The sequence below is a fragment of the Butyrivibrio sp. VCB2006 genome, assembly GCF_000420945.1.
In the GTDB taxonomy this organism is placed as follows: Bacteria; Bacillota; Clostridia; order Lachnospirales; family Lachnospiraceae; genus Butyrivibrio.
The window spans coordinates 55,638-113,308 of the sequence record NZ_ATVX01000005.1 but is presented as its reverse complement, the minus strand read 5'-3'; the positions used below and the strand labels follow the sequence as shown (position 1 = coordinate 113,308).

The window sequence follows — 57,671 nt, the reverse complement described above, 5'->3', positions numbered from 1 at the left end:
CTTTTTATCTGCTTGGGCTTGTACATCGGTACCGGGATTATGGCATCTATTCCAAGTCTCCTTAGTTCTTTTCCAAGGAGCCTCCCGGTAGCTTTTCCATAGAACCTTGCATACTCCTGCCTTCCCATGTACTTGAATTTATATATAGATCCCGAAATGCTTCTGTAATCAAATACAGAAAAGCCTCTGTCAAATACATGTCTTGTTTTGGCACAGTCCCTGCAGTACTCCCTCTCCTGTTCGCTTCCCGGAAGAGGTTTTCCGCACTTCATGCAGGTATTACCCCTCACATATCGGATTTTCTTTGCGCAGTCCCTATGTATCATTCTGCCAAAAGAAATGCTTCCATCCGTAGTCTCTACGTAAGGCAAAAGCTCATCGCAAATCGGGCAGTGCCCCGGATATACCACATCCAGAACCTTGTCCTTAAGCCTAAGCACATTATTTTTATAACTCTGAAGCATTAAAAATCTCTACTATCCTATCCATCAGTCCTGTATATCTTCGCAGCTGCTGCTCATTGTCAACCATACTGAACAACGTCTGGCTGCTGCCCAAAATACACACCGTACTCTTAGCCCTGGTAACAGCTGTATATAATAGATTCCTGTTGAGAAGCATCCTGGGGCCTCCCAAGATTGGCATGATAACAGCCGGATACTCGCTTCCCTGTGACTTATGGATGGTTATGGCATATGAAAGCTCAATCTCATCAAGCTCTGAGAAGGGATATCTCACGCGTCTGTGCTCATCATATTCAACCACAAGTTCCTGCGAATACTCGTTGATCTCCCTGACAATGCCCATATCTCCGTTGAATATTCCCATGCCTGAATCTATAGCAACGTTGTATTTGCCCATAACCTCCCACTGCGCCTGGTAATTATTCCTGATCTGCATGACCTTGTCACCCTCGCGGATAATCTGGTCGCCGTAGGTGTGCTCCTTCTTACTTGGATCCGGCGGATTCAAATACTCCTGAAGCACAAGATTAAGCTGAATCGCGCCTAGAGGTCCCTTCCTCATTGGTGTCAGCACCTGTATATCATAGGAGTCCGCCCCAACATAGCCCGGGAGCTTGTCCCTTATGAGCTGTATCATGTGCTTATAAATGACATTACTGTCATCTCTTTCCAGAAAAAAGAAATCCTTACTCTTATTATCAATCACAGGCTTCTCACCGTTATGAATCCTGTGGGCATTCATAACTATGTCGCTCTCCTCCGCCTGCCTGAATATCTTCTGAAGCGTTATTGTGGAAAACTTACCGCTGTTTATCAGATCCTTAAGGACCTGTCCGGGGCCTACGCTTGGAAGCTGTGAGCTGTCTCCTACCAAAATCAGATGTGTTCCCGGCACCAGCGCCTTTAGAAGCGCGTAAAAGAGATGAATATCCACCATGGACATCTCATCAATAATTATGGCATCCACCTCAAGGGGATTATCCCTGTTCTTCTCAAAATGAACTCCCCCGGAGCGACCGTCATCATCATCGCTCACCTGACCTGAAACCTCAAGAAGTCTGTGTATTGTTCTGGCCTCATACCCTGTAGCCTCGGTCATTCTCTTGGCAGCTCTGCCTGTAGGCGCCGCCAGCATAATATCCAGGCCCTCACCGGCGTAGTAATTGATTATGGTGTTGATGGTTGTGGTCTTACCTGTTCCCGGTCCACCAGTGATTATGACAATGCCGTTGGAGATACTTTTTAATACTGCTTCTCTCTGCAGATCATCAAGGCAAACTCCGCGTCTTTCCTCAATCTCTTTTATCTTAGACAGGCACTGCTGCCTCTCAGAATCCGTCACCTTTTCCTCAAGGTTAAGGCCCTCCAGCATAACTGCACAGCCCTGCTCCTCGTAATAGTAGCTGGCGGCATATATCTGGTCCTCATTCTTGCTGACCAGCTTTTTATCCATCATGAGGTTTCCAATCTGAGCCTTGACACTCTCCCTGTCAATTACCTCCTGTGGTCCGCCGGACAATATCTCCACAGTCCTGTCTATAAGCTGCTCCAGTGGCAGATAGGTATTACCATCAAGCGATGCCTGCAAAAGACAATACAAAATGCCAGACTTGATTCGATACTCGGAATCCACTGCAATTCCGACTTTCCCTGCAATCTCGTCAGCTGTCTTAAAGCCCACACCGCTGATATCATCCGCAAGCTGATAGGGATTTTCCTTGATGATCGCGTAAATCCTGCTTCCGTACTGGTTGAATATCTTAACAGCCAGCGTATTGCTGATTCCATATTGCTGTAAAAAGATCATTGCATCTCGCATTTCTCTTTTTTCAGCCATCTGAATCGCTATATCTATGGCCTTCTTCTCACTGATTCCCTTAACTTCTGCCAGACGCTCAGGCTCATCCTCAATAATTCTAAAGGTGTCATCCCCAAACATTTTGACAATCCTGGCTGCCAGAGCCTCTCCAACTCCCCTGATGGCGCCGGAGCCAAGGTACCTTTGCATAGATACAGCATCCTCAGGGACAATCACCTTGAACCTCACCACTTTAAGCTGCTCGCCATACACAGGATGGGTGACAAAAGAGCCCTCAACCTCCAGAAAGTCTCCCACATCCGCATCCTTAAATGTTCCTGTGCAGATTATCTCCTCATCCTCCGAAACCAGGTTAACAACCCCATATCCATTTTCAGCATTCTTGTATATAAAATGCTCAATATAACCTTTAATAATCTCGTTCTCGTTTTCCATAATAGGCATTATAGCATAATAAAAAGCGCATGATTCTTAAGATTTCTTAAGAATTACGCGCTTTATCAATCATTTTTATTTTATTCTTCGACATCCTCTGTTTCTACCGCACTTGCAGCAGCTTCAGGAGCTGTTGGAATATCATAATTTCGTTTAAGATTTTCATATAACATCTGGGCGAAACCATTACTTTGAGTCTCTACTGCGCTTCCGCAGATATCCTGAAGTGTTTCACCTTTAAAATAATCCACAAGAGTCTGTGTGGATTTATCTCCCCCATCAGGTTTGATGGCATCTACAGACTTTTGCATTTCCTTAAACATCTGCTCCAGGAAGTATGCTTCAAAGCTTTTACAAGCAGCCCACAGTTCATCGTCTGAAGACTTGTCCGATACACTGCTTACCTTGTTCTTAACAAGTTCAGCAGAAGCATTCTTACTTTCGCTTAGTGCAAATTCAGTTAAAGCAGTGGCATTGAGCCCCTTAATATCTAATGATGCCATAGTCTTCCCCCGCTATCGCATTATCTATGCTTTACTATTATCTCTTAAGTCCGTTAGCTGTCTGCATCATCTCATCAGTTGTCTGGATCGCTGTTGAGTTCATTTCATATGCTCTCTGAGCTACGATCAGGTTAACCATCTCTGTTGCTACGTTTACGTTGGAGCCTTCAAGATATCCCTGAACGATTTCACTTGGCTTAATAGCACCTGCTGCTGTTGACTCGTTAATAGCATTTCCACTTGCAGGAGTCTCCTTAAATGCTACGCTTCCAACTCTCTCAAGGCCTTCTCTGTTAGGAAACTGCCACAAGCCAACCTGGAATCCTAGTTCCTGTGGAACGCCCTGCTCATCAGGATAATAAACCTTTCCGTCACCACCGATTGTAATACGGCTTGCTACTCTGTTTCCGTCTACTACGATCTCTTTTCCTGTAGTATCAAGTACTTTATTACCCTCTGCAGTAGTCAGAACCAGTGATGTTCCTCCTGCCTCAGAAAGTGCCCAGCTGAAGTTACCATTTCTCGTATAAAGCTGAGTCGTTCCATCACTATCGAAGTAGCTAAAGAAGCCATCTCCACTGATAGCCATAGCTGCAGGGTTATCATTGGTCAAAAAAGATCCCTGCTTAAAGAACTGATTTATGGACGCAACTCTGGTTCCTAAGCCTACCTGAGAGGTAACTGGCTTGGGAGCACCATTTGCTGTAGTTGTAACTGTCTGAAGTTCCTGATAAAGGAGAGATTTAAACTGAGCGCCTTGCGCTTTATATCCTGCGGTATTAACGTTGGCAAGGTTATTAGATATAGTATCAACATTCGTCTGCTGGGCATTCATACCCGTTGCAGCGGACCATAAACTTCTTACCATAAGCCACCTCCGATTTCGATAATGCCATATTACCGTCCTCCGTGACTGGTAATCTTTGTTCTATCTATATATCGGTTTCAGCATCAGATTACTTTATTAAAATTTTCTAAATTTTAACCGATCCTTCCAATCTGATTAGCTGCAATTTCAAGTGTACCATCTATAGTAGTGATCATTCTCTGGTTGGTGTCATAATTTCTCTGGGTAGCAATCATATTAACCATTTCATCTACAACAGATACATTGGACTGTTCAAGGAATCCCGGATAAACTGTAGGGAATTCCAAAGCTGTAGCTTCAACATTCTCATCAACCGGAATATAGAAGTTTTCACCATAGTGTAGAAGATTGTCATAAGAATAGCGGCCATCAGGATATTCGGTTGCCTCAAAGTCGTAAACGCCAAGTATAGCCACAACTTCGCCGTCCTGAATAAGTTCGCCTGTAGTATTTGTCTGAACAGGAATCTGTGTATCAAGCTTTATGCGCTTGCCCTTATTATCAAGAACAAAATCTCCATCCTGAGTTGTAAGATAACCTTCCTCAGGCTTTTTAGGATCAAGGATCTTAAGAGTAAAGCAGCCATCTCTGGTGTACATGATATCCTGTTGTTCCTTGGTATCTCTTTCGATATTTATAGCCTTATTTGTGTAATCCACAGCAAAAAAGCCACGTCCAGCTATAGCGAAGTCGAAGGTGTTTTGTGTCTCCTTCATTGGTCCTTCGGTCCAGTCAACGTAGCTTTCCCCTATTTTTACACCAGGATTAATAATGCCCAGTCCACGTGCAGTGTTGGGAGCATCAGTATAATCCTTTATCTTCAGCGCAAGCTGATCCTTAAAAGCTCGCGCTGTTAATCCTTCTTTTTTGTAACCATTGGTGTCGGCATTAGCAAGATTGTTGGTCAGCACATCCATTCTGCGCTGTTCGTTGATCATACCTGTGTAAGCAGTGTAAAGACCCTTTACCATCCAATTTTCCTCATACCATCCTGGTCTTATCGCCCATTCAGTCCATGAACAGGGTATTAATCCTCGTGGAAACCAACGATAAATTCTACATAACGACCGGTTCCGATAGCAACTGCTGTCATAGGATCCTCTGCAGTCATTGTGTTGATGCCTGTCTTAGAATAGATAAGATCTTCAAGTCCACGAAGAAGAGCTCCACCACCGGTAAGAACAATTCCTCTGTCTGCAATATCTGCAGCAAGCTCAGGTGGTGTATTCTCAAGAACGCTGTGGATAGCCTCGATAATCTGTGATGTAGGTTCTCTGAGAGCTTCCTCTGTTTCCTCAGATGATACTCTTACTGTCTTAGGAAGACCTGTTACAAGGTTTCTACCTCTGACATCCATGTAATCATCCTCAGCACGTGGGTAAGCTGATCCAATCTTGATCTTAATATCTTCTGCAGTACGATCACCGATAAGAAGATTGTGCTTCTTTCTCATGTAACGAACGATAGCTTCGTCGAAGTCATCTCCGGCAACCTTAACTGATGTACTTACAACTGTACCACCAAGAGAAATAACAGCGATATCAGATGTACCACCACCGATATCTACGATCATATTTCCGCATGGCTTTGTAATATCAATACCTGCTCCGATAGCAGCAGCGATAGGCTCTTCGATTGTCTTAACATCTCTTGCGCCGCAAAGTCTTGTAGCATCTTCAACGGCCTTCTTCTCAACCTCAGTAGCACCACTAGGAACACATACAGCGATGAAAGGCTTACGATGGATTCTACGTCCGATAGCCTTCTTGATGAAATATCTCATCATCTGCTCTGTGATCTTGTAGTTAGAAATAACGCCCTGACGAAGTGGTCTGACAGCTACAATGTTACCCGGTGTACGACCAAGCATAAGTCTTGCATCCTCACCGATAGCCTTGATCTCTTCTGTATCTCTGTCATATGCCACAACTGATGGCTCTTTTAAAACGACACCCTTACCTCTGATGTAAACAAGTACAGAGGCTGTTCCTAAATCAATTCCAATGTCTGCGTACTGCATATTTCCTTAGTACCCCTTTCAAATGTAAAGCAAAACATACTAGTTTTGCCAATTAGCTCATAATATCATTACGATTATAAACCAAAAATGCACCGTTGAAAAGGGGCACACCTTTCCTGTAAGTATATCGGCAACTTAAAGGCCCTACTTTAGCATCTTTTTTATGTACGCACCTGTGTAGGATTTTTTGCACTTGGCAACCTGCTCTGGAGTGCCGGATACTACTACTGTTCCGCCGCCGGAACCTCCTTCCGGTCCCATATCGATAATATAGTCACCTGTCTTGATAACATCCAGGTTATGCTCGATAACCACAACAGTATTGCCCTGCTCAACAAGCTTGTGCATGATCTTGACCAGCTTTTGAACATCCGCAAAATGAAGTCCCGTTGTAGGCTCATCAAGGATATAAACAGTCTTACCTGTTCCAACCTTACTAAGCTCTGTTGCAAGCTTGATACGCTGAGCCTCACCACCTGACAACTCTGTACTTGGCTGGCCAAGCTTAATATAGCCAAGACCTACATCGTACAGTGTCTGGATCTTACGCTTAATGGTCTTAACATTCTCAAAGAAGCCGAGAGCCTCTTCCACAGTCATATCAAGAACATCATAGATACTCTTGCCCTTATACTTAACTTCAAGAGTCTCATGATTGTATCTCATTCCCTTACAAACTTCGCAAGGTACATAAACATCCGGAAGGAAATGCATCTCAATCTTGATGATTCCGTCACCGCCGCAGGCTTCGCATCGTCCACCCTTGACGTTAAAAGAAAATCTGCCTTTCTTGTAGCCCCTTGCCTTGGCATCAGGCGTTCCTGCAAACAGGTCTCTGATCATATCAAACACACCTGTGTAGGTTGCAGGGTTAGATCTTGGGGTACGTCCGATAGGTGACTGGTCAATGGCAATAACCTTGTCCACCTGGTCAAGGCCTTGAATATCCTTGTGCTTACCGGGAATACATCTTGCTCTGTTAAGATCTCTTGCAAGACGCTTATACAAAATCTCATTAACCAGAGAGCTCTTTCCTGAGCCGGAAACACCGGTAACTATGGTCATAACTCCAAGAGGAATCTCAACATCAATATTCTTAAGGTTATTCTCCTGTGCTCCTATAACCTTGATAAATCCTGTGGGCTTTCTCCTGTCCGCAGGAACCTCGATCTTGAGCTTTCCTGACAGATACTGGCCTGTAATGGACTCTTTTACCTGCATGATCTCTTCTGCGGTACCGGTAGCAACAATCTTGCCTCCGTGAGAACCCGCTCCCGGTCCAACGTCAACGATGTAATCTGCTGCCCTCATGGTATCCTCATCATGCTCTACCACAATAAGAGTGTTGCCCAAGTCTCTTAAGTTCTTGAGGGTATTAAGAAGCTTATCGTTATCTCTCTGATGAAGGCCGATACTTGGCTCATCCAGAATGTAACAAACGCCGCAAAGTCCCGAACCGATCTGGGTTGCCAGTCTTATTCTCTGGGCCTCTCCTCCGGAAAGAGTTCCGGTGGCTCTTGAAAGAGACAGATAATCCAGTCCTACATCGATAAGGAATCCCACTCTCGCCCTGATCTCCTTGAGGACCTGAGATCCGATAACCATCTGATGCTCAGACAGATTAAGATTCTCGAGATAATCATGGAGTTCACCGATAGACATGGAAGTGATCTCAAAGATATTCTTGTCATCAATTGTTACGGCAAGAGACTCCTTTTTAAGTCTTTGTCCGCCGCAGAGCTGACAAGGCGTAATTCTCATATATTCCTCGTACTCTGCTTTCATATTCTCAGAGAAGGTCTCTTTATATCTCTGCTCAACATTCTTGATAAGACCATCAAAAAGAACCGGATAATCCCCTACACCTCGGCTGCCTTCGTAGTGAACCATAACCTGTTTGTCCGCGCCATGGATCAGCATATGGCGAACATTCTCAGGAAGATCCTGATAAGGAGTATCAAGACTAAACTTATAAGCCTTGGCAAGAGCCTTCAGGGTAGCATTGGTAAAGCTGCCTTCCTTATTGGAGGACTGCCATCCCATAACCACGATACATCCGTCATTAAGAGACAGACTCTTGTCAGGAATCATCAGATCCTCATCAAACTCCATCTTGTAGCCAAGTCCAAAACAGTCAGGGCAGGCACCAAATGGGTTGTTAAAAGAAAAGCTTCTTGGCTCAATCTCCGGAATGCTGACGCCGCAGTCAGGGCAGGCGAAGTTCTGGCTAAAACTAAGCTCTTTTCCATCTATAACATCCACTAAAAGAAGTCCGTCCGCCAGTGCCAGTGCACTTTCTACGGAATCGGTAAGTCTTCTCCTAAGATTCTCGTTATCCTTGTGAACCACAATTCTATCTACAATAATCTCGATAGAATGCTTGATATTCTTGTCCAGCTTGATTTCTTCTTCTGAAATCTCGTACTGGCTTCCGTCAATCCTTGCTCTTACATAACCGGCGCGCCTTGCTCTGTCCAGAGTCTTGGCATGTTCACCCTTCTTGCCGCGCACTACGGGAGCCATGATCTGAATCTTGGTATCTTCTCCAAGAGCCATGATCTGATCGCACATTTCATCCACAGTCTGGCGGCGGATTTCTCTTCCGCAGTTAGGACAGTGAGGAATACCTATTCTCGCATACAAAAGTCTAAAGTGATCATAGATCTCTGTCACGGTTCCCACTGTAGATCTTGGGTTCTTGTTGGTAGACTTCTGATCAATAGAGATTGTAGGTGACAATCCCTCGATTCGCTCTACATTAGGCTTATCCATCTGTCCCAGGAACATTCTGGCATAGGATGACAAAGACTCCATGTAGCGCCTCTGGCCCTCAGCAAAAATAGTGTCGAAGGCCAGTGAAGACTTGCCTGAACCGGAAAGGCCGGTAAATACTGTCAAAGTCTCCCTTGGAATCTTCACACTTACATTCTTAAGATTATGTTCATTGGCACCACGAACCCTGATATAGTCATGGATATCAGAGGGCAAAATCCTCTTGGTGGTGGTGTTTTTCTTGGTCATCTTGCTGTTTTCTACTGTCATACTTTACTCCAATATATTCTCATATAGCGGTAACGATTATTTTCCCTCAGTCAGTTCATTAAGTATCTTCTTAAGTTCAATCATCTGATCACGCAGGGATGCAGCAGTCTCGAAGTCCAGCTCTGTAGCTGCTCTCTTCATCTTCTTCTGAACCTGTCCGATCAGCTTCTCCAGTTCAGCCTGATCCATAGACTCAGGATCCTTCTCAAACTTAATCTCTTCCTTGGCAATAGCCTTGGTTACGGCGATAAGATCTCTGACAGCCTTCTTGATAGTCTGAGGAGTTATGCCGTGTTCCTCGTTGTACTTCTCCTGAATAGCACGACGTCTCTTGGTCTCATCGATGGCCTTCTGCATGGAGTCGGTCATGTTATCAGCGTACATGATAACTCTGCCTTCTGCATTTCTGGCTGCTCGTCCAATAGTCTGAATAAGCGATGTCTCAGATCTCAGGAAGCCCTCTTTATCTGCATCAATAATAGCAACCAGAGAAATCTCCGGAATGTCCAGACCTTCTCTTAGAAGGTTGATACCAACCAGTACGTCGAAGACATCAAGTCGCATATCTCTGATAATCTCCGATCTCTCCAGGGTATCTATATCTGAGTGCAGGTACTTAACTCTGATTCCGGACTCTGCCAGGTACTCTGTTAAGTCCTCTGCCATTCTCTTAGTCAGGGTTGTGACAAGAACCTTATTCTTTTTGTCAACTTCAGTCCTGATTTCACCAATCAGATCGTCAATCTGCCCCTCTACCGGCCTTACCGAAATCTCAGGGTCCAAAAGACCTGTCGGCCTGATAACCTGTTCTGTACGTAGAAGCTCATGCTCCTCCTCGTATTTGCCCGGAGTTGCAGAGCAGAACAGCATCTGGTCAATATGAGACTCAAACTCCTCAAAATTAAGAGGTCTGTTATCCAGGGCAGACGGAAGTCTGAAGCCATAGTCAACAAGCGTTAATTTCCTGCTTCTGTCCCCGTGGTACATTGCGCCAACCTGGGGAATCGTCATGTGGGACTCGTCCACTATGATCAGGAAATCTCTGTCAAAGAAGTCTAAAAGTGTAAGCGGCGGCTCTCCCGGCTTCATAAAGTTAAGATGCCTTGAATAGTTCTCAATACCGGAGCAAAAGCCCGTTTCCCTCATCATTTCCACATCAAAGTTCGTTCTCTCGGAAATTCTCTGGGCCTCAATAAGCCTGTCCTCGCCCTTAAAGAACTTTATCTGTTCCTCCAGCTCTTTTTCTATATTGTCGCAGGCCATATTTATCTTTTCCTGAGGGACAACATAGTGAGATGCAGGATATATCATCACGTGGGACAGCTCGCTTCTGACCTTGGCTGTCACCGGCTCAATCTCGCAGATTCTGTCAATCTCATCCCCGAAGAACTCCACCCGGATAAGATAGTCGTCAGCATTGGCAGGGAAAATCTCGATTGTATCACCGCGAACTCTGAAATTACATCTGCTAAGCTCCAGGTCATTGCGGTTATACTGGATAGCCACCAGTTCCTTGATGGTCTCATCCCTGTCCTTGCGCATTCCGGGCCTCAAAGAAATAGACATTCCCTTAAATTCCTCAGGACTACCCAGACCGTAAATACAGGACACGCTGGCCACGACAATTACATCCTTGCGCTCCGCAAGAGAGGCCGTAGCAGAAAGACGAAGCTTATCAATCTCGTCATTGATGGAAGAATCCTTGGCAATATATGTATCTGTCTGGGGAACGTAGGCCTCCGGCTGATAGTAATCATAGTAGGAAACAAAGTATTCCACCGCGTTCTCAGGAAAGAACTCCTTCATCTCGCCGTAGAGCTGACCTGCAAGGGTCTTATTATGAGAAATGATCAGCGTAGGCTTCTGCAAAGCCTGGATAACGTTGGCCATGGTAAAAGTCTTACCTGAACCCGTAACTCCAAGGAGGGTTTCAAACTGATTTCCAGCCTTAAAACCTTCCACCAGCTCTTTGATAGCCCGAGGCTGATCACCTGTAGGTTTAAAATCACTATGTAACTTAAACTCCATATATGCGCACCCATTCTCAAAAATGATTTAAAGCACTCAATTCATGCTGAAAGTATACCATCAATAAAAACTAATGTCCATATATTTCCAGAACGTATGTTCACGCAAGATTCAGCGAATCATAGGTATATACCAGATCCTGTTCAATCACAAAATCGTCCTCCGCAAAATCCTCGCTGTAATCCGCTGTCTCCAGAAGCCTTGTGGTGCACATAGCAGCTGTAGCCTTACCTTCCACAGCCCTCACCGGCTCCTCCTTCTCGTCTCCGAGAAGGCTTCCAACGCCCAATATAACCACCAATGCCACCAAAACACTGATGAAAGTATATACAAAAATCATCATTCTTTTTCTAATACCTCTCTACTTACAAATTCCTCTATCCATGATCTGGCATAGCCAAACCTCTGCCTCACAACCGGCATTCGAACAGACATATCATTGGCAGCCAGGCTCTTTATTTCCTCCGCTTTCAGGATTCCTCCTGAGATAACAACAGAGAAAAGAGCTGCTGCCGCCGTAAGCTTAATTCCCTGCAGGATCCTGCGAAGTCTCTTCTTTTTGGGAAGCTCTGTAAGAGAACTCTGTATTTCCGCAAAGGACTTAAATCTATCCTCTCTGTCGGCCCGTGTACACTTATCGATTATTCCAAGGACTTCCCTTGAAACTCCCTTTATTCCGTTCTTTTTATAGCTCATCACCTGATCCATATCCTTGGTATCCACACCGGATATGAGCTGCAAAAGAGTCATGCCAAAACAGTAAATATCTGTTCTTGGATCCGTCTGACCAAGGTTCCCAAACTGCTCCGGCGCCGCAAATCCCAGAGTTCCCAGATTCAAAGTATCCTCAAGTTCGCCCCTTTCAAAGACTCTCGCCGCCCCGAAATCAATGAGGCAAATATGGCCATCCGGCTTTAATACCACGTTGGCAGGCTTTAAATCTCTGTAAATTATGGGCTGCCTAAGGCCGTGCAGATATCTCATTATCCCCGAAAGCTCGTAGGCAATCCTCACTGCCTCCTTTTCGGAAAAGACACCCCTTGTCAAAAGAACCTTCTCAAGACTGTTACCCGGCACATATTCCAAAACGATTTCTTCCGCCGATTTTTCATAGAGCTTTGGCACAGCTCCGTGGTCAATCATATTAAGAATTCTGGCTTCACTGGCCATATTCTTTTTCTCTATCTCATCAGCTTTACCCTCTGCCTGTTTGCAGCGCTTTATAGTGACAAGCTGCCCCGACCGGGTATCTTTTTCCAGAAATGCATTGCAGTTTCCGCCGCTTCCAAGGGGCCTGATTATCCTATATCTCAACATGGCCACCTCACATTTCAAGGCACATTGCAGCCACGGAAATATTGTCATCTTCCCTGTTATCCTTGGCTGCTTCCACCATTTTTTTACACTGTCCCAGCATATCCTCATCAGTCAGACACATCTGCGGGCATAGCCTCTTTCTAAGCTGTTCTCCATCAAGGGTTCTCCAAAAGCCATCGCTGCAGGCCACAATTGTGGTATTTCCTTTTAGCTGGCCCTTCCTTACCTCCGGCTCCGGAGCATGGGATGTGCCAAGGCACTGCAAAAGAACTGATTTCTCCTGATCTTCCAAAGCTTCACTCTCGGAAATAATTCCCTTGTCCAGCTTATCCTGAACAACGCTCTGGTCCTTAGTAAGCCTCTCAACTTCCTTGGCTCTTACAGCATAGATCCTGGAATCTCCCACATTTACCGTCATGTACCTGGTTCCTATCTGTATCAGGGCTGCCAGCGTTGTTCCCAGCTGCACTCCTCTGTGCTTTCCGTACCTTTTAAGGTCGCCGTTTATTCTCCTTACCATCCTGTCAAAAGAACTCTCGACAGCGTCCCATAGTTCGTTTTCCGACATATTCTGGAGAAGACTCAATTCCTCATGGAACCAGGACTCAAGGGTTCTGATCGCCTTACAGCTTGCCACTTCTCCCTTGGACAAGCCGCCCATCCCATCACAGATAGCAATCAAAGATATTCTTCCATGATTTCTTGTGTTGGCAACTTTTATAAGTGCCGCGTCCTGGTTAATTTCTCTGGTTGTACCTACATCAGTACAAATACATGCTTTTACTTTCATAACTTCCTTTCCTTACTAATCATTGCCTAAACAAAAAACGGAAAAAATGCTCGATCTGAGCTTTTCGAATGGGTAATTCCCAATCAACCGATAAAAAAATGACTGTGCCTAAGAATTAGACACAGTCATGAATAATACTAAATATGTTTTTATTTGTCAAGAAGCTCCATCATAACCTCTTTTGCCTTGTCAAGCTGAGTATCAGTCTTGTCCTTGGCATAGGCTTCTGCATCGTATTCAACCTCAACATCAGGTTCAATACCGACACCATGGATATTGATTCCGTTAGGTGTGAAATAGCTGCTTACTGTAAGCTTAACAGCTGTTCCGTCTCTGAGATCAAAGATTCTCTGAACAATCCCCTTACCGTAGGTGGTCTTACCTACCAGGGTTCCGATTCCGTAGTCCTTGATGGCTCCTGACAGAATCTCGCTGGCGCTGGCTGAATACTGATTAACCAGAACAACTACCGGAATATCTATTTCATGTTCGCCGTCACAGGTATAATCTTCTCTGTTGCCATCCCTGTCCTCGGTATAAACGATAATACCCTTTGGAAGGAGCTGTCTTGCTATATCACAAACAGTAGCAAGGTTTCCGCCAGGGTTAGATCTAAGGTCAATAATAAGTCCCTCTATATTCTCGGCACGAAGCTCAGCCATTCCCTCAACAAACTGCTGGTAAGTTACCTCATCAAACTCTGTGATCTTGAGATATCCGATTCCATTATCGAAAACCTCAGTGCTGACTGTAGGAACCTCAATCTGAGCACGCTCTACATCAACCTCAACATTGTCTGCACTACCTTCTCTGACCAAAGTCAGATGAACTGTAGTGCCTGCTTCACCCTTGATGCGGCCCACAACCTCTTCAAGGGAAAGTCCCTGTGTTGATTCCTTGTTGATCTCGTAAATGATATCGTCAACACACAGTTCTGCAGCTTCTGCAGGACTTCCAGGCATAACACCTGATATTCTTGCCATATTCAAAGTATTGTCAAAACTTACATAAGCACCGATGCCATAATACACACCTTTGGTGCTGTTCATCATTTCATCAAGCTCTTCTTCTGTGTAATAAACAGAATAGGGATCTCCCAAAGAATCCATAAGACCTTTGTAGATTCCGTTGGCCTCCTCCTGCTTATCAACATCAGTCTTGTAATAATAGGTGTCAATTACATCTTCAAGGGCCTGAATCTTGTTAAGGGTCTCATCACTTATGAGTTCGCTCCTTCCGCCGAGTCCAAGAACCGGTGAAATAGCGCTCTTACCCACAAAAAGCAAATATAAAACCACTGTGGAAACCACCAAAACCGAAGCAAGGAAGCCAATAAGAATTCCGGCTATGAACCTCTTGGTAAGTCTGGTATCTTTTCCATCCTGATTGTTCACACTGCCCGGACCAGTAACTACCTGATTATTGTAATCCATTACCGGTTCAGTAGACTGATTCAATCCATTATTACTATCCACTTAATTCACCTCTATGTTTTATTTAAGATAATTCCATGGGCTAACATATGCTCCATTTAATCTTACACCAAAATGGAGATGATTTCCCGTGGATCTTCCGGTAGATCCAACTGCAGCAATCTTAGTTCCGGCTGAAACGTCCTGTCCCTTAGATACATAAAGAGCTGAGCAGTGCATATAAACGGTATATAATCCGCCTCCATGGTTGATCATTACATAATTACCCATAGAGCTTTCGTAGGCTGCTGCCACAACTGTTCCAGCATAGGCCGCAAGAATAGGTGATCCTCCCGGTGCTGCAAGGTCTATACCGTTATGCATCTTCTCGATTCCAAGAGTAGGGTGCATTCTCATACCATAGTTATCGGATATTCTGGTATATTTAGGGCATGGCCAGGTGAACATTCCGCCATCGTAGGTATATCTGCTATAAAGTGCCTCTTTATCAGCCGCAACCTCTTTTTCAAGAGCTGCGATAGCAGCATTTTCTGCCTTGATCTCAGCCTCGTACTCCTTGATAGCCGCCTCTTTGTCGGTAATACTTGCCTGAACACTGTTAAGCTCTGCACTCTTCTGATTGAGAAGATTCTCAAGATTGGCCTGCTCCGCCTCTTTGGTTTCCTTGGCCTCATCAAGAGTTGCCTTTTCTTCCTCCAAAGCCTCTTTGGTAAGAGTGATCAGCTCTGTTGTTGCTATATACTCATCGAGCTTCATCCTGTCGTATGCGGACAAACTCTCAATGTAATCTGCCTTATTAAGCATATCGGCGAAGCTTCCGGATTCCATCAGAAGTTCCAGGTAAATAACGCCTCCGCGCTCATACATGAACTTGATACGCTTCTTCATGGCTTCGTACTGATTCTTCTGAATCTCCTCAGCCTCAGCCAGTTCCTGGGTTGTTGTCTCTATCTGCCCCTCTTTAACTGTAATCTGTTCTTCCAGCGAATCTATATTTTGCTGAACATCGGTAAGAGAAGCGTCGATCTTGGTGATATAGTTGTTAAGATTTGTTTTACTGCTCTCCAAATCTTTTTTTACTTTTTCAAGGTTCGTCTTGGCATTCTTGAGGGAGTCGCGCTCTTTTTTCGCATTGGATATCTGCTGTTCCTTGGCCTTGATGCTTTCTTCGGTAACATCGGCATGGGAAACAACAGTATTACTTCCCCAAAGAGATACCACCATAACTATACTCAGTAAAGCGTATAGTATTCTCTTTTTCTTACCTGTTATTAATCTGCTCAAACCAAATAAACTTCCCTTTCCGAATTACACATGCAAGTGCTTTCTGACTGTGGTGAAACTTCCAAAGAAACCAATACCGATACCTATAGCCAGAGAAATAGGTATTAGCTTATTGTAAACAACATCTACAGGCAAAAAGTTCAGCAGGGAGCTGAGCATAGTAAACTTAGATGCAACGTATTCAATTGCCTTTGTATAAACAAAATATACAATAACGAGCGGTATTATTGATCCTATTATTCCGATGAGAATACCCTCAACCACAAAAGGCGCTCTTACAAAGAAGTCTGTAGCACCGATATACTTCATGATATTGATCTCATCCTTCCGGACAGCAATACCCATGGTTACTGTGTTGCTGATAAGGAATATTGATACCAGCAAAAGAATAATGATAATACCACCGGATACATAAGCAATAAGCTTATTGACTCCGCTAAGTGTGGTAGCTGTAACCTCTGATCTGTTAACCTCTCTGACAACCGTTATGGACTCTGCATACGTAACAAGCGCGGGCTGCAAAGATACATCATTAAGATAAATCTGAAGGTTTGCAGAATCCGCAAGAGGATTCTCTGTAAAGCCGTCAGCATATTCTCCAAGGTATTCCTGCTTGAAGCCTTCCCAGGCCTCATCTGCGGAAACATATACTATCTCTCTTACTTCAGCTCTTTTCTCAAGATCACTCTTAACTGCAAGGATCTGGTCCTCTGTGGTACCTTCATTGAAGAATACTGTTACAGATACGCCTTCCTCAGCAGTCTTAACAACGTGCTGGAAGTTAGTGATTATTGAATAGAAAATGCCGAACAAGAATAAGCATGCGCTTATAGTCGCTACAGAAGCCAGTGTGTACCACTTATTTCTGCCCAGGTTTTTGAAGCCCTGTCCAATAGTGTAAAAGAAACTATTAATCCTCATCGATGTACATACCTTCTTCCTCGTCTTCTATAATGACGCCTTTTTTCATGGTAATAACTCGTTTCTTCATGGCATTAACGATTTCTCTGTTATGTGTAACCACGATAACAGTTGTACCGTTCTCATTAATCTGCTCCATGAGCTTCATAATTTCCCATGAATTGTTAGGATCAAGGTTTCCTGTAGGCTCGTCCGCAAGCAAAATAGCAGGTCTGTTGACCAGCGCTCTCGCAAGAGCAACTCTCTGCTGCTCACCACCTGACAACTGATTTATCTTACTCTTGTACTTGCCGGCCAGGTTAACTGTGGCAAGTATTGAAGGAACGTTTCGCTTGATCTCTCTTGTAGGAGTCTGCACAATTCTCTGCGCAAAAGCAACGTTCTCATACACGTTTCTGTCCTTGAGAAGACGGAAATCCTGGAATACAATTCCCAGATTTCTTCTGAACTTAGGAATCTTGCTGTGCTTGATTCTCCTAAGGTTATAGCCCAGAACAGTGATCTCACCGTCTGTAGGCACAAGTTCACGAAGGAGGAGCTTGATCAGCGTAGACTTACCTGATCCACTATCTCCCACAATAAAAACAAATTCACCCCTCTTGATATGAAGGGTGACTCCGTTTAAAGCCGGCGCACCCGTAGAATAAGATTTAGTCACGTTTTCAAGCGTGATAACCTCATCCTCCGGAATCTGCCTGTTTATTCTTTTTCTTTTGTATGATCTTTCCATAAATCTCCCCCGGATCCGAATGTAACTATCTCATGGCGAATTACAGTGCCATGTTTCTGAACCCTTTTATCAAGTAAATTTCTCCATATACTTCATGTATCTTACAACCATCAGCGCAATCTTAAAGGTGATCGCATCATCAAATACTCTAAGATCAAGTCCTGTACTCTTCTGCAGCTTGTCCAGTCTGTACACAAGAGTATTTCTGTGAATAAAGAGCTGTCTTGATGTCTCAGAAACATTAAGACTGTTCTCAAAGAACTTGTCGATAGTAGTAAGGGTTTCTTGATCGAAGTCGTCCGGATTTCTTCCCCCGAATATTTCCTTGATAAACATCTTGCAAAGAGGTATTGGAAGCTGGTAAATAAGTCGACCGATTCCCAGCTCGCTGTAGCAAATAACCTTTCTCTCATCGAAGAAGATCTTGCCTACATCCAGAGCCATCTTAGCCTCTTTGTAGGAACGGGAAACCTCTTTGATCTCGCCCACTACAGTACCGTAAGCAACTCTTACGCCGCTAAGTCCCTCTTTTTCAAGTGTCTGCAGCATTTCCTCTGCAACCTTGGAAATCTCGGATGGCTTGAGCATATCGCTCACATCCTTGACAACAATAACGTTGTCCTCATCAACTTCAGTAACAAAGTCATTTCCGTTTCCGAAATGAGTCCTTGTAATCTCAAGAGCGTTGTTATCGCGGCCATTTACAGACTCGATGATCATAGCCACTCTCTTGGCATCGGTTTGAATATGGAGTTTCTTGGCCCTTGAGTAAATATCAACCAAAAGCAGATTATCAAGAAGAAGGTTCTTGATAAAGTTGTCTTTGTCGAATCTCTCTTTGTAAGCAACCAAAAGACTCTGTATCTGATAGGCAATCATCTTGCCCAGCATATAAGTATTCTCTCCACTACCAGTACAAATCAGAATGTACTCAAGTTGCTGTTCATCATAAATTTTAAAATACTGGTGTCCCTGGATTTCCTGAGAATCTGCAGGTGAATCCACAAAATTTCTGGCAGGAACAGATACGTTGCCTATATCACTTGATGTAGATGCAACCTCCTTGCCATCAATATCAAGCACACAGAGATCAACGTGTGCGATAGTCTTAAGTCCATCAATTGTATTCTGGAGAATTTGATTAGAAATCATTTATCACTCTTTCTGCAACCTGATAAACCGCTGCGATAATAAAAACTATTGTCATTTTAATATAAATGTACAAAAAAATCTACCTCATTATAGCTGTTTTTTGTTCATTTTTTTGATTTCATCGTCAAAATCTACAAAAACGGACTTCTTTTTTTGTGTGGAAGAAAGCCTTTAGGAATCTAAGGCTCATAGAAAAAAATGTCGATATAAAAGATAGGATAAAGTGTATATGTGCGCGGATCCCCATGGGATCTGAAGTTACATTGCAGTTGCACAGGAGGTGCTTATGGATATTCCCGCTTTATCAATGGCACTATCTCAGAACAAGGTACTAAACGACGTTGGCGTAGCGGTACTGGCTAAGAGTCTCGATACTATGGAGAGCGCTGGAGAAGCGCTAGTATCAACAATTGACTCCGCAGCAGAATTATCTGTAAACCCCAATATCGGCGCCAATTTCGATATTAGGATCTGAGAAACAAAAGGCCCCATAACCGCAAGGTTATGGGGTTCTTCATGTTATACGTACGCAATGGAAAAAAACATAAATCCAACAGCAATCACCATGGCAATGATAAGCGGAATTGTCACAAGCTTATAGCCCTGCTTCCTGCAGTGTGGAATCGATAAAAGGAACTCTTTTCTTCCCTCATTCTCTGATATCTTCCTTACAATCAATAGTGCAAGAGTTGTAAAAAGAACTGCCGCCACCAAAAGGTATGCGTGGTAGATAATTGTTGAAACCGTTCCTCCAAGCTGTCCCATATAGTCACTTGCAAGCTCAGACGCCTCATCAATGGCATCACTGTTTACATACATCATCACAACTTCAATGGAGTTAAATACTGCATGAGCTATAAATGATGCCAGCACTGTACCTGTGGCCTCAACCAAAAGAGCGAGCATGATTCCCATAGCAACGCCATAGGCAAACTGGTTAAAGTTCATATGCATCATTCCAAAAAGAATGGATGACAACAGAATAGATCCTATTATTCTTCCGGTTCTCTGGTAGCTCTGAAGGATAACGCCTCTAAATATCACCTCTTCCACGAATGGTCCAAGGATTCCGATGGACAAGAACATGACCCACATCGGCATCTTGAGAACATCATCGCTAATAGCCGCCACCGCATTTTCCACAAACAGCATTGATATGGAATTTACAAATGCAACCATCGGGAAAAGAGTTATAACATAAACTACAATAAGGACTACGGAAGTCACTTTTATTTTTCGAAATGGTATAAGTACCGAAAACTTCTCTCCGCTGTACAAAACAGCTGCTATAGCCGGTATCAGCACAACAGCCTCACTTAGTATATTGTTGGCTAAAATAGATATTTCCGATCCACCGTTCAGATACCACAAAGAGAGAACAAGTACCAGGCCAAGGGTGGCCAAAATCATATACAAATATGTTCTGTTTGCTCTCCTATAATCCATAATCTCAACCTCAAATCTTATCTATGCTGTCTTTGCCGATTGTAATACGACCTTCCTTGAGAAGTCGTCCAACGGCTCTCTTAAATTCGTTCTTACTCATCTGAGTCTTTTCTCTGATAAGTTCAGGTGAAGCCTTGTCCGTAAATGGAAGCCTGCCGCCGCCTTTTTCAATCATCTCCATAAGCTTCTGAGCATCCTCGTCCATCTGAAGATAAGCCTTTTCTCTGATACTGAGATTAAGTCTGCCATCTTCCTTGACCGAGGTGATTCTGGCGTTAACGCTGTCTCCGATCTTCACATTGCCAAAGAGCTCTTTCTTGGGAATAAGTCCTGAATAAATATCATCAACCGCAACGAAAGCTCCGAAATTATCGCTGAGCTCATAAACGGTTCCGATTACCTTGTCATCCTTGGAGTATGGGCTGTTGCACTTAAGATATGGATAAACATTCATCGTCACAGCAAGACGGCTGCTCTTGTCCACATAAAGGGCACACAGAACTTCCTCTCCGGCCTTAACCTTTCTTGTCTGCTCTCTGAATGGAAGCAGTACATCCTTTTCAAGGCCCCAATCCATAAATGCTCCGATTTTGCTGGTTTCTTTTACCTTGAGAACTCTTACATCTCCCAGCATTATCTTGGGCTCTTTGGTTGTAGCAATAAGTCTGTCATCCGAATCCTTGTAGATGAACACCTCGATCTCGGAACCAACCTCTGTACCTGCAGGAACCTGCTTGATAGGTAAAAGAACTTTATCCTCCGCGCCTTCCTCTGCAAGGTATACACCAAAGTCTACCTTCTTAACAACTGTAAGCTTCTGCTTCTCTCCAAGTTTAATCATAATGTCTTCCGTCCTTTCTTTTGGCATGCCATCAACATGCTAAACACTACTGCATGATCTTAATTAGTTTCAAACTGAACAACGCATACGCTTTCCTCGTTCTTGTCATTCAGACTAACTGTATAAATAATATTATCACCCATAATACTCTTAACCACAACCGGATATAATACATCCCCTAAAAGAGCCTGTTTCTTGTACTCAGCTCTCAAAGAAACAATATTCTTGTCCTTGTCGGAAAGGCTTTCCATAGCCATTCTGATGTACTGTCCGTTATTAACATGGTTATTGGTGTCCAAATGGTGCTTCCTTACAACTATTTCCTCTGCTACCCTGGAATTTCCCTCTGGAATGGCAATTTTCCTATCCTTGTAGTCCATTTCCATCTTATCCTCAATAGGATAGGCATCTATAATCTCCGGCGTAACTCTTGTAGGCACACCCTTCACAAAATCAAACAATGTCCAAACAGAATTGGCTACTGCCAGCATTTCCCCATCCCTGGTCTTCATAAAGAAATTACGAAGTCCCATAGGTCCCTTTAAGGTGTAAGGAATTGTACCAATCGTAACCTCTTCGCAGAGCTTGGGGAGTCTTTTTATCTCTATCTGCCAGGAGTTAAGTACCCAGGCAATCCCTTTTTCTCTAAGATACTCCATAGTGGCAGGGCCATCCTGAGTCTGGAAGGTGGAACAATCCTGGAAATAATCAATTAAAGACTCTATGGTCAATACTGCACTACTATCTACTTCACTGTATCTGATCCGGGAATCAAAGCTGTACATATGGGCCTCCTACATAGGCTAAAATAGTTTTGCTAACAGTATATCATGATATAAAAAAAACGAGATTGGAAAAGCCAATCTCGTTTTGAAAGCTGGGCTAGTAGGATTCGAACCTACGTAATGACGGAGTCAGAGTCCGTTGCCTTACCGCTTGGCGATAGCCCATCGACAAGAAGTAATTATACGCAGGTAAATAATAAAATGCAAGCACTTTTTTAAAATTTTTATAAAAATCGTTATAACGATTAATATCAATACTGCCATTCGCATTTGAAATAACGCGAATGGCAGTAAATATCAGCCTTCAAATAAAAGATCAGCGTATGTTGGGAATGGCCAATCTTTTTTATCTACAAGCATCTCAAGAGCATCAGCAGGCTCTCTGAGTGCTGTCATTACAGGTCTAACCTTATCCTTATAGAAGAAAGCAAGTTCTCTCTGATTTGAAATCTTACCAGCCTTAGCCTCAAGCTTCTTGAGATCATCAAGAGCCTTCTTCATCTTGCTAAGGTTACTCTGAATTTCCTTAAGCTCATCAGTCTGAACTGAAGCATCAACTCCAGCAGCCTTGATAGCATTAACATCGCCAGCAAGTCTTCCAGCATACTTCATAACAGCAGGAATGATCTGCTTGGATGCCATGTCTATCATGGTAAGTGCTTCAATATTGATAGTCTTGGCATAAGATTCAAAAATAATCTCTTTTCTTGACTCAAGCTCTGTCTTGGTATATACACCAAAGCTCTCAAAGAGCTCAATAGCCTTCTTGGTAGTAAGTGTATCAGCAGCTTCAATAGTAGATGCGATGTTAGGAAGTCCACGTCTCTTAGCCTCTTCTACCCATGCATCTGAATATCCATCGCCGTTGAAAATAATTCTCTGATGATCTGTAAGGTATTCCTTGATCAGATCATGTACTGCCTCATCAAAATTCTTGGCCTTTTCAAGCTTATCAGCAGCCTCACAGAAAGCCTCAGCAACAATAGTGTTGAGAGTTGTGTTGGAGCTGGCCATAGAATCAGATGAGCCAACCATTCTGAACTCAAACTTATTACCTGTGAAAGCAAATGGTGATGTTCTGTTTCTGTCAGTAGCGTCTTTTTCAAACTCAGGAAGTGTAGAAACACCAGTCTTGAGCTTGCCACCTCTCTTACTGGACTTGGCAACACCTGTCTCAATAAGCTGTCTTACTACATCCTCAAGCTGTTCTCCAAGGAATACAGAAATAATAGCTGGAGGAGCCTCGTTAGCGCCAAGTCTGTGGTCATTACCAACATCTGATGCACTCTGTCTGAGAAGATCTGCGTGAGTATCAACTGCCTTGAGGATACAAGCCAGTACAAAAAGGAACTGAATATTCTTATTAGGAGTATCACCTGGATCAAGAAGGTTAACTCCGTCATCTGTGCAAAGTGACCAGTTATCATGCTTACCAGAACCATTTACACCTGCAAATGGCTTCTCGTGAAGAAGGCATCTCATGTGGTGATGCTCAGCAACACGCTTCATGGTCTCCATTATGATCTGGTTGTGATCTACAGCAATGTTGGCTGTCTCATAAACAGGAGCAAGCTCGTGCTGTCCAGGAGCAACCTCGTTGTGCTGTGTCTTATCAGGAACTCCAAGCTTCCAAAGCTCTACATTGAGATCCTTCATGAACTCTCCGACTCTCTCACGGATTACACCAAAGTAGTGGTCCTCCATCTCCTGTCCCTTAGGTGGCTGAGCACCGAAAAGAGTTCTTCCTGTAAAAATAAGGTCTTCACGTTTCATGGACTTATCCCAGTCCACAAGGAAATATTCCTGCTCAGGTCCTACGGAAACGTTAACCTTAGTAGCAGTAGTATTACCAAATAGTCTTACAATTCTAAGAGCCTCTCTGTTAATAGCCTCCATGGAACGAAGAAGTGGAGTCTTCTTATCGAGAGCCTCTCCTGTATATGAACAGAAAGCGGTAGGAATGCAAAGTGTAACGCCCGCGCCTGATTCCTTGAGGAAAGCAGGTGATGTGATGTCCCAGGTTGTATAGCCTCTTGCCTCGAATGTGGCACGAAGACCTCCTGAAGGGAATGATGAAGCATCAGGCTCGCCCTTAATAAGTTCTTTTCCAGAGAAAGAGGTGATCATTCTTCCATCCTTGTCAGCGCTGCCAACAAAAGAATCATGCTTCTCAGCAGTAATACCTGTAAGTGGCTGGAACCAATGAGTATAGTGAGTAGCGCCGTGCTCTACTGCCCACTCCTTCATTGCGTTAGCTACAACATCAGCTGACTCCTTGGACAATTCTCCGCCATGCTCAGTAACGTTTACAACATCCTTGTAAACATTCTTGGGAAGACGCTCTCTCATCTTGGCAAGAGTAAAGACGTTCTGTCCGAAAATCTCTTCTACATTTACATTGTTACCCATGTAATTCCACATTCCTTTCGCACAATTTATTCAATCGATAACCGCAGAAAAATGCATAAAAACAAATACATCTTACAACAAGATATGGAAATCGCAAAGTATTTTTTATAGCAGAAATCAGATGTCACCATATAGCAACATCTGATCAGCTGTTAAATACCGCAATCCGGTGTATTAATTTCTTCAGTAGCTTCTTTTGCCTTCACTCTGAGAACATCGTACCTCTCAGGAGTCTCGGATAACTTTACAAAAAGAGTCTGCTTGGAATGAGGGCAGGACTCCACAGGAGTTCCATCCTCTGCGTACATAGCCTCTACCTTAACCTTAACATCGGTTCCGTCAGGCTTCATGATCTCGATTTCATCACCAACAGAGAATTTATTTCTCTGCTCGAACTTAGCGCATCCTCTCTCGTCAATATCGCCTACAATACCAAGGTAAATGTACTCGTTTACATAGGTATTGTTGTCATAGATCTGAGTCTCGTCACTTGGTTTGCCAAAGTAGAAGCCTGTAGTGAACTGACGATATGTGCACTTGGAAATCTGATCAAGATACCAGGGCATATTCTCCCTGTACTTGTCCTCAGATTCAAAATAGTCATCAATAGCTTTTCTATAAGTTCTGGCAACTGTAGCAACATAAAGAGCTGTCTTCATTCTGCCTTCGATCTTGAAGCTGTCGATATCAGCATCCACCATCTCAGGAATATGCTCGATCATGCACAGATCCTTGGAGTTAAAGATATAAGTTCCTCTCTCATTCTCATAGACAGGAAGGTACTCTCCGGGTCTTTTTTCTTCCACAACAGCGTATTTCCATCTGCAAGGGTGTGTACAAGCGCCCTTGTTGGCATCTCTTCCGGTGAAGTAGTTGGATAGAAGACATCTTCCGGAATAGGAAATACACATAGCACCATGAATAAAGCACTCCATTTCCAGATCATCCGGAATCTTTGAAGTAATCTCCTTAATCTCACGAAGAGATAATTCTCTGGCGGCAACTACTCTTTTAGCGCCAAGTTCATACCAGAAATTGTAGGTCTCATAGTTAGTATTGTTAGCCTGAGTTGATACATGAATGTCTATTTCAGGGCAAATTCTTCTGGCCTTCATAAATATTCCGGGATCCGCAATAATAAGCGCATCCGGTTTAAGTTCCTTAAGTTCATGAAGATATTTCTCCACTCCGTCAAGGTCATAGTTATGGGCAAGGATATTAACTGTTACATGCACCTTAACTCCGTGAGCATGCGCAAACTCAATACCCTCTTTCATTTCCTCCGGGCTGAAATTCTTGGCCTTAGCACGCAGTCCAAAGGCATCTCCTCCGATGAAAACAGCATCTGCGCCAAACATAACAGCTGTTTTTAATACTTCCAAACTACTTGCCGGAATCAGTAACTCAGGTTTTTTCATTGATTTCTCCATATTTCTAAAAACAAATTAATACATCTATAAATATCTATCTTATAGCCTTACCGAAAGGGTCATTCCGTCGCCAACTGTAAGAATAACCGTATTCAGAGCCTCATTGTGCTTGAGCTCATACAGATATTCCCTCATTCTTGCATGAATCGTTCTGTCTCTCCTTGTAACAGCAAATCGGGATTCTATAACATCCCCGTCCTGAAGGACATTGTCTGATACCAGAAGGCCTCCCTTATTAAGGATTCTAAGACAATCCGGTAAAAAATTAATATACTGGCCCTTAGCTGCATCCATAAAAATAAAATCATACCCCGGAGAGAGCGTTTTGAGAATTTCTGTCGCATCACCTTCTAGGAGTGTGATTTTATTATGAGTGTCGTACTGTATAAAGTTCTGTCTTGCTATAGGTATGCGCTTTTCAAATTTCTCTATGGTTGTGATCTTGGTATCAATATCACTGTATTCTGCCATCAGTAGAGCAGAAAAACCTACAGCACAGCCAACCTCCAGAATATTCTTGGGTCTTGACTGTGCCATTAAGAATTTAAGTAGCGCCTGTGTATCCTTACGAATTATAGGAACATCAGTCTCTTTGGCTCTTTTCTCCAATTCATCAAGATAGGGAGCATTTCCCGGATCAAGTGAATTGATAAAGGCCGTCATTCTGTCCTGTTCAACCACCGTTTGTTTCCTCTTGTACTTCAGGCTGTGGCTCCACTGTCTCTTCAACAGAATCCTCTGTTCCCGACTCTGACTGACTGCTGCCCTCCGAATTAGTGGTAGCACCTGCCGCCATAATCTGAAGCATCTCCTCAGGAGTCATAGATGTGCTAAGTTCGTAGGTACCCGGAGCTTCTAATCCATGGTAATCCGAGAACTTTTCCTGAAGCTTAAATAAGTTTTTGTCTGTAATAAGGCCTACGCTTGCAAGTTTATCCGCTATTGTATTAGCAGAATCACCGCTTGCTATTGTCACAGTAACAGTTCTGCCTGTTCCCGAAGAAACAGGAACCTGATTAAAAATGTGATATCCATACTCGTAGGCAAGCTTGGAATATCTGCTTATCAGCATGATTACAATAATAACAAATGCAATTTTAACCGCTGCATCCAGCAGACCAAGCACCAGCTTTCTAACGTTCATTGGTCTCTCCCAGGCCACTAACCTTCCTATCAGAAATTAGTATCCATAATGATAGGCATGATCATTGGTCTTCTCTTTGTCTTCTTCCAGATATAATCGCTAAGAGCATCCTTAACAATACCCTTGAGCTTACCCCAGTCAGTAACACCCTTATCAAGAGCTTCCGTAACATCATCAAGAACAAGATCCGTAGCATCATCTATCAGCTTGTCTGATTCTCTTACATATACAAAGCCTCTTGAAACTATACTTGGCCCGGATACGAGCTGTCCGCTCTCTTTATCTATTCCAAATACAACTATTACAATACCATCTTCAGCCAAATGTTGTCTATCTCTAAGGACAACATTACCTACATCGCCCACGCCGAGACCATCAACAAGGATTGCTCCGAACGGAACCTTACCCTTAACCTTGGCGCTCTCATCATCCATCTCCAGAACCTCTCCGGAATGAAGGATAAAGATATTCTCCTTGGCAATTCCAAGATCTCTTGCAATATTAGCCTGAGCTATAAGATGTCTGTACTCACCATGAACAGGAATTGAATATTTAGGCTTAACCAGAGTATAGATAAGCTTGATATCCTCCTGGCACGCATGTCCTGATACATGAACATCCTGGAAAATAACGTCTGCACCCTTCATCTGAAGCTCATTGATGATGTTTGTAACAGCCTTCTCATTACCCGGAATAGGGTGAGAAGAGAAAATAACTGTATCTCCGGCTCCGATAGAAAGCTTTCTGTGCTGGCCGTTAGCCATTCTGCTAAGAGCCGCCATACTTTCTCCCTGGCTTCCGGTGGTGATGATGACCGTCTTATTCTCCGGATAATCCTTGAGATGTTCGATATCAATAAGAGTGTTCTCCGGAATGTGGATACACTCAAGCTTCTGAGCTATATCAATAATGCTGACCATGCTGCGGCCTTCTACCACAACCTTTCTGCCGCACTTATGGGCAGTGTTAATGATCTGCTGAACACGGTCTACATTGGATGCAAAGGTAGCAACAATAATTCTGTTATTCTCATGCTCATCAAAAAGAGATGCAAGTGCCCTTCCTACAGTCTTCTCAGATGCAGTAAATCCCGGTCTCTCAGCATTTGTTGAATCGCACATAAGAGCCAGAACGCCCTTTTTACCAATCTCGGCAAATCTCTGAAGATCGATAGGATCGCCGTAAACCGGTGTGTAGTCAACCTTAAAGTCACCTGTGTGCACAACAATTCCCGCCGGTGAATAAATAGCCAGCGCTGCTGCATCTACGATGGAGTGGTTGGTTCTGATGAACTCAACTCTGAACTGTCCAAGGTTAATAGACTGTCCAAACTTAACAACCTTTCTTCTGGTGTTCTTCAGAAGGTTGTGCTCCTCCAGTTTGTGCTCAATGATGCCCATTGTAAGTCTTGTGGCATAAACAGGAACATTAAGCTCATGAAGGACATATGGAAGCGCTCCGATATGATCTTCATGTCCGTGGGTAATAACAAACCCCTTAACTTTATCAATATTTTCCTGCAAATATGTGATGTCAGGAATAACAAGGTCGATTCCAAGCATGTCGTCATCAGGAAAAGACAAACCGCAATCCACCACAATAATACTGTCCTCATATCTGAAGGCAGTGATGTTCATTCCAATCTGCTCAAGGCCACCTAACGGGATGACCTGCAGCTTGGAGGTATTTTCAATTTTCTTTTTGCTCAAATTATTTCCTCCATAATTTATAGGCGGAGATACAGAAATAGATATAAACCAAAGTCCCCGTTAAATATCCAGATCTATATCATCCTCAGCAAGGAGCTTGCGAAATACACCTGCAACTGCTTCCAGTTCCAGATCATCGTCAACGATCGCATAAAGCGCCTGCTCATCTTTAATATCGGAGTCGTCGCGCAAAATAAGCGCCTCTCCGTCACCATCTTCTTCATCTGTGACAAGAAGGTAAGTCTTGGCACCAATAACAGTCTGTTCCAAACAATAGAATTCTACCGGCTCTTCTCCGTCCGGGCTAAAAATAATCTTTTCCAAAATAAATCTCCGTTCAATTACTGTAGATAGCTTACTCTGCCTTATCCTTGGAATTATCAAGATAATCCTGAAGTATTATCTGCGCAGCTATCATATCCACATATTCTTTTCTGTCTCGTCCTCTGATTCCGGCCTCGTCCATGATCTCATCCGCCTCTACAGTTGTAAGGCGTTCATCCCACATAATAACCGGAATACCTGTCCTTCTCTCGATCTTGTCTTTGAATTCCAGGCACAACTGTGAGCGCTCAGAGGGGGTCTGGTCCATATTGAGTGGAAGTCCCAAAACAATCTTAGTAACCCCATACTCTCCAATCAGCTCCTCAATGCGCGCTAATGTTTTTCTTAACTTATTCTCCTCTTTCCTACGGACAATCTCTTTACCCTGAGCAGTCAAAAGAAGCTCATCACTAATAGCAACTCCAACAGTCTTAGAGCCGTAGTCAAGACCCATAATACGCATAAATCTTATTTCCTTGCCCAGTCATTGCTCTTGATGTACTCTGTGAGCATCTCCTCAACAAGTTCATCACGCTCAACCTTCATGATAAGGCTTCTTGCGCCCTGGTGACTTGTGATATATGTTGGGTCACCGGACATAATATATCCAACAATCTGGTTAACCGGGTTGTAACCTTTCTCTAAAAGTGCATCATAAACAACAGAGAGAACCTTCTTAACACCAGTTTCCGGCTCAACCTCAACCTTGAAATATTGGGTATTTCCTAAATCCTGATCTGCCATATTCATTCTCCATTCATGTAATATTTTCAGAGAGTCTTCGCATCTGCTCTCTTAAAATCCAAATGCATATACATATTAATATTACACTAACCGATTTAAATAAGCAACGTACCGCAAATTCTCACACAAGAAGCGTCTCCGGATTAAGGAAGCCTGAAATAGTTTCCATTGTGATTTCTCCGGACACAGTAGCCTTAAATCGTGGGCTATCCTCTGAAGCAGCAACTCTGACATATCTGTCAGTATGTCCGATAATATAGTTTTTCCCTTTTATTTCCTCGCAGTCTTCCCACAGAACACCTACAGTCTCTCCGATAAAAGAGCTTCTGTATTTCTCGGACTGCTCTTTAGTCATCTTAAGAAGCACTTCACTTCTTGCAGTCTTTTCTCTGTCTGTAAGCTGCTCCTTCATGCCGGCAGCAACAGTTCCTTTTCTTGGTGAATACTTAAAGACATGCATCTCGTAGAAATTGATTTCTTCCACAAAAGCTCTGCATTCCTCAAATTCCTCCTCTGTTTCTCCGGGGAATCCGACAATAACATCAGTTGTAATAGCCGGTCTGTCAAAGGCCTCTCTAAGGAGTCTTACGCTCTCTTCAAACTCTGCAGCTGTATAATGTCTGTTCATTCTCTTAAGAACAGAATCACATCCGCTCTGAAGTGACAGATGAAAATGAGGACAAAGCTTATCAATAGCAGCAAGTCTCTTGGTATTTTCCGGTGATACTAGCCTCGGTTCAACAGATCCAAGTCTGATTCTCTCAATGCCGTCTATATCTGCAATCTTCTCAACAAGATCCACCAGCATCGGCTGCCCCTTATCAACTCCATAGGAGCCAATATGGATTCCGGTGAGAACAACCTCTTTACAGCCCTTCCGGACAAGTCCCTTAATCTCAGCAAGAACTTCCTCCATCTCTCTGCTGCGGACTCTTCCTCTTGCATATGGAATAACGCAGTATGAGCAGAACTGGTTACATCCGTCCTGAATCTTGATGTAAGCCCTTGTGTGCTCTGGCATCTCTGAAAGAGTCATTTCTTCGTACACATTTGTATGATTAATATCGATAATTGAGGTTCCGCCAAGGGTTTTATCCTCAAAATCCCCCTTAGCTTCCAGGAAGCTGTTCAATATTTCGACAATTTCAGACTTTTTATTATTTCCAACCGCCAGATCGATGCACTCGTCCTTTTTAACACCATCTATGCCTGTTTCCACGTAGCAGCCTACAGCAACCACGATAGAATCAGGGTTCTCCTTCTTGGCTTTGTGAAGCATCTGCCTGGACTTCCTGTCTGCGATGTTTGTAACAGTACAGGTGTTGATAATATAGATGTCTGCCTTGTCAGTAAACTGGACTATTTCGCAACCGGCCTCGCGAAGCCTGATTGCCATGACATCCATCTCATAGCTATTAACTTTGCATCCAAGGTTGTGCATGGCAACCTTCATTCCATTTACGGTATTTGGTGTATTGTTCAACATTTTCTCCGATCTTTCGCAGTTTTATCAAAAACTCATATCTTTTTAAGGCCTAGGTCATTGACTTTTATCTTTTCTACGTTTACTATAAAGTAAAAGAAGGAGGTATTTGCTCGATGAAGACCATTAAAATTTCTTTAAATTCTATCGATAAGGTTAAATCTTTTGTAAACGATATTACGAAGTTTGATTATGATTTCGATCTCGTTTCAGGAAGATACGTTATCGACGCAAAGTCTATTATGGGTATTTTCTCATTGGATCTTTCTAAGCCAATCGATCTCAATATCCATGCAGAAGACGGCGCAGATGAGGTTCTTGAGATTCTCAAGCCTTACATGATCTAATCTTAAGGATTAGATCCTCTAAAAAAAGATTATTACAGACCATCCTAAACCTCGGTTTAAGATGGTCTTTTTGTGTAGAGCACTTGATGAGGTATTTCACGAATCTAGTGCGAACCACTTCTGTGTACTTAGCGAGGTACTATCGAGCTTAGTACAGCAGAAGTATCCATTCTGATCACTTCTCGATTGTGATAATCTCATCAGTCTCAAGAGCCACTTTTACAAGCTCATCGATCTTCTCTACGAGATTCTCCTCGTGCTTCTTGATAATATCAAGTCTTGGCTTTGTTACAGGATGCTTAGCTACAAATATTGTGCAGCAATCTTCGTAAGGAAGAATTGAAGTCTCGTAAGCATCAATCTTAACAGAAATATCAACGATATCCTGCTTGTCAAAAGCTATAAGAGGTCTGTAAACAGGCATATCTGTTACAACCTCGCCTGTGCACATAAGACTCTGCATAGTCTGTGAAGCTACCTGTCCGATACTCTCACCTGTGATAAGTCCCATACAGCCTGTCTGGCCTGCGATAATGTCAGCAATCTTCATCATATATCTTCTCATGATGATAGTAAGCTCATCATGTGGACACTTCTCGTAAATATACATCTGAATATCAGTAAAGTTGATGACATGAAGTCTTACCTTACCTGTGTACTTGGCTACAACTCCGGCAAGATCAATTACCTTCTGCTTAGCCTTCTCACTTGTATATGGCGGAGCATTGAAGTAAATTGCCTCAATATCAACACCTCTCTTGGCAACCATGTAACCGGCAACAGGCGAATCAATACCACCTGACAAAAGAAGCATCGCCTTACCTGCAGTACCGATTGGCATTCCGCCGGGTCCTGGAATAATCTCGGAAAAGATATTAAGCTTCTCTCTAAGTTCTACATTCAGAAGGATCTCCGGGTTATGAACATCAACCTTCATCTCAGGGAAGGTATCAAGGATTCTTGCACCAAGCTCAGCGCCCATCTCCATGGAATCCATAGGATAGCTCTTATCAACACGGCGAACCTTAACCTTAAAGGTCTTGTGCTTGTCAGAATATACTCCGTCAATGAAATCCATAACTGCCTTGGAAACGCCATCGATATCAGGAAGGTGATTTTCTCCATCTCTGTTAATTGTTACAGCCGGGCAGATTCCTGTTACACCAAAAACTGTTCCAAGCTGGTCTACAACCTCGTTGAAATCAAAGCCTTCAGCCTCGATGTAGATTCTTCCTGCAACTCTTGAAACGCTAAATGATCCGTCGCACTTTGCAAGAACTCTTTGGATCTGTTTAACAAGGGCTTCTTCGAAAATATATCTGTTCTTACCCTTTACTCCGATCTCTGCATACTTGATTATAAAAGCATGGTACTGCATAAAAATATCCTTCCTAATAATTAGTGACGGTAGAATTTCCTCATGGTATCTACCTGTGAACATAGTGTATCCAATAAATAATCTATTTCTTCTTTGGTTGTCATAACCGACATACTGATACGTATTGTTGACTCAAGAAGATTCTTATCAAGGCCAATAGCCTTCAGTGTATCTGAGACATGAGGGTTGTTCGATGTACATGCACTTCCTGCAGAAACGTAGATTCCCTTGCTGCTGAGCATATTAAGAACTGTCTCTGCCGCAAGGCCCTTTATTGAAACGCTCACAATATGAGGCGCACCCTTTGAAACCTCAGGTCCGTTTATCTTAATATCCGAAAGTCTCTCGTTAAGAGAATCCACCAGATACTGCTTTAATTCATAGAGCTTTTTGATGTGCTCATCAAAGTCTGTATAGCACATCTTGGCTGCCAGGGCGATTCCCATGATTCCAGGAACATTCTCTGTTCCTGAACGCATTCCCTTCTGCTGTCCCCCGCCATAGCAGATATTAACTATCTTGGTGCCTTTTTTGATATATAAAAATCCAATTCCTTTAGGGCCGTGGATCTTGTGCCCACTTACAGATAAAAGATCTATATTCATGGATCTTGGTCTTATCAAAACCTTACCATAAGCCTGAACTGCATCCACATGGAAATAGATGTCAGGGTTAATAGACTTAATAAGCTTGCCGGCATCCTCGATAGGCTCGATAGCACCGATCTCATTATTAACAAACATCATGGATACCAGGATTGTATCCGGTCTGATAGCTGCTCTAAGGACCTCCAGGTCCACAACACCGTCAGGACCAACAGGAAGATAAGTCGTCTCAAAGCCCTCTTTTTCCAGGAATGTGCAGGTCTCCTGAATTGCAGGATGCTCTATAGAAGTAGTAATAATGTGCTTGCCGCGCCATTTGTTGGCTCTTGCCACGCCGATAAGTGCCAGGTTATCTGACTCTGTTCCACCGGAGGTAAAAAGAATCTCCTGTGGGTCAACCTTAAGTGTTGCTGCAATTGTCTCTCTAGCCTGGGCTACTCTGTCCCCTGCCACAGTGCCCATGTGATGAACACTTGAGGCATTGCCGTATTCTTCTGTCATTGCCTTGACCACAGCCTGAGCTACTTCATCAAAAGCTCTGGTCGTAGCTGAATTATCCAAATATGCTTCCATTTTCTAAATCACCAAATCTAATCAATTTTCAAGATGGTACATAAGCCAGGAGATAATCGTAAATCCCGCTGTCTCTGTACGTAATATTCTCTTTCCGAGCGTAATTGGCATTATATCATTTTCTCTGCAAAGGTCAATCTCCTGCTCGGAGAAGCCCCCTTCAGGCCCAATGAAAATAGCAATACTCTGCCCCGGCTCAATAGCATCAATAATACGCTTTGTCTCCTCTATTCCCTTGGCGTTCTCGTAAGGAATAAGCTTAACATCCATGCCCTTGGTAAACTCTACAGCCTGCTTCATTGTCATAGGCATGGTAACTTCAGGGATCACAGCTCTCTTACTCTGCTTGGCCGCAGCCTCGGAAATAGCCTGCCATCTCTTGATCTTACTTGCTGCCTTCTTTTCATCAAGCTTGACCACACATCTCTTGGTAGCCATGGGAACAATCTGAAATGCCCCAAGTTCTACTGCCTTCTGAATGATCAGCTCCATCTTATCCACCTTGGGAAGTCCCTGGAAAAGATATATCTTGGAGGGAAGCTCGTTTCCGGCCTCCTCTATAAAACAAAGCTTACCAATAACGCTTGAATCAGTAATTTCATCTATCTCGTAAAAAATCTCTTTGCCTGAATCATCATCCCTAATGCTTACAGAAAACTGCTCTCCCTTCTGCATACGAAGAACATTGGCTATATGATTAAAGTCATTTCCTGTAATCTCAACACTGCTATAGTCAGATGCCAGCTGAGAATTCTCAACAAAAAAGTGATACATCAGTTTTTCCTCGAAGTAATTGAAACCCAGTCGCCCTGATGGTGGATCTCCAGGATCTCAAGACCAGCATCAAGATGTGCCTTTTTAACCTCTTCCTCTTTGGTATTTATAATACCAGATGTTATGTAAATTCCGCCCTTCTTGAGCTGATTCATAATAACCGGAGTAAGCGGAACCAGAACGTTGGCGAGAATGTTTGCAACTACAATATCGTATTTATCATATCCCACAGTGTCCTGAACCTGCTTGTCATCAATTATATTACCGATCATCATGTCGAACTTGTCAGCTGCAATGCCGTTGTTCTCCATGTTCTCTTTAACCGCAGGAACTGCACACTTATCAAGGTCTGTTCCAACAGCGTGCTTAGCGCCAAACATAAGAGCAAGGATTGATAAAACACCGCTTCCTGTTCCCACATCCAAAAGCTCAGTCTCAGGAGTAACGTACTTTTTGAGCATTCTGATGCAGAGCTGAGTTGTCTCATGCATTCCGGTACCAAATGCTGTACCAGGGTCAATGTGAAGCACCATTGAAGCCTTATCCTGATCTTCAGAAGACTCCTTTTCCCAGGAAGGAATTACAAGAATGTCATCTATAAAAAACTTATGGAAATACTGCTTCCAGTTGTTGATCCAGTCGATATCCTCTGTGACATCCACAGAAATAGTGCCGTCACCGATATCCGAAAAGCTCTTAAGTTCATCAAGCTTTTCTCTGATGGCAGCCTGCATCTGTTCGGGAGTTCTCTTTTCCTTAACATACTCTCCCTCGTCATTAGGCAGCTCAACTGTCAGCACATTTTCATCATCAATCTCCAAAAAGAAATTGAGGTAGGCAATACCACTCTCGATACCGCTGTCCTTCTCATCAGGCTCAAGCTCAGGAGCATCGATAAACATCTGCTCCTTGTCAGCAGCTGAAAGAGGAGCATTATCTTCTATCTGTGCTCCCTCAAGGCCTATCTCCTCGAGATAACTTATAATAATATCTTCAGACTCTTCATTGGTTCTAACCCTGAATCTCATCCATTTCATAGCTGTCTTGCTCCATTTCTTATAAACGCGCAAATACTTCCGTAGTTAAATATACACTACTTTAACTACGGAAGTATAACATATCTGTCAAATATTTATGAACTTTTTACTTAAAAAGTCCTTTTTTCTTCTTGCCGCCACCGCCATTGTCAGGGCCCTTATCACCGGAACCCATTACGCGGTCAGCTGCTCCAAGGCTATCTCCTGTCTTCTCATCGAACTGCTTAAGAAGATCCTTGGCTTCCTTGGAAATTTTCTCAGGTATCTGAACTACAAGAGTTACATAGTGATCGCCTCTTGTATCCTTATCTCTAAGTGAAGGAACACCCTTTCCACGAAGTCTTACCCTTGTATCTGTCTGTGTACCGGGCTTAACATCATAAGCAACCTTACCATCAACAGTATCGATGATAACTGTGCCGCCGAGAGTAGCAATGGCAAATGACATAGGTACTACTGAATAGATGTCATAACCCTCTCTCTGGAAAATAGGATGATCTGATACAACGACCTCAACTAAAAGATCTCCTCTAGGTCCGCCGTTTACACCGGGCTCACCTTTTTCTCTGATCCTTACGCTCTGGCCATTATCTATACCTGCAGGAATTGTAACTTTGATTTTCTTCCTGCTTGCGATATATCCTGATCCGTGGCAATCAGTACACTTATCCTTGATTACCTTACCGGTACCGCCACATTCAGGACATGTCTGAACATTCCTTACTGTGCCAAAGAAAGACTGCTGTGTATAAACAATCTGTCCTTTACCACCGCACTTTGAACATGTCTGAGCAGAAGTTCCCGGCTTAGCTCCGGTACCATGACAAGTTGGGCATGGATCCTTGATAGTAAGCTCAAGCTCTTTCTCGCAGCCAAATACTGCCTCAAGGAATGTTATACGTACGCTTGCACGCAAATTAGCACCCTTGGAAGGGCCTGTTCTTGCTCCGCCTCTTGATCTGCCACCGCCAAAGAAATCTCCAAAGATATCGCCAAAAATATCGCCGAAATCAGCGCCATTGAAATCAAAGCCACCGAATCCGCCCTGGCCACCATCAAAGGCTGCATGACCAAACTGATCATACTGACGTCTCTTCTCAGGGTCGCTGAGAACAGCATAGGCTTCTGATGCCTCTTTGAATTTCTCTGCTGCAGAAGCATCGCCCGGATTCATATCCGGGTGGTACTTCTTGGCAAGCACTCTATATGCCTTTTTAATCTCGTCCTCGCTGGCGCCCTTTGCGACGCCAAGGACTTCATAATAATCTCGCTTCTGTTCTGCCATTTAGGATTAAACCTCTCTGTAGTCTCCGTCAACTACGTTGTCATCGCCAGCTGATGTGTTCTGAGAAGCACCGCCCATATCAGGGCCTGCGCCTGCACCCATGTTAGGACCTGCACCCTGAGCGCCCTGTACATTCTCATACATCTTAGCAAAGAGAGCCTGTGCATCGTTCATGAGCTTTTCTTTCTGGCTCTTGAGTGAATCGATCTCAGAATCTGAAAGTTCCTTATCCTTGGTCTGCTCAAGAAGATCCTTAAGAGACTTGATGTCGTCTTCTACAGTCTGCTTCTGAGAAGCGTCGATCTTGTCGCCAACTTCCTGGAGAGCCTTCTCTGTCTGGAATACGAATGAATCAGCATCGTTACGAGCATCGATTCCTTCTTTTCTCTTCTTGTCCTGAGCCTCATACTCCTGAGCCTCTTTAACAGCCTTGTCGATATCCTCGTCAGACATGTTAGAACCAGCTGTGATTGTGATGTGCTGCTCCTTGCCTGTTCCAAGGTCCTTAGCTGATACGTTAACGATACCGTTTGCATCTATATCGAATGTAACCTCGATCTGAGGTACTCCTCTCATTGCTGGAGGAATTCCATCAAGTCTGAACTGTCCAAGTGACTTGTTGTCCTTGGCGAACTGTCTCTCACCCTGAAGAACGTTGATATCAACAGCTGTCTGGTTATCTGCTGCTGTAGAGAATACCTGGCTCTTCTTGGTAGGAATTGTTGTATTACGCTCGATAAGTCTTGTAGCAACACCACCCATTGTCTCGATTGAAAGTGAAAGAGGTGTTACGTCAAGAAGAAGGATATCACCTGCACCGGCATCGCCTGCAAGCTTACCACCCTGGATAGAAGCACCGATAGCTACGCACTCATCTGGGTTAAGGCTCTTTGAAGGCTCATGTCCTGTAAGCTGTTTAACCTTCTCTACTACGCAAGGAACACGTGTTGATCCACCAACAAGGAGAACCTTTCCAAGGTCTGAGTTGTTAAGACCTGCGTCCTTCATAGCGTTCTGAACAGGGATAGCTGTTCTCTCAACAAGATCATGGATAAGCTCCTCGAACTTAGCTCTTGTAAGGTCTACATCGAAGTGCTTAGGGCCATCAGCGCCTGCTGAAATGAAAGGAAGGTTGATGTTTGTTGTTGTGGAAGAAGAAAGCTCCTTCTTGGCTTTCTCTGCAGCTTCCTTAAGTCTCTGCATAGCCATCTTATCGCCTGAAAGGTCTACGCCTTCCTTGTTCTTGAAATCCTGAACCATCCAGTTGATGATTGCCTGGTCGAAGTCATCACCACCAAGGTGTGTATCACCGTTTGTTGAAAGAACTTCGATAACGCCATCACCGATCTCAATGATTGATACATCGAATGTACCACCACCAAGGTCATAAACCATGATCTTCTGCTCTTTCTCGTTGTCAAGGCCATAAGCAAGTGCAGCTGCTGTAGGCTCGTTGATGATTCTCTTTACATCAAGACCTGCAATCTTACCAGCGTCCTTAGTAGCCTGACGCTGTGCGTCGTTGAAGTAAGCAGGAACTGTGATAACTGCCTCTGAAACTGTTTCGCCGAGATACTGTTCAGCATCAGCCTTAAGCTTCTGAAGAATCATAGCTGAAATCTGCTGAGGAGAATATTTCTTGCCATCAATTGTACGGCCACGGTCTGTACCCATGTCTCTCTTAATTGATGCGATTGTGTTGTCAGCGTTTGTAACTGCCTGACGCTTAGCTGGCTCACCAACGATTCTCTCACCGTTCTTTGTGAAAGCAACGATAGAAGGTGTTGTTCTAGCGCCCTCTGCGTTAGCGATAACTGTTGGCTTACCGCCTTCCATAACTGCTACGCAGCTATTAGTTGTACCAAGATCGATACCGATAATCTTACTCATTGTTTTTTCCTCCGTTATTTGAATAATATACAAATCATCGTCATATACGGATTGCTCCATTTCATTCTCGCAATCCTACATCCATTCGGAATCCGGCATATCTGCCTACTTCCTCATGTCTGTTCAGTCTTCAAGGTTTCAAATATATCCATGCAAGCATGTATATTTGAAACTTTGAATCCTTATATCACTCATGGTGTAACACCAACCATGCTATGTCTGAGCACGGTGTCGTGGAACATATATCCCTTTTGAAGTTCCTGTGCAACTATTCCTGATTCATACTCATCACTCTGAACCTGCATTACTGCGTTGTGAAGATTAGGATCAAACTCCTTACCCACAGCTTCAATAGGGGTTACTCCAAGATCCTCAAGCTGTTTCATAAGCTGCTTGTATATCTTGTTCATACCATCTGCGAAAGCTCCGTCCTTTTCAGCTTCAGGAACTGCCGCAAGACCTCTCTCAAAATTGTCTATGATAGGAAGAAGCTTCTCAAGGACATTACCCTGGCCCTGTTCAAACATCTGAGCCTTTTCCTTTTCTGTTCTCTTCCTGAAGTTATCGAACTCAGCCATCTGTCTCATAACTTTGTCGTTGAGTTCGTCAACTTTTTCCTTTAATGGATCTTTCTTTTCTTTCTTGGCAAAAGGATTCTTTTTCTTCTTCTCATCCTTGCCCTCAGCAGCCTCTTCAGGAGCCTCTACTTCCTCTGATTCTGCCTCCTGTACATCAGCCTCAGGTTCCTTGGCATCTGCTGCCTTCTCTTCAGGGTCCTTACTCTCAGCCTTCTCTTTAGCCTCAGCCTCAAGCTCTTCCATGATATTTTCAAGAACCTCTTCTTCCTGCTGGCTAACAGGTTTCTTGTTATCTGTGTTACTCAAATTAACTGCCTCCTAAAAATCTTTCTATATCAAAACGCGCTGACTCTAGTTCTTTTTGTACAGGTCGTCAAGCGCATGCCTCATATTCTTAAGTGTGGAGATTACCTTATCGTAATCCATTCTCTTAGGTCCGATGATTCCGACTGTACCCTTCATACCATCTCCAAGCTCGTAGGTTGCCGTAACAACGCTACAATCCTTCATGGCCTGAACCGGAGTCTCATTTCCTATATAAACCTGAATACCTGTCTCTTCACAATCAGCTGAAAGAGTTCCCTCTACGATACTGGACAAATCCTTGGTATCCTCAAAGGTACTGATCAGCTCGCTAGCCTTGGTAGAATCCGTAAGCTCGGGATACTTGAAAATGTTCATTGTGCCGCTTGTATAGATCTGAAGATCCTCGTCTGCTGTAATTGACTCAGCAGCTGCATCGATAACATTTCCGATAATCTCGCTGTGAATTCCGGCTTCCTGTTTGACTGCAGCGATAAGTCCCAAGTTGATATCCTCAACTGCAAGCCCATCCAGTCTGGTATTCATCAGGATGTTAAGCTTGAGCATTGTAGCATCATCAAGGACTTCATCAACCGGAATAATCTTGTTCTTGATAACATTACCTTCTATAACAATGGTTGCCAGAAGATGCTCATCATCAACCTTAGAAATCTGTATGAATTTAAGTTTGTTCTTCCTGATCTGAGGTGCTGAGATCATAGTGGCATAATTGGTATCAATTGCCAGGGTCTTGGCTACCTGCTTGAGGAGGTTCTCAAGTTTCTCCTCCTTATCAAGAAGCATTTCCTTCATGTTCTCAACTTCCTGTTCCTTGTCCCTTAGCATCTCATCTACATATACTCTGTAGCCCTGATCCGAAGGAATACGTCCGGCTGAAGTATGTGGCTGAAGAATAAGCCCCATCTCTTCCAGGTCTGCCATCTCATTACGAATGGTAGCTGAGCTAAGATTAAGGTCAGTATATTTGGAAATAGTTCTGCTGCCTACAGGCTCGCCTGTTTCCAAATAATTCTTAACTATGGCATGAAGTATTTTTCTTTTTCTAGCGTCTAATTCCATAAGCCCTTCCTCTGCATTCACCGGTAAAATTCATTGGAATGGTATATTTTTTGGAGTGTTAGCACTCACTCTATTCGAGTGCTAACATCTTCTGTATCATAAGTTATCACTCGTAAGCCCCCATGTCAACCATACATTTATAAAATATATGTGAATTGGTTTTACACGAAAAAAAAGAGGCCTGCAGATGCAGACCCCTATCCTTTATTACTTAATTATTATTAGCCAAAAATTCCAAAGAACTTTTTAACTTTGATTGAAACCGGGTTAGAGAAGTCTGAATAGATCTTGTCCTTGCCCTGCTTCTGGTATGCCTGAACCTTGTAGTAGTAAGTTGTGTTGTTTCTTAATGTAAGATCCAGATAGTATGTACCTGTTGTTGTAGCAACTGCGCTGTACTTACCATTCTTGGATGTTGAACGATATACAACGTATCCGTCTGCATTTGCATCCTTCTTCCACTGAACATTTACACCAAGAAGTGTCTGAGAAGCAGTTACGTTCTGTGGTGTAACAGGCTTAGGTCTACCAACATTTACTGTATCCTCAAGTACTACATCTGCAAGAATCTCTGTCTCTTCATTATCAAGAGTGAATACCTTAGTCTTAACAACTGTATCCTGATTCTCAACACCTGCATTTACCTTGAATGTAAGAGATAAAAGAGATCCCTTAACATTTTTAGCTGACTCATTTACGAAAGCATATGAAACGCCCTCTTCCTCACCAGCTACATATTCCTCATTGAAATCCTTTTCGTCGAAACGTACATCTCCCTTAGCCTTAACAAGTGTAAGTACCTCAGGATCAAAAGTTACTGCAACTCTACCATCGGAAACCTTTACTTTATTAAGATCAAGCTTGTAGGTAACAGTCTGATTTGTTGCCTTGCCTGATACACTTGCCTTTGTATGTACCGGTGCACTGTCAGCAGCATGTACTGTTGTTGCAGGCAGTCCAGTAAAAAGAATAAGTGAGGTCATTCCGAGAACGAATGCTCTTTTAATGTTCTTAATCATCATTCTCTCCTCCTTCTGTAGTCTCTTCTGAAGCTGCCTCTACAGATGCCTCTGAATCCTCTACACTAGTTTCTAAACTTGCTTCCTCTACAGAAGCTGTCTTTACCTTGTCAGTAATGTCAAAGAATACTTCACCTGCCTCATCATCAGAAGCTTCTTCAACTGCTTCATCTGCAGCATCATCAGATGCATCTACTGCGCTTGCATCTTCATCTGCAGCGTCGTTTTTACTGTTCAATGGAATAACAGTTACCTTAACATCAGCTGAAAGGTGGTTGCCCTTCTTGTCAGTAGCAAGTGTTGTAGCTGTTACTGTAGCTGTTCCTACCTTAACTGCAAGGATGTAACCATCCTCGTCAACTACTGCAACATCTTCATCTGAAGATGACCAAACTACAGCATCATAACCTTCAGCAAGCCACTTAGGACCAACTGTTGCCTTAACCTGTACCTGATAGTTCTGCTTAAGAGTAACTTCATCAGCGCTAAGAGTAATATCTGTTACGTACTTGGTATCAGCATGTCCTGTGTTGTTGAAGCGGTATACAGTTCCGTTGCAAGCGTAGTCAAAGAGCTCTACATAGAATACATCTTCTGGAGCCTTGATTGTTACAACTGCATCTGTATCCTTCTCAAGCTGATCAACTGCATATCTGCCGATGATCTCGCCTTCTCTGTCAAGAATAAGAGCTGCTGCTGTGTATCTGTTATCGTAAACTGTAAGCTCGTAGTTACCGTCTTCTGTCTTAACAGCATCTGTAAGAACTGGCTTGGTGTTATCGATAGCCATTGGTGTTGAAAGGTACATTCCGGCATTCTTAAGTGTGCTTGGATCTTCTACGTTATCGAAGTAGCTTGGAACTGCCTGGATTGTGATATCAACCTCAGTGCCATCCTCAAGAGGGTTACCCTCTAAGTCAGTGCCGGCCCACATAAGATCCTGCCACTGAATGTAGTTCTGCCACTGTCCGTTGTATGAGAATGCTGCGTAGTTCTCATACTCAGTATTCTTGAAGTAAACTTCTCCGGTACTCTTATCTGTAATTGTCATGATTACTCTGTTAGCATTTCTGATAAGTGAGTAATACTGACTTCCGATCATTGTTCCGTTCTCTGAGCTGATAGCATTTCTGTCTGCTACATATGCAGCATCATCTGCAAAGAGGTTAGGAACATAGTACATCTCGTTGCTTCCGCCGTATGGGAAGATTGACAGGAAGTTTGTCTTGCTGACTCCTGTGTATGTCTGAGGGTCGTAATCAGGGTTGTGTACATACTCCTCGAAGTCATAGTCCTCAAACATTGGTGAATCGCCCCAGTCTCCGTAGAAAGCAAGAAAAGGAACTGAAAGATCAACGTTACCATTTACATAAACGAAACCGTCTACATAGATACCATTTTCAAATCCTGCAAGATACTCTCTGTCTGCGTCTGAAAGTGAGATCTGAACATCAATCTTTGTGCTGTCATCTACACGAACAACCTCAAGACCAAGATCTGCAACATCTGACTTGCCCTTAAGTACCTTACCAAAGAGATATACGTCCTTGGTATTAACAACTCCGTCCTGGTTAAGGTCGAAGTAATCCTGATAAAGCTCAAGAACAGGATCCTCTACAGATCCGTTAACTGCCATAAGGAAGATCTTCTTATCTGTCTTATTAACTCTTCCGTCTCCGTTGAAGTCATATACAAGTGCTGTGTCATCTGCAGTAAGTGATACTACAGGGTTAAGCACATGTGATGTTCCTGCGAAGAATGTTACACCACTCTGCTCATAGAGCTCCTCAGTAAGAACTGAAGAATCAAGAACATAGTACTGAACATCATCTGTCAGGTTGTAAAGGTCAAAAGAGAAATTGTAATTGCCATTCTTTGCCGGGTCATCCCCAAGAACTGCCTTAACCTTACCGTCATTGCCTTCCTTGTCACCAACAAGAGCATAAACAGGAGTGGTTACCGCATTATATACATTTGCAAGACCTGCGCCCTGTGATCTTGGTGAGAACTCAGGAGCCTCAGGATCATTATCCTCGTGAAGAGGAATAGCTGTAGCCATCATAAGTGACTGAGCAAGAGTACGAACAGAAAGACCTGTCTTATCTGCAAGACCATTCTCACGAATGTACTGCTCTACAAGAGCACTCTGACCTGAAATAGAAGGAGCAGCCATTGAAGTACCACTCATGAGGCCATAAGTACCATTGTCTCTTGTTGAGTAGATATTTCCACCAGGTGCTGTAATCTCAGGCTTAAGATCAAGAGTTCCTGGAACACCGTATGATGAGAAATCACTCATTGTGTAACCATCAGCTGTATCAGTCTTAACACCGATCTTTGATGTTACTGTGATTGTTCCAGCAAATGCTGTATCAGAAATCTGCTCTGCACCTGAAGCAATGAGCTCAGCATCAGCAAGTGTGATTGATACACAAGGGATAACAGCTGTGCTTCCCTGAAGTGTCATGCTGATTGTACCAGGCTGGTTGTTGTAGATAACAACTGCCTTAGCGCCTGCAGCTTCTGCATTCATCTGTTTCTGACCGAATGTGATAGCACCACGCTGAACAAATACGATCTTATCTGTAACATCAACACCCTCGTAGTCCTCAGGCTCACCCTTTGCTGCAAGAAGAACGAATGGATACTCTGTTCCATCGCCGTTTACATCAAGAGTCTCGAACTTAGGAGCAAGTGTTTCATTACCATCGCTGTAGAAGATAGCCTTGCCATCTGCTGTTGCGAAGTAGTTACCAACAAGTCCGCTGTTAACAGCACTTGCTACAGTAAGAGCGTTTGTATAAGATCCCGGAGATCCTACTGTATCCTGGTTAACATCCTTGCTAAGGTTTACGCCGTATGTTGTATCATCAGCCCAACGTCCTGAGTTACCTGCTGAGATAGATACTACGGTGCTTGTACCCTCGAGCTTTTTGAATATCTCGTTGATATACTCTTCAGAATCTGAAGAATAACCGGCTGCACTTGAACCAAGTGAAAGGTTAACTACGTCAGCCTTAAGAAGAAGAGCATCCTCGATAGCTGCCATATAGTCATCACTGTATGCACCGCCATTTGTACCAAATACCTTCATGGTAATGAGCTGTGCGTCTGGAGCGATACCAACTACGCCAACTTCCTGTCTTGAGTAGCCTGTCTCAGAAGAAGCATTAGGAACATAGTAGTTAGCTGTTGAGATACCAGATACGTGTGTACCATGGTCGCCCTCTTCGTCATTGTCATGTGTTACGTCAAGATTCTTGTCTACATAGTTAAATGCGAAAGGAATCTTCTCATTGATATAAAGCTCATCGGCTGAAACGCCTTCGCTTCTCTGTGCAACATTAAGATTAGGAAGAACTGCTGCGATTTCTTCTGCTGAAAGAAGATTGTAATCTGCAACACTCTTGCCTGCTGCCTCTGCAGTCTCCTCAAGGTGAGTCTCAAAGGCACCTGCATCAAATGATGGGTGATCTGAATCGATACCTGTATCGATGATAGCAATTCTTGTGCCTGCTCCTGTATATCCTGCAGCCCAAGCAGTATAGCTTCCAACCATATCACCTGATGTGATGGTCATTGGCTCTGCAGTTGTCTGTGGATCATACTTCTGAGCAACATATACAGCAGCAACACCCTCAACATCTACGATATTATCAATATCTTTGTAAGCAACGTCTGCTGATACAGCGTTTGTAATGATTGAAAGATTGTAGTTAACGTCAAGTTCTTCACCATCAAGAACTTCCTCTTCAATCTTCTCGATTGTCTCTTCCTGCTCAGCAATAATGCTCTCAGAAAGGTTCATAGCAGCATCGTTCTCTGCAAGATTCTCTGTGTCAAAGCCCTTATCAAGGACAGCATCGCCTTCCATTACGATGATGACACGAGTCTGCTCATCTGGATCCTTTTCCTCTACAGGAATATCTGTCTCTTCTCCAGCAAGAGAATCAACCAGTTCTCCAAGTCCTTCCTCTACAGGATCAACCTCCTCGAATAAAGGAGCTTCTGATTCTTCAGCTTCTTCAGCCACTTCTGACTCAGCATCTTCACTTACAGAAGCTTCTTCAGAAGATTCTGTAGCTTCTTCTTCCTCAGCGGTTTCAGCGTCGTCGCCAAAAAATACGACTTCTTCTTCGCTTACGGAAAGAACTGCGTCATCCCCAGCAGTAGCTGATGCAGTGACTACATTCGTCAGTGCAAAAGTTGCACTAAGAATCACTGACAGCACCCTTGCGGGTCCAACTTTTCTTTTCATACACATTTCCTCCACTTAATATTTATAAAAAGTGCTTTTAAAAAGGCACATTTTATCAGCTTTACGTAATAGTCTGACAAAACTAATTCGGTTTAAAGCGCCGCCCCATTAACGCTTTTAATCGCTAAAGTATTTAGGGTAAAAAAAATAGACATTTATTAATCTGTCTACTGTATATCTAGTGTAAATTCGATATTAATTTTAGTCAAGAAAATATTAACAAATTATAAATAAAATCTAAAGAAAAAAAGTTATAGTTTCCTATAAGAAATAAGAAAGCCTCGGATAGTTGCTGAGCAGCCATCCGAGGCAATATCTCTAAAAAAATTATTATAAACCGTAGTTTCCAAGTTCCTTGTCGTTAACAACGAAGTAAACTGTGTTCTCTTCAGGTTTAACATAAAGATCCAACTTCTTGATATCTGCAACATTCTTGCCCATATCAAACTGATAAACGTTCTCAGCATTCTCTTTAAGAGTATCGAATGTAACGTTCTTGTCAGCATACTGAAGTACAATGTTGGTCTTAATAGCTTCTGTAGCTGCCTTTGTAGCTGCCTTCTTAGCAGGTGCCTTCTTAGCTGCTGGTTTCTTAGCTGCTTCTTTCTTGGCAGGTGCTGCTTTCTTAGGCTCAGCCTTCTTAACTGCAGGCTTCTTAGCAACCTTAGCAGGTGCCTTCTTAACTGCAGGCTTCTTTACAGGCTCAGCAACCTTCTTAACTTCAACATTCTTTGTTTCTGTAACTACTGGTGTCTTAATTGCTGCAACAGGCTTAACTGCTGCTGTCTTCTTAGCTTCAGCCATCTTATTTTCTCCTCCTCAGAAAAAAAATCATAATGATTTATGTAGCTCGTTAAAACAATAAAGTGGTTTACGAAATAGAGTTTACACCTCTTAATCCGCATTGTCAACGCATTCACGTGCAAAAAGAGAAGCTTGATTCAGTTATAATGCGGATTATCTGTACACCTCATTTACAAACTGCCTTAATCTGACCATTGCGCGCTCTACCTTTTCTGTATCTATGCAATAAGCCATTCTAAAGAAGCCCGGAGCTCCAAAACCGTCTGTAGGAACGAAGATCAGGTCGTAGTCCTTGGCCTTTTTGCAGAATTCGATTGAGCTCTCCTCAAGAGCCTTAGGCATAATATAGAAAGTTCCGCCTGGCTTAACCACAGTAAATCCAAGGTCAACCAGTGTATCGTAGATAATGTTCATATTGGTTTCATATACAGAAAGATCTGCTGTCATGCCGCAAACCTTGGCAACCGCCTGCTGAATAATAGAAGGTGGACAGTTGTGTCCTGTTCCTCTTGAAATCTGTCCGCACATAGGAACAATGTACTCTGCGCCGTCGCAGGCAGGATTAACCGCAACATAACCAATTCTTTCTCCGGGAAGTGATAAGGACTTGGAAAAAGAATAACAGCTAAGTGTATTGTCGTAGAACTTGGAAACATAAGGCGCGTCTGCTCCCTTGAAGACAATCTCTCTGTATGGTTCATCAGACAAAAGATAAATCGTATGGCCATACTCCTTGGACTTATCAGTAAGTATCTGAGCAAGTCTTGTGAGTGTCTGTGTGGAATAAGCAACACCTGATGGATTGTTTGGAGTATTAACGAGAACTGCCATAACCTTCTCGTTCATCATCTCCAGAAACTTATCAAAGTTGATCTGGAAACTCTCAGTATCAGCAGGAACCACGCTAAGCTTAAGTCCTGCACCTGTGATGTATGGACCGTACTCAGGGAAATATGGAGCAAAGGCAAGAACCTCATCTCCCGGCTCTGTAACAGCACGAACAGCATGAGCTATCGCACCAGCGGCACCGGTTGTTGGGAAAATATGCTCAGGACCATAGTTCATTCCAAAGCGCTCATTCAGAGACTTTGCAATCTCTTCCTTGTAGAGCGGATTACCAAGACTTGGTGTATATCCGTGAAGAGTCATTGTATCCTCGTTCTCAAGAAGTCTTATCATCTCATCGGTAAACTCCTTAGGAACAGCAACACTTGGATTTCCAAGACTAAAATCAAAAACATTTTCATAGCCGATTTCTTTTCCCCTTGCTGTAGCGTATTCTGACAGCTCACGGATAACCGACTTAGCGCCTAACATCTTTTTGTAGCTTTCGTTGATCATACCTCTCCTCCATTACCCTTTTATATTTGCCGATTATTATAGCATAGAAAAAGGAACTCAAAAATGATTGAGTTCCTTTTTTATCATTATTCTTATTATTCTTTTAATTTAGAAGCTAAAGCTCTTACCTTCAGGATTGGTCTTATCCTTCTGAAGTGTATCAACCTTTCCTGCCGCAGCAACCATACCAAGGTCATCATCTGAAAGAACCTGTGCTTTTGGGTAGCGCGAGTCTACATCTGCGATAACATCTGCAAGATCACTGTTCTCTGCAAACTTCTGAAAATCGAATAATCTTGATAATTTCTTTTCCATATAAGTGCCTCCTAAAATTTATAATTCCATTGCGTTTGTATTTTTCTTCTCACTTATTTATACGAGCGCAAAAGAATTATGGCAAAACTTTTTAATAAAAATTATCCCTCGTCCTCATCAAGGCCGATGTGCTCAAAGAGATACTGTAAAACATCCGGTGTGAACTTTCTGGCCTTGAAGGCTACAGACTTCTTGCCATCCTCTTCCTTATCTTCACGGACACCCTCAGCATACATGATCATTGTCTCGGCAACTATAATTACATCCCTACCAACAAGATCCGGGATACGCTTATCTACAGTAATAGCTATGCCCAGAGGGCTGATATTCTTGACCTGACCATAATACTTGTTAAGTGTTTCCTTATCAACAATTACGCTGTTTGCCAAAAACTCTACTCGATTGATCGTTCTGCGTTCAAACATGTCCTTCCCCTCTCCCGGTTAGTTTAGTCTTACTTATATTTTATATTCTATCATTTTATCAACAATAATGATTACATAATTTAAAAAAAGTTGCATTATCAAAAAACTCATTGTATAATTCCTAAGCGCTATAAACGACAGTTCATTTGTACCTTCCTGTCGCTAAACAAAACCAGGACTGCATAGGAATTATTATGATTTTTTTGTGTGGCTCTGCGTTTTCGCAGAGCTTTTTTTATGCAATTTTGCAGATGGAGTTTTTAATGAATAAGGTAATTATTGATTGCGATCCCGGAATTGACGATTCCCTGGCCATAATGCTTGCCTTAAACAGCCCAGAGATCGAAGTGGTTGGAATCACAATAGTAGCAGGTAATTCACCGGTAGAGCTTGGCTTTAAGAATGCCAAAAAGGTATTAAGCTTTTTGAACAGACTTGATGTCCCTGTTTACGCAGGAGCAGACAGACCAAGAGTAAGAGATTATGTAAATGCTCTTGATACCCACGGCGAAGATGGCCTTGGAGAGAGCTTCCTTCCTGATATAGAAGGTCAGGAAATCCCCGAAAAGTCTGCGGTTTCATTCATGAGGGAAACACTTAAAACCGGTGATGTATCCGTAATAGCCCTTGGACCTCTTACCAATCTGGCAAGACTTATTGATGAAGACCTTGATGCCTTTCTTAGTATCAAGAGGCTGGTTTCCATGGGCGGCAATTTCAGAAGCCACGGAAACTGCTCTCCTGTTGCAGAATACAACTACTGGGAAGATCCTGACAGCGCAAGGCTTGTCTTTGACACACTCTATGAGCACCAGGGCCGCATCGAAATGGTAGGTCTTGATGTCACAAGAGAAATCGTCCTTACTCCTGATATCCTTCAGGAGATGAAAAGAGTTAATCCCAAGGTGGGCGATTTTGTTGAAAAGATTACCTGGTTCTACTTTAAATTCCACTGGGAGTGGGAGCACATAAGAGGCTGCGTCATAAATGATCCTTTGGCAGTTGCTCAGTTCTTAAATCCTGCAATATTAAACGGATTTGAGGCCTTTACCCAGGTAGAAACCGGCGGAATCAGCCTTGGACAGACTGTTGTGGATTCAATGGGATTTTATCGCAAGGAAAGCAATGCAATTATCTACACCGATGTGGATAAGACTACCTTCTGGGAAATGTTTCTGACTAGAATACTTGAAATAGAACTGGCGCAGTGCAAAGAAATCTTTGCCAAATACATATACTGATTAGGAGAATGAAAATGAAAATCGACATTAAGAAAATGACTTTTGTTGCTATCGCGGTAGCAATCAACATTGTAGGAAGTAAGCTTGCTCTTTTACTGAGCCTTCCAATCTTCCTTGACAGTATCGGAACCATGCTTGCAGGTATCGCTCTTGGCCCTGTAGCAGGCGCTCTCGCTGCTCTTGTTGGCGGCCTTATAAACGGCGTCCTCGGCGATATCTATGCAATCTACTTCTCACTTAGCGGAGTTCTCATGGGTGTTCTTGCAGGACTTCTCATGCACGGCAAGAAGAACAAGCCAGTTTCAATCATCTGGAAAACACTTCTTATCACACTTCCTGCATCAGCTCTTTCAGCATGCATCGAGACCTTCCTCTTTGGTGGAATCACTTCCGCAGTAGTAACTACCTTTATTATCCAGGCTCTTTCACAGACAGCATTAAAGCTCTTCGGAAGCGCCTTTCTTACACAGGCAGTTACAGACTACATCGACAAGTTCATCGCCATCGTACTTGTTGTAGTCAGCATGAAGCACCTTCCTTACGAACTTACACACTTTGCCAAGGCAGAAGCTTCAAATAAAGAAGAAAAGAAAGCTGCTTAATAGCTAGGAATAATAAATCTCCGGTGCCATATCACCTGGCATCGGAGATTTTTCTTTTACCATATAAATTTGGATCTTAGCTGCTCACCGTTATCTATGAGCAGGTCCTGTCCCGTCATACTCTTATTAACATTGGTCAAAAAATATGTGAAGTCCGCAATTTCCTCGGCCTGCGCCCATCTGTGAAGAAGAGTCTCATCAAGGCACTGCTCCATGAGATTTGGATCATCCATGATGTGGGCATTTAGCGGAGTATACACCCCTCCTGCAGAAATACTGTTGGAGGTTGCACCAAACTTCGCAAGGCGAAGGGCTGCATTCTTCATATAAGTAACTACGCCGCCTTTACTTGCTGCGTATTCCGGAAACTCTGCTCCGTTGGAGGCACTTGAAGATGCCATAAACAGCACGGAATGAATCTTGTCCTGGAATGCGTACTTCTCAGTAACAGCAATTGTAGCTGAAAGGTTAGTCTCGATTACATCCGTTCCTTCCTGAATCCCCGCGTTGTTAATAAGGACTTCCACTCCGTCAATATCCGGCAGCTGCCCTTTTATATCCACAAGCATATGAGTGTAGGTCGGCGCCTTGAACTCACTATCCGTAACGTCAAAGCCTATAACCTCATGGCCCATCTCTATGTATTTTTTGACACAGGCAAGCCCTATTCCGCGGCTTGCTCCAGTAATTAGTATTTTCATGAAGCTAGTATAGCATACTTATCAGGTTTTATCTCTCAACAAACCTGATGACTTTTTCCTTCCATATGTTATTGTAGGGATGCTCTCTCAGAGACAAGTTTGCTCTGGTGGAACCTATGAGCACTGTTGAAGGATGGGTAAACTCTCTAAAGCCCCACTCTCCGTGATATGCTCCCATTCCTGAATGTCCCGTGCCGTTAAAGGGCGCGTTTTTAACCATCATATGAAGGCATACCTCATTGATACATCCGCCGCCGTATTGCATTCTCTGCATGGCCTTCTTGGCCCAGGCAACATTCTTCGTAAAGATATAGAGAGACAAACCGTGATGTCTTCTGTTGATTGTATCAAGCAGTCCCTCAATCTTGTCATCTTCATATACAACAATAGGAAGAAGTGGGCAAAATAGCTCCTTCTGAACGATATCTTCATTAATATCCACAGGATAAATAATGGTAGGCTCAAATCTGAGGGTCCCAATATCACCGTTTCCGCCTAATATGATCTTTGCGCGATACTCATTAGCAATATCCTGACATTTCTTGTAGGCCCCTTCATTTATAAGATGCGGATACTCAGGATTATCAAGTGGATGCTCGCCAAGCTGCCTCTTAAACTCAGACTTAAGAGCATTCAGAAACTCTTCACTTATTTCCTTGGCAACAGCCACCTGATTTACATTAAGACATATCTGCCCTGCATTAAGGGCCTTGAAGAAGGCAACCTTCCTTGCAGCGTCCCTTATGTCGGCATCTTTCCTTACTATGCACCAGTTTCCGTTCTCTCCGCCAAGTTCCAGGCAGGTTGAAGTAAGGTTCTGGGCAGCACACTCAAGAACATGGATACCAACCTTCGGCGATCCCGTATAGAAAATCTTGTCAAAGGGCTGATTCAGACACATGTCAGCCACATCGTGTCCGCCGTCAATAAGCGTCACATACTCTGGATCAAAGGTCTCCTCGATCATTTTTTTCATTGCCGCAGTACAATTTACAGACTTGGAGCTGGACTTTATAACCGCAGTATTTCCTGCAGCCAAGCTAATAGCCAACACTCCAAGGGATAAAAATACCGGAAAATTGAAGGGGCTTATGATCAGCGATACTCCGTAAGGCATCTTGTAGACCTTGGTAATAATACTTGGGAAGCAGTGAATTCCACTAAAATGAGTCTCAGGTTTAGCCCACTTCCTGAGGTTTTTTATCATCTCATTTACTTCCTGAAGGAGGCTTCCAATGTCGCAGAAATACGCTTCCAGAGTAGCCCTACCCAGATCATCGTGAAGAGCCTTTTCAAGTTCATCCTGATGCTCGATTACGGCCTGCTTGAGTTTTCCCAGCTGGCTCAACCTAAATTCGATATCAAGGGTTTTACCTGATAAAAAGAACTCTCGCTGATCCTCAACAATTTTCTTTACAGTTTCGTCAGTGTACATTCGGTTTCTCCTATGGCTCGCAGTAAACACCATACTCGCAGCCTATGCCCTCTGCAATTACCTCATCTATCAGTTCTTCTTTAAATCCAAACAAAGATCTCTTGTAAAGCTTAAGAACTCCCTTTCCCGTTCCGCCATTCCACAGCCTGTTGTGCCTCTTGTAGCCTGTTGGCGCCTCATACCTGATATTAAGCATCTCGCTCTTTTTGCATCTAACCTTGGTCTCAAGCTTAGCAGTTCTTGTCACCTGGACCACATGCCAAATGATCTCATTCTGAGTTTCCCGGCAATCGAATTTGGTTCTTGACAGGGTCCAGAACTTGGAGAAATTAAACTCGTAGTCCTTGCCCTCATAATAAAACTCACCAAGAAGCTTTCTGTTAAGTGCCAGGAAAAAGATCTTGGGCCGGCCGCCGCCAATCTCGAAAACGCTGTTTGTCAGCTTCTTACCCGTCACTTTACTGGTCAGATTATTGGAAGAAAGCCATACCCAAGGGCTGGTGAAATCTCCGCCCCAGTTCTTGTCCGAATAACCATTACAGGTTTCCGGTTTCAAAAGATATTTCTCTCCGTTAAGAACAATCTCACCCGAGAATACACTCTTCATGCCCTCTGCATGCCAGAACATCTCAAAGGCATTGATTGTTCTAAAGAACTTGCTGGCGCCGTAGCCCACATGGAAAGCCACTTCTTTTTTGATATCAAAATCCCAGCTCATCTCCCCGGCATCGCTCATCCATTCTGGGTGAGCATTTACCTCTTCCTGGGTAACTTTGATGTTTCCTTTCGTGTGTGTTTCACCACACTCACAATCATCGGCCTTTACACTGTATGGCGCATCGGCATGAATCTCAACATCATTCAGGGAAAAGAACCTGTGGAGCTGCCCATGATCTTCACCCCAGAAGCCTGCGTTTACCATCAGGTACGAAGGTCTTATTCCCTTTTTCTGTTTATCAGGATCGTTCCAGACTATAACCGGGTCCTTTTCGGCCAGTGCAGGATTACAGGTAAAAAACTCCACATAAAAAGCCTTCTTTTCTCCGGTTTTTTCGTTCTCGGCTGTCATTGAATGCCACCACCAGTCGTACCCTCTTTTGGCAAGAGGACCCTTAAGCATCCACTGATCCCTTGTTATATCATGTATATTTCCCATTATTATCCCCTTTAATCTTTAATCTTATCTGCAAGTTTCAGATCCAGAGCAGCCTTCTTTTCAAGGAATTTCTTAAGTCTTCTTTTCTCAATACCCCAGTATACGCCCTTTACAGGAGGAATCGTATTCATAAGGAGCTTGGAAGGCTTAAATACTTTGCAGGGATAAATATGTTTTTTGGCCTTTTCAATACCATCCAGCATACGATCAGCCACCACATCAACCTTCTGCATTGGGAATGGATGGCCCACATCAATTTCTCCTGCTCCAACCTTAAAGAAGTTCGTAGCTGTTGAAACAGGATAAACAGCAGTAAGCTTGAGATTCTTAGGTGCCTCGAGTCTAACCGCCTCCTGGAAGCCCTTCATGGCAAACTTAGTGGCAGCATACAGGGTATAGCCCGGAATTGCCATCTCGCCCATGGCGGAAATAGTGAACACCATATGTCCCTCTCTGCCGTTTAAGTGTTTAAGGTACTTGGTGTAGGTGTAAATCGGTGAAATCGTATTAAGGTTAAAGATATTCTGGATTCTTTCCCAGTTTACGTAGTCAAACTTCTCGTAGTAGGGAGCGCCGGCGTTGGCAATCAGGATATCGATCTTGCCAAAAAGAGCCTCTGCCTTAGCTATCAGATCATCAACACCCTCTCTGGTGCTGACATCGCAGTTATAAAGAGTTACATTATCACCGTACCCTGTGAGCTTTTCGATGGTTCTGCTGCAGGCAAGAATCTTATTCTTCTTTTCGGGAATGCACAGTCTGTCCAGCACCTCCTTGCCGATTCCGCTGGAAGCTCCTGTGATCACGATTGTTTTCCCTGACAGGTGCCTCATCTTTTTCCTAAGATGCATTTCAGTAACAGCATTTTTACTATCCATTTTTCTCCCCCACCTCTACTTTATTTTCATTACTGTGTCATAGGCGCTGTGACAGGCGCTTGCAATATTGCCGCTTGACCGCGCATCGCCTACGGAATATACATTTTTGGCTCCCACTTCCTTGAAGTTCCCTACAAGGCCACTATCGGGAGCAACTCCCATTGCCAGAACTACGTAGTCCCCCGGAATCGTATCCTTTCTTCCGGACTTAAGGTCCTGAGCAATAACCCCATTATCCATAACAGAGCACAGCTTCGTACCTGTCATGAAAAGAGCTCCATAGGGCTTTATCTTTTCCATGGCATCGTCAACCAACTGGAACCAGGCTCCCGGCGCAACCTCCGAGGCCATTTCAAGTACCGTTACGTCGTTTTCGTTTTTGCAAAGAGCCTCTGTTACTTCCAGTCCTGTCATTCCTGAGCCGACCACAACAACCTGTTTGCCGGAAATCTTCGTTTTCCCCAGGAGAACCTCAGGAGCTTCCACCACATTTTTCCTGGTGATTCCCGGTATACTTGAAGGTCTTATGGGCGTTCCGCCTGTGGCAACGATTATTATTTCCGGATTTGATGCCTTCATGTCTGAAACACTTATATTCTTGCCCTCATATACTCTTTCAGGATTAGTATGCTTATCCTCGGTGATTTCCACGCCCAGATGGATCCTGGCTCCGGCCTTTTCCGCCGCTGTCTTAAGGTCCTCAATGCACCAGAAGAGCCTTTCCTTGTCAGGGCCTGCTGCCGCTGCAATTACCTGCCCTCCACACTTTTTGGACTTCTCGTACACATCTACTTCAAAGCCTCTAAGAGCCATGGTCTTGGCCGCTGTAAGTCCTGCCGGGCCTGCTCCTATCACAACTACTTTCCTGCCCTTTCCGTCCTGAGGCATGTTAAAATATGCTCTCTCCTTGCCAATGGACATGTTGAGGGCGCATTCTCCGGGCTGTCCCTTTCCTGCATTAGTCATAAAGGATCTGATACAGTTAAGGCATCCGATACACCTCTGAATATCCTCGGGGTGCCCCTCCTTGGCCTTTCTGGCCCAGTGAGGATCACAAATAAAGGTTCTGGCCGAAGCCACAAAATCCTGATAGCCCTCCTCCAGCTGTTTTTCAGCCTGCTCCGGAGTTCTTATTACATTGGCTGCGATAACAGGAATACTTACAGTCTCCTTAATTGCCTTCGCCAGATACTTTCTCCAACCCGGCTCATAGGTTGTCGGCTCAAGCCAGCAGTTGTAAACATCGTAGTTTGCGCTGGATACATTTATCGCATCTACTCCAAGCTCTTCAAGGCGCTTGGCAATTCTTTTACCATCTTCCAGATTGTAGCCCACATCAGGCTTTCCGATCCGGGCATACATTTCATCAACAGATAGTCTCACCATCAAAGGATAATCCTTGCCGCAGCGCTCCTTGATTCCAACCACGATCTCCTCAAGAAATCTCATGCGATTCTCGAAGTTTCCGCCGTATTCATCGGTTCTCTGGTTTGTGTAGGGTGACAAGAACTGCTGCAAAAGATATCCGTGGGCCGCGTGAAGTTCCACGGCGTCAACATCAGCTTTTTTGCACCTCTCGGCAGCATCTATAAAGTCGTTTATAAGGGCCTTTATCTCCTTTTTGCTCATTTCGTGAAGTCTTGCTGCTCCGTGGGGCGCAAGAGGGCACTTTGAAGGGGCCTGGACGGAAAAACAGATTCCTTTTTCCTCCATGCCAAGAAGAAGCGGCGTGCACTTGTATATTAAATTCATTACCTTGGGAAAACAGTTCGCCATTGGGATAACCAAAGGCAAAGAATTAATAGAACTGGCAAGGCCCTGCCTTCCTGCATGATGGAGCTGAATTGCCAGCTTGGCTCCATGACTGTGAATGCGGCTTGCCATCTGCCTCATAGGCTCAATATGATAATCATGGCTCATAGAGAGCTGCGTATAGGTTGCAGCTCCCGCCATGTCATTAACCCTGCATATTCCGGGGATAATAAGGCCAACACCACCTTTGGCCCTTTCTTCGTAGTAATCGGACAGTCTCTGTGTAACCTTGCCGCTGGGCTCTCCCAGACTGAATTCTGCGGCACACATAACTAGCCTGTTCTTAACTTCCATGGTTCCGATCTTCATAGGTGAAAATAGGCGCTCGTACATAAATTCCCCCATCATGAAAACATACTATAGAACCATTATATAATGTAAACTTTATTTTGTATTAAATTTATTGCTAATAAGTTTATAAAATCTCAACTTTTAACTCTGATAAGAGTTCTGAAGAACTCAACAGCGTCCTTAAGATCGTTCTCATCAGGATGTCCCTTGCTGGTTCCGCCAACAAGCTTGAATGGTCCGAAGGTGTTATAACCGTGGCAGGTGAACTTGCCAACAACCTCAGCGTTCTTGCCCTTAATTGAATCAGCCATGGACTTGGAGAAATCCTTGTTCATAGCACTTGTCATGATATAAAAAATCTTCTTATCCTGTGGGAGATTAACCTGTGCAAAGTTCTTGATCTGCTGATGGAACTGAGCAGC

Annotated in this window: 52 protein-coding genes and 1 tRNA gene (2 of these 53 cut by a window edge); 4 read left to right on the top strand and 49 right to left on the bottom strand. The window is 43.5% G+C overall.

Features of this window, described 5'->3' with window-relative positions; all coding sequences use genetic code 11:
* From G613_RS0106345 to G613_RS0106270, 16 genes are all read right to left on the bottom strand, one after another.
* A protein-coding gene (locus tag G613_RS0106345) for a ComF family protein (RefSeq protein ID WP_029231857.1) crosses the window boundary here: on the bottom strand, positions 1-464 show its 5' portion. Its footprint begins 307 nt before the window's first position; only the first 464 of its 771 coding nucleotides appear in the window; it begins with the start codon at positions 462-464; its stop codon lies beyond the left edge, outside the window.
* Complete coding sequence (gene recD2 / locus G613_RS0106340) at positions 448-2,718, bottom strand: SF1B family DNA helicase RecD2 (protein WP_330361447.1); 2,271 nt, start codon at positions 2,716-2,718, stop codon at positions 448-450. Before recD2 ends, G613_RS0106345 begins: the two co-directional genes overlap by 17 nt.
* Before the next feature lie 80 nt (positions 2,719-2,798).
* On the bottom strand, positions 2,799-3,221 hold the full coding sequence (locus tag G613_RS0106335) for a hypothetical protein (RefSeq protein ID WP_029231855.1): 423 nt from the start codon (positions 3,219-3,221) through the stop codon (positions 2,799-2,801).
* A 37-nt stretch (positions 3,222-3,258) separates the two neighbouring features.
* Entirely contained in the window at positions 3,259-4,089 is an 831-nt protein-coding gene (locus G613_RS0106330; protein WP_029231854.1) for a flagellar hook-basal body protein, read from the bottom strand.
* Positions 4,090-4,202: 113 nt separating this feature from the next.
* The gene (locus G613_RS0106325) at positions 4,203-5,060 is read right to left on the bottom strand and encodes a flagellar hook-basal body protein (RefSeq protein WP_029231853.1); all 858 of its coding nucleotides are present in this window, start codon (positions 5,058-5,060) and stop codon (positions 4,203-4,205) included.
* Positions 5,061-5,116: 56 nt separating this feature from the next.
* The gene (locus tag G613_RS0106320; protein WP_029231852.1) at positions 5,117-6,109 is read right to left on the bottom strand and encodes a rod shape-determining protein; all 993 of its coding nucleotides are present in this window, start codon (positions 6,107-6,109) and stop codon (positions 5,117-5,119) included.
* Positions 6,110-6,253: 144 nt separating this feature from the next.
* Positions 6,254-9,130, bottom strand: coding sequence for an excinuclease ABC subunit UvrA (gene uvrA / locus G613_RS0106315; RefSeq protein WP_051151045.1), 2,877 nt, complete (start codon positions 9,128-9,130; stop codon positions 6,254-6,256).
* Between the two features lie 57 nt (positions 9,131-9,187).
* Complete coding sequence (uvrB, locus tag G613_RS0106310) at positions 9,188-11,179, bottom strand: excinuclease ABC subunit UvrB (protein WP_029231850.1); 1,992 nt, start codon at positions 11,177-11,179, stop codon at positions 9,188-9,190.
* Positions 11,180-11,279: 100 nt separating this feature from the next.
* The gene (locus G613_RS0106305) at positions 11,280-11,522 is read right to left on the bottom strand and encodes a hypothetical protein (RefSeq protein ID WP_029231849.1); all 243 of its coding nucleotides are present in this window, start codon (positions 11,520-11,522) and stop codon (positions 11,280-11,282) included.
* The gene (locus tag G613_RS0106300; protein ID WP_029231848.1) at positions 11,519-12,496 is read right to left on the bottom strand and encodes a serine/threonine protein kinase; all 978 of its coding nucleotides are present in this window, start codon (positions 12,494-12,496) and stop codon (positions 11,519-11,521) included. The genes G613_RS0106305 and G613_RS0106300 overlap by 4 nt, the downstream gene beginning before the upstream one ends.
* Before the next feature lie 7 nt (positions 12,497-12,503).
* A complete protein-coding gene (locus G613_RS0106295; RefSeq protein ID WP_029231847.1) occupies positions 12,504-13,286 on the bottom strand; it encodes a PP2C family protein-serine/threonine phosphatase in 783 nt (260 codons plus the stop codon).
* Positions 13,287-13,435: 149 nt separating this feature from the next.
* Positions 13,436-14,761 carry a S41 family peptidase gene (locus tag G613_RS0106290; RefSeq protein ID WP_029674615.1) on the bottom strand — a complete coding sequence of 442 codons (1,326 nt, stop codon included), beginning with the start codon at positions 14,759-14,761 and terminating at the stop codon, positions 13,436-13,438.
* 18 nt (positions 14,762-14,779) lie between these two features.
* Positions 14,780-16,003, bottom strand: coding sequence for a murein hydrolase activator EnvC family protein (locus G613_RS0106285; protein WP_029674614.1), 1,224 nt, complete (start codon positions 16,001-16,003; stop codon positions 14,780-14,782).
* Between the two features lie 24 nt (positions 16,004-16,027).
* Complete coding sequence (gene ftsX, locus G613_RS0106280; protein ID WP_029231844.1) at positions 16,028-16,924, bottom strand: permease-like cell division protein FtsX; 897 nt, start codon at positions 16,922-16,924, stop codon at positions 16,028-16,030.
* Positions 16,914-17,654, bottom strand: a complete 741-nt coding sequence (gene ftsE, locus G613_RS0106275; RefSeq protein WP_029231843.1) for a cell division ATP-binding protein FtsE — start codon at positions 17,652-17,654, stop codon at positions 16,914-16,916. The genes ftsX and ftsE overlap by 11 nt, the downstream gene beginning before the upstream one ends.
* A 69-nt stretch (positions 17,655-17,723) precedes the next feature.
* Positions 17,724-18,806, bottom strand: coding sequence for a PucR family transcriptional regulator (locus G613_RS0106270; protein WP_029231842.1), 1,083 nt, complete (start codon positions 18,804-18,806; stop codon positions 17,724-17,726).
* Between the two features lie 286 nt (positions 18,807-19,092).
* Here G613_RS0106270 and G613_RS0106260 point away from each other — a divergent pair, with 286 nt between their 5' ends.
* On the top strand, positions 19,093-19,281 hold the full coding sequence (locus G613_RS0106260) for a YjfB family protein (protein WP_029231841.1): 189 nt from the start codon (positions 19,093-19,095) through the stop codon (positions 19,279-19,281).
* A gap of 44 nt (positions 19,282-19,325) precedes the next feature.
* Here the strand turns inward: G613_RS0106260 and G613_RS0106255 are convergent, their stop codons facing one another.
* The 13 genes from G613_RS0106255 to mtaB form a co-directional block, all read right to left on the bottom strand.
* On the bottom strand, positions 19,326-20,252 hold the full coding sequence (locus tag G613_RS0106255) for a CPBP family intramembrane glutamic endopeptidase (protein WP_029231840.1): 927 nt from the start codon (positions 20,250-20,252) through the stop codon (positions 19,326-19,328).
* 10 nt (positions 20,253-20,262) lie between these two features.
* On the bottom strand, positions 20,263-21,093 hold the full coding sequence (locus tag G613_RS0106250) for a CvfB family protein (RefSeq protein ID WP_029231839.1): 831 nt from the start codon (positions 21,091-21,093) through the stop codon (positions 20,263-20,265).
* Between the two features lie 59 nt (positions 21,094-21,152).
* Entirely contained in the window at positions 21,153-21,878 is a 726-nt protein-coding gene (locus G613_RS0106245) for an acyl-[acyl-carrier-protein] thioesterase (protein WP_029231838.1), read from the bottom strand.
* A gap of 92 nt (positions 21,879-21,970) precedes the next feature.
* Positions 21,971-22,043, bottom strand: a tRNA-Gln gene (locus G613_RS0106240).
* A 132-nt stretch (positions 22,044-22,175) separates the two neighbouring features.
* Entirely contained in the window at positions 22,176-24,287 is a 2,112-nt protein-coding gene (locus G613_RS0106235) for a glutamine synthetase III family protein (RefSeq protein WP_029231837.1), read from the bottom strand.
* 152 nt (positions 24,288-24,439) lie between these two features.
* A complete protein-coding gene (locus tag G613_RS0106230; protein WP_029231836.1) occupies positions 24,440-25,705 on the bottom strand; it encodes a peptidase U32 family protein in 1,266 nt (421 codons plus the stop codon).
* A gap of 51 nt (positions 25,706-25,756) precedes the next feature.
* Positions 25,757-26,398 (bottom strand): O-methyltransferase, encoded by a 642-nt coding sequence (locus tag G613_RS0106225; RefSeq protein ID WP_029231835.1) that lies wholly within the window; start codon positions 26,396-26,398, stop codon positions 25,757-25,759.
* Positions 26,391-26,861, bottom strand: a complete 471-nt coding sequence (locus tag G613_RS17910) for an endolytic transglycosylase MltG (RefSeq protein WP_029231834.1) — start codon at positions 26,859-26,861, stop codon at positions 26,391-26,393. Before G613_RS17910 ends, G613_RS0106225 begins: the two co-directional genes overlap by 8 nt.
* Positions 26,862-26,890: 29 nt before the next feature.
* Positions 26,891-28,570, bottom strand: coding sequence for a ribonuclease J (locus G613_RS0106215; protein WP_029231833.1), 1,680 nt, complete (start codon positions 28,568-28,570; stop codon positions 26,891-26,893).
* A 60-nt stretch (positions 28,571-28,630) separates the two neighbouring features.
* Positions 28,631-28,894, bottom strand: a complete 264-nt coding sequence (locus G613_RS0106210) for a DUF1292 domain-containing protein (protein ID WP_029231832.1) — start codon at positions 28,892-28,894, stop codon at positions 28,631-28,633.
* Positions 28,895-28,925: 31 nt separating this feature from the next.
* Positions 28,926-29,357 (bottom strand): Holliday junction resolvase RuvX, encoded by a 432-nt coding sequence (ruvX, locus tag G613_RS0106205; RefSeq protein WP_029231831.1) that lies wholly within the window; start codon positions 29,355-29,357, stop codon positions 28,926-28,928.
* A gap of 5 nt (positions 29,358-29,362) precedes the next feature.
* Positions 29,363-29,638 carry an IreB family regulatory phosphoprotein gene (locus G613_RS0106200; RefSeq protein ID WP_013282003.1) on the bottom strand — a complete coding sequence of 92 codons (276 nt, stop codon included), beginning with the start codon at positions 29,636-29,638 and terminating at the stop codon, positions 29,363-29,365.
* A gap of 121 nt (positions 29,639-29,759) precedes the next feature.
* The gene (gene mtaB, locus G613_RS0106195) at positions 29,760-31,124 is read right to left on the bottom strand and encodes a tRNA (N(6)-L-threonylcarbamoyladenosine(37)-C(2))-methylthiotransferase MtaB (protein WP_081647802.1); all 1,365 of its coding nucleotides are present in this window, start codon (positions 31,122-31,124) and stop codon (positions 29,760-29,762) included.
* A gap of 113 nt (positions 31,125-31,237) precedes the next feature.
* On the opposite strand from mtaB, the gene G613_RS0106190 reads away from it, so the two are divergent.
* Positions 31,238-31,468 carry an HPr family phosphocarrier protein gene (locus G613_RS0106190; protein ID WP_029231829.1) on the top strand — a complete coding sequence of 77 codons (231 nt, stop codon included), beginning with the start codon at positions 31,238-31,240 and terminating at the stop codon, positions 31,466-31,468.
* A gap of 175 nt (positions 31,469-31,643) precedes the next feature.
* On the opposite strand, the gene thiI is transcribed toward G613_RS0106190, so the two are convergent.
* The 14 genes from thiI to G613_RS0106120 form a co-directional block, all read right to left on the bottom strand.
* Positions 31,644-32,846: a tRNA uracil 4-sulfurtransferase ThiI gene (gene thiI, locus G613_RS0106185; protein WP_029231828.1), complete on the bottom strand. Its 1,203-nt coding sequence runs from the start codon at positions 32,844-32,846 to the stop codon at positions 31,644-31,646.
* A gap of 20 nt (positions 32,847-32,866) precedes the next feature.
* Positions 32,867-34,024 (bottom strand): cysteine desulfurase family protein, encoded by a 1,158-nt coding sequence (locus G613_RS0106180; protein ID WP_029231827.1) that lies wholly within the window; start codon positions 34,022-34,024, stop codon positions 32,867-32,869.
* Between the two features lie 21 nt (positions 34,025-34,045).
* Positions 34,046-34,798, bottom strand: coding sequence for an RsmE family RNA methyltransferase (locus G613_RS0106175; protein ID WP_029231826.1), 753 nt, complete (start codon positions 34,796-34,798; stop codon positions 34,046-34,048).
* A complete protein-coding gene (prmA, locus tag G613_RS0106170) occupies positions 34,798-35,835 on the bottom strand; it encodes a 50S ribosomal protein L11 methyltransferase (RefSeq protein WP_029231825.1) in 1,038 nt (345 codons plus the stop codon). The genes G613_RS0106175 and prmA overlap by 1 nt, the downstream gene beginning before the upstream one ends.
* 106 nt (positions 35,836-35,941) lie before the next feature.
* A complete protein-coding gene (gene dnaJ, locus G613_RS0106165) occupies positions 35,942-37,120 on the bottom strand; it encodes a molecular chaperone DnaJ (RefSeq protein ID WP_029231824.1) in 1,179 nt (392 codons plus the stop codon).
* 6 nt (positions 37,121-37,126) lie between these two features.
* A complete protein-coding gene (dnaK, locus tag G613_RS0106160; protein ID WP_029231823.1) occupies positions 37,127-39,010 on the bottom strand; it encodes a molecular chaperone DnaK in 1,884 nt (627 codons plus the stop codon).
* Between the two features lie 191 nt (positions 39,011-39,201).
* Positions 39,202-39,894 (bottom strand): nucleotide exchange factor GrpE, encoded by a 693-nt coding sequence (gene grpE, locus G613_RS0106155; RefSeq protein WP_029231822.1) that lies wholly within the window; start codon positions 39,892-39,894, stop codon positions 39,202-39,204.
* A gap of 45 nt (positions 39,895-39,939) precedes the next feature.
* Positions 39,940-40,971: a heat-inducible transcriptional repressor HrcA gene (hrcA, locus tag G613_RS0106150; protein ID WP_029231821.1), complete on the bottom strand. Its 1,032-nt coding sequence runs from the start codon at positions 40,969-40,971 to the stop codon at positions 39,940-39,942.
* 221 nt (positions 40,972-41,192) lie between these two features.
* Positions 41,193-41,993, bottom strand: a complete 801-nt coding sequence (locus tag G613_RS0106145; protein ID WP_029231820.1) for a cohesin domain-containing protein — start codon at positions 41,991-41,993, stop codon at positions 41,193-41,195.
* Positions 41,983-46,248 carry a S8 family serine peptidase gene (locus G613_RS19995; RefSeq protein ID WP_029231819.1) on the bottom strand — a complete coding sequence of 1,422 codons (4,266 nt, stop codon included), beginning with the start codon at positions 46,246-46,248 and terminating at the stop codon, positions 41,983-41,985. The genes G613_RS0106145 and G613_RS19995 overlap by 11 nt, the downstream gene beginning before the upstream one ends.
* 330 nt (positions 46,249-46,578) lie before the next feature.
* Complete coding sequence (locus G613_RS18540) at positions 46,579-47,052, bottom strand: DUF6465 family protein (protein ID WP_029231818.1); 474 nt, start codon at positions 47,050-47,052, stop codon at positions 46,579-46,581.
* Positions 47,053-47,205: 153 nt separating this feature from the next.
* The gene (locus tag G613_RS0106130) at positions 47,206-48,393 is read right to left on the bottom strand and encodes a pyridoxal phosphate-dependent aminotransferase (protein WP_029231817.1); all 1,188 of its coding nucleotides are present in this window, start codon (positions 48,391-48,393) and stop codon (positions 47,206-47,208) included.
* A gap of 108 nt (positions 48,394-48,501) precedes the next feature.
* Positions 48,502-48,708, bottom strand: a complete 207-nt coding sequence (locus tag G613_RS0106125; protein ID WP_029231816.1) for a hypothetical protein — start codon at positions 48,706-48,708, stop codon at positions 48,502-48,504.
* Between the two features lie 101 nt (positions 48,709-48,809).
* Complete coding sequence (locus G613_RS0106120; RefSeq protein WP_029231815.1) at positions 48,810-49,133, bottom strand: hypothetical protein; 324 nt, start codon at positions 49,131-49,133, stop codon at positions 48,810-48,812.
* A gap of 263 nt (positions 49,134-49,396) precedes the next feature.
* Between G613_RS0106120 and G613_RS0106115 the strand changes: the two genes are divergently transcribed.
* Together G613_RS0106115 and G613_RS0106110 are read left to right on the top strand one after the other, a co-directional pair.
* A complete protein-coding gene (locus tag G613_RS0106115) occupies positions 49,397-50,374 on the top strand; it encodes a nucleoside hydrolase (protein WP_029231814.1) in 978 nt (325 codons plus the stop codon).
* A 14-nt stretch (positions 50,375-50,388) separates the two neighbouring features.
* Entirely contained in the window at positions 50,389-50,976 is a 588-nt protein-coding gene (locus tag G613_RS0106110) for an ECF transporter S component (protein WP_051151041.1), read from the top strand.
* Between the two features lie 56 nt (positions 50,977-51,032).
* Here G613_RS0106110 and G613_RS0106105 read toward each other — a convergent pair whose 3' ends face one another.
* From G613_RS0106105 to G613_RS0106080, 6 genes are all read right to left on the bottom strand, one after another.
* Positions 51,033-51,677, bottom strand: a complete 645-nt coding sequence (locus G613_RS0106105) for an SDR family NAD(P)-dependent oxidoreductase (protein WP_029231812.1) — start codon at positions 51,675-51,677, stop codon at positions 51,033-51,035.
* A gap of 28 nt (positions 51,678-51,705) precedes the next feature.
* Positions 51,706-53,112 (bottom strand): aldehyde dehydrogenase family protein, encoded by a 1,407-nt coding sequence (locus tag G613_RS0106100; protein WP_029231811.1) that lies wholly within the window; start codon positions 53,110-53,112, stop codon positions 51,706-51,708.
* A 10-nt stretch (positions 53,113-53,122) separates the two neighbouring features.
* The gene (locus G613_RS19455) at positions 53,123-54,268 is read right to left on the bottom strand and encodes a tocopherol cyclase family protein (protein WP_029231810.1); all 1,146 of its coding nucleotides are present in this window, start codon (positions 54,266-54,268) and stop codon (positions 53,123-53,125) included.
* 11 nt (positions 54,269-54,279) lie between these two features.
* On the bottom strand, positions 54,280-55,146 hold the full coding sequence (locus tag G613_RS0106090; protein WP_029231809.1) for an SDR family NAD(P)-dependent oxidoreductase: 867 nt from the start codon (positions 55,144-55,146) through the stop codon (positions 54,280-54,282).
* Between the two features lie 15 nt (positions 55,147-55,161).
* Positions 55,162-57,291, bottom strand: coding sequence for an NAD(P)/FAD-dependent oxidoreductase (locus G613_RS0106085; RefSeq protein ID WP_029231808.1), 2,130 nt, complete (start codon positions 57,289-57,291; stop codon positions 55,162-55,164).
* A 92-nt stretch (positions 57,292-57,383) separates the two neighbouring features.
* Positions 57,384-57,671: the 3' portion of a flavodoxin family protein gene (locus G613_RS0106080; protein WP_029231807.1), read on the bottom strand. 165 nt of this gene lie beyond the right edge of the window; the window shows 288 of its 453 coding nt (coding positions 166-453); its start codon lies off the right edge, out of view; the stop codon is at positions 57,384-57,386.

Coding starts and splice junctions, on each gene's coding strand:
- G613_RS0106110 (WP_051151041.1), top strand. CDS start 50,389: ATGAAAATCGACATTAAGAAAATGACTTTTGTTGCTATCGCGGTAGCA.
- G613_RS0106325 (WP_029231853.1), bottom strand. CDS start 5,060: ATGGTAAAGGGTCTTTACACTGCTTACACAGGTATGATCAACGAACAG.
- ruvX (WP_029231831.1), bottom strand. CDS start 29,357: ATGCGTATTATGGGTCTTGACTACGGCTCTAAGACTGTTGGAGTTGCT.
- G613_RS0106100 (WP_029231811.1), bottom strand. CDS start 53,112: ATGTACACTGACGAAACTGTAAAGAAAATTGTTGAGGATCAGCGAGAG.
- G613_RS0106125 (WP_029231816.1), bottom strand. CDS start 48,708: ATGGAAAAGAAATTATCAAGATTATTCGATTTTCAGAAGTTTGCAGAG.
- G613_RS0106300 (WP_029231848.1), bottom strand. CDS start 12,496: ATGTTGAGATATAGGATAATCAGGCCCCTTGGAAGCGGCGGAAACTGC.
- G613_RS0106295 (WP_029231847.1), bottom strand. CDS start 13,286: ATGAAAGTAAAAGCATGTATTTGTACTGATGTAGGTACAACCAGAGAA.
- ftsE (WP_029231843.1), bottom strand. CDS start 17,654: ATGGAAAGATCATACAAAAGAAAAAGAATAAACAGGCAGATTCCGGAG.
- G613_RS0106330 (WP_029231854.1), bottom strand. CDS start 4,089: ATGGTAAGAAGTTTATGGTCCGCTGCAACGGGTATGAATGCCCAGCAG.
- G613_RS0106105 (WP_029231812.1), bottom strand. CDS start 51,677: ATGAAAATACTAATTACTGGAGCAAGCCGCGGAATAGGGCTTGCCTGT.
- G613_RS0106180 (WP_029231827.1), bottom strand. CDS start 34,024: ATGGAAGCATATTTGGATAATTCAGCTACGACCAGAGCTTTTGATGAA.
- G613_RS0106190 (WP_029231829.1), top strand. CDS start 31,238: ATGAAGACCATTAAAATTTCTTTAAATTCTATCGATAAGGTTAAATCT.
- G613_RS0106250 (WP_029231839.1), bottom strand. CDS start 21,093: ATGATTAAACTTGGAGAGAAGCAGAAGCTTACAGTTGTTAAGAAGGTA.
- dnaK (WP_029231823.1), bottom strand. CDS start 39,010: ATGAGTAAGATTATCGGTATCGATCTTGGTACAACTAATAGCTGCGTA.
- G613_RS0106245 (WP_029231838.1), bottom strand. CDS start 21,878: ATGTACAGCTTTGATTCCCGGATCAGATACAGTGAAGTAGATAGTAGT.
- G613_RS0106145 (WP_029231820.1), bottom strand. CDS start 41,993: ATGATGATTAAGAACATTAAAAGAGCATTCGTTCTCGGAATGACCTCA.
- G613_RS0106130 (WP_029231817.1), bottom strand. CDS start 48,393: ATGATCAACGAAAGCTACAAAAAGATGTTAGGCGCTAAGTCGGTTATC.
- G613_RS0106260 (WP_029231841.1), top strand. CDS start 19,093: ATGGATATTCCCGCTTTATCAATGGCACTATCTCAGAACAAGGTACTA.
- G613_RS18540 (WP_029231818.1), bottom strand. CDS start 47,052: ATGGCTGAAGCTAAGAAGACAGCAGCAGTTAAGCCTGTTGCAGCAATT.
- uvrA (WP_051151045.1), bottom strand. CDS start 9,130: ATGACCAAGAAAAACACCACCACCAAGAGGATTTTGCCCTCTGATATC.
- G613_RS0106120 (WP_029231815.1), bottom strand. CDS start 49,133: ATGTTTGAACGCAGAACGATCAATCGAGTAGAGTTTTTGGCAAACAGC.
- G613_RS0106305 (WP_029231849.1), bottom strand. CDS start 11,522: ATGATGATTTTTGTATATACTTTCATCAGTGTTTTGGTGGCATTGGTG.
- recD2 (WP_330361447.1), bottom strand. CDS start 2,718: ATGGAAAACGAGAACGAGATTATTAAAGGTTATATTGAGCATTTTATA.
- uvrB (WP_029231850.1), bottom strand. CDS start 11,179: ATGGAGTTTAAGTTACATAGTGATTTTAAACCTACAGGTGATCAGCCT.
- prmA (WP_029231825.1), bottom strand. CDS start 35,835: ATGAAATGGATGAGATTCAGGGTTAGAACCAATGAAGAGTCTGAAGAT.
- thiI (WP_029231828.1), bottom strand. CDS start 32,846: ATGCAGTACCATGCTTTTATAATCAAGTATGCAGAGATCGGAGTAAAG.
- hrcA (WP_029231821.1), bottom strand. CDS start 40,971: ATGGAATTAGACGCTAGAAAAAGAAAAATACTTCATGCCATAGTTAAG.
- G613_RS17910 (WP_029231834.1), bottom strand. CDS start 26,861: ATGAACGTTAGAAAGCTGGTGCTTGGTCTGCTGGATGCAGCGGTTAAA.
- G613_RS0106270 (WP_029231842.1), bottom strand. CDS start 18,806: ATGATTTCTAATCAAATTCTCCAGAATACAATTGATGGACTTAAGACT.
- G613_RS0106320 (WP_029231852.1), bottom strand. CDS start 6,109: ATGCAGTACGCAGACATTGGAATTGATTTAGGAACAGCCTCTGTACTT.
- G613_RS0106115 (WP_029231814.1), top strand. CDS start 49,397: ATGAATAAGGTAATTATTGATTGCGATCCCGGAATTGACGATTCCCTG.
- G613_RS0106230 (WP_029231836.1), bottom strand. CDS start 25,705: ATGAAAAAACCTGAGTTACTGATTCCGGCAAGTAGTTTGGAAGTATTA.
- G613_RS0106090 (WP_029231809.1), bottom strand. CDS start 55,146: ATGGATAGTAAAAATGCTGTTACTGAAATGCATCTTAGGAAAAAGATG.
- ftsX (WP_029231844.1), bottom strand. CDS start 16,924: ATGAGGATTAATAGTTTCTTTTACACTATTGGACAGGGCTTCAAAAAC.
- G613_RS0106085 (WP_029231808.1), bottom strand. CDS start 57,291: ATGTACGAGCGCCTATTTTCACCTATGAAGATCGGAACCATGGAAGTT.
- mtaB (WP_081647802.1), bottom strand. CDS start 31,124: ATGTTGAACAATACACCAAATACCGTAAATGGAATGAAGGTTGCCATG.
- G613_RS0106200 (WP_013282003.1), bottom strand. CDS start 29,638: ATGGCAGATCAGGATTTAGGAAATACCCAATATTTCAAGGTTGAGGTT.
- G613_RS0106175 (WP_029231826.1), bottom strand. CDS start 34,798: ATGTATCACTTTTTTGTTGAGAATTCTCAGCTGGCATCTGACTATAGC.
- G613_RS0106255 (WP_029231840.1), bottom strand. CDS start 20,252: ATGGATTATAGGAGAGCAAACAGAACATATTTGTATATGATTTTGGCC.
- G613_RS0106335 (WP_029231855.1), bottom strand. CDS start 3,221: ATGGCATCATTAGATATTAAGGGGCTCAATGCCACTGCTTTAACTGAA.
- G613_RS19995 (WP_029231819.1), bottom strand. CDS start 46,248: ATGAAAAGAAAAGTTGGACCCGCAAGGGTGCTGTCAGTGATTCTTAGT.
- G613_RS0106235 (WP_029231837.1), bottom strand. CDS start 24,287: ATGGGTAACAATGTAAATGTAGAAGAGATTTTCGGACAGAACGTCTTT.
- dnaJ (WP_029231824.1), bottom strand. CDS start 37,120: ATGGCAGAACAGAAGCGAGATTATTATGAAGTCCTTGGCGTCGCAAAG.
- G613_RS19455 (WP_029231810.1), bottom strand. CDS start 54,268: ATGGGAAATATACATGATATAACAAGGGATCAGTGGATGCTTAAGGGT.